Below are 57,081 nucleotides of genomic sequence, written 5' to 3' on the forward strand. Positions count from 1 at the left end.
CTGGCTGCTGAGCGATACGCTGGGCGTGCTGGACGACAAGCTGCTGTTCACCGCAGGTGCCCGCCATCAGAAAGTCGTCATTCGCGGGTATAACAAAGTCACCGGTGCGGAAAACGCGGCGGACGGCTTCGACGGCAGCCGCTGGATGCCCACCTACGGCGTGGTCTACAAGCCGTGGGAGGCGATTTCCCTTTATGCAAACCACACCGAAGCGCTGCAGCCGGGCAAAACCGCACCTAACACCGCCACCAACTACGGCCAGAGCACCGGTATCGTTCACTCTAAGCAGAACGAAGTGGGCGTGAAGGCGGACTTCGGCCGCGTGGGCGGATCGCTTGCGCTGTTCGAAATCAAAATGCCGTCGGCGATCCTCGACGACAGCGGCCACTACGGCCTGGACGCCGAGCAGCGTAACCGTGGCGTGGAGCTGAACGTCTTCGGCGAGCCAATGCTGGGGATGCGTCTGAACGCCAGCGCCACCTGGCTGCAGGCCGAACTGACCAAAACCAAAAATGGCGTGAATCAGGGCAACGATGCGATCGGGATCCCGAACTTTTACGCCGTGCTGGGCGCTGAGTACGACATCAAGCCGATTGACGGCCTGACCGCCACCGCCCGCGTGAACCACTCCGGCGCGCAGTACGCTGACCTGGCAAACACCAAAAAGCTGGACAGCTACACCACGCTGGATCTGGGGATGCGTTATCGCTTCGCGGTGAACCACAATGAAAACCAGATGACGGTTCGTGCGGGCATCGACAACGTGACCAATGAAAACTACTGGGCCAGCGTGGATGATTCCGGTACCTATATTACGCAGGGCGAACCGCGCACCTTTAAGGTTTCGGTTGGCTACGCGTTTTAAGCGTTCCATCTCGTTATCCGGGGCAGGGATGCCCCAATCCCTTGCTACCTCCAGCATGAAGTGTTAAAACGTGCCCCTTCTAAAAAAGAGACAGGGGTAGGACGTGAAAGACGCGTCATCCGCTTCAGGCCATGGTAGCGCTGAAGCCTCGTCGGATCAGAATCCGACGCTGCAACGTGGTTTGCAAAATCGACATATTCAGTTAATTGCCCTTGGCGGCGCGATCGGTACCGGGCTGTTTCTCGGCATCGGCCCCGCTATTCAGATGGCTGGCCCGGCGGTGCTGCTGGGTTACGGTATCGCCGGGATTATCGCCTTCCTGATCATGCGCCAGCTTGGTGAAATGGTCGTTGAAGAGCCGGTGTCAGGCTCCTTCGCGCACTTTGCTTATAAATACTGGGGTCCGTTTGCAGGCTTCCTGTCCGGCTGGAACTACTGGGTAATGTTCGTGCTGGTGGGGATGGCGGAGCTGACCGCCGCGGGCATTTACATGCAGTACTGGCTGCCGGATGTTCCGACGTGGATCTGGGCGGCGGCCTTCTTCATCATTATTAACGCCGTTAACCTCGTCAACGTGCGCCTGTATGGCGAAACCGAGTTCTGGTTTGCGCTGATCAAGGTGCTGGCGATTATCGGGATGATCGGCTTTGGCCTGTGGCTGCTGTTCTCCGGCCACGGCGGCGAGCGCGCCACGATCGACAACCTGTGGCAGCACGGCGGCTTCCTGGCGACCGGCTGGAAAGGGCTGATCCTCTCCCTGGCAGTGATCATGTTCTCCTTCGGTGGACTAGAGCTGATCGGCATTACCGCCGCGGAAGCGCGCGACCCGCATAAAAGCATTCCCAAAGCGGTCAACCAGGTGGTGTACCGGATTCTGCTGTTCTACATCGGCTCGCTGGTGGTGCTGCTGGCGCTCTATCCGTGGGTGGAAGTGAAGTCCGACAGCAGCCCGTTCGTGATGATTTTCCACGATCTGAACAGCAACGTGGTGGCCTCGGCGCTGAACTTCGTCATTCTGGTTGCATCTCTGTCGGTCTATAACAGCGGCGTTTACTCCAACAGCCGCATGCTGTTCGGCCTCTCCGTGCAGGGCAACGCGCCGAAGTTCCTCACCCGCGTCAGCCGTCGCGGTGTGCCGGTGAATTCCTTGTTACTTTCCGGCGCCATTACGTCGCTGGTGGTGCTGATTAACTATCTGCTGCCGAAAGAAGCCTTTGGCCTGCTGATGGCGCTGGTTGTTGCCACGCTGCTGCTGAACTGGATCATGATCTGCCTTGCGCACCTGCGCTTTCGCGCCGCGATGCGCCGCAAGGGACGCGAGACGCAGTTCAAAGCGCTGCTTTACCCGGCGGGGAACTACATCTGTATCGCTTTCCTCGGGCTGATTCTGGTGCTGATGTGCACTATGGATGAGATGCGTCTTTCGGCGATGCTGCTGCCGGTGTGGGTTATCTTCCTGTTTGTGGCGTTTAAGCTTTCCCGCAAAAAGTGATCCGCTTTTCTCCCTCTCCCTGTGGGAGAGGGCCGGGGTGAGGGCACCAGACTGCACCAGCTTTCACGCCCGGTGGCGCTTCGCTTACCGGGCCTACAAACGGATTATCTGGCGATAACGCCCGCCAGGGATCGAATATCGTTCCCGGTCGGGGACTGGTGAATACGCAGCCCAAATTCATCCACCACCGCGAATATATGGTCGAAGATGTCGGCCTGAATCTCCTCATATTCTGCCCAGACCACCGTGTTGGTGAAGGCATATATTTCAATCGGCAAACCATTCGCATCAGGCGCTAGCTGGCGCACCATCAGCGTCATATCTTTGCGAATACGCGGATGGTTGCGCAGATATTCATTCAGGTAGGCGCGGAAGGTCCCAATATTGGTCATCTTACGCAGATTTAATACTGACTCCCCTTCACCGTTCTTCTGATTCCACAGGCTAATTTCCTCATGTCGCGCGGCCAGATAGGGCTTCAGCAGCTTCGCCTGAATAAGTTTCTGCTGCTCCTGCTCGTCGAGAAAATGAATGCTGGTGGTATCAATATTCAGGCTGCGCTTAATGCGTCGCCCGCCGGAGGCGGACATGCCGCTCCAGTTGATAAAGGCGTCGGAGACCAGCGCCCACGTCGGAATGGTTGTAATCGTATTATCGAAGTTGCGTACTTTAACGGTGGTCAGACCGATGTCCGTTACCGTGCCGTTGGCACCGTATTTGGGCATCTCCAGCCAGTCGCCGAGCTTGAGCATGTCGTTGGCAGAAAGCTGAATCCCTGCCACAAGTCCGAGTATCGGGTCTTTAAACACCAGCATCAGCACGGCGGCCATGGCGCCCAGACCGCTGATCAGAATCGCCGGGGACTGGCCGATCAGCAGGGAGATAATCAATATCCCCACCAGGATGGCGCTCACCAGCTTGATGCCCTGGAAGATCCCCTTCAGCGGGAGCTGTGATGCGGTGGCCATTTTCTGCGACAGATTAAAAATCACGTCCAGCAGCGAGAAGAAGGAGAGCAGGGCATACACCATGACCCACAGCTTTGCGCAGGTAGTGAGAATTTCCGCCGCTTCGCTGCCTTTTTGCAGCCACAGTACCGCCTGGACATTGACGATTATCCCCTGAAGGGTAAAGGCCAGACGGTGAAATAATTTATTCTGGGTAATGATCTGCAGCCATAAATGGCTGCTGGCCTGCGCGCGTTTTTCGAACGCGCGAAGCACCACTTTGTGCAGAATAAAATGAACGATGATGGCGGTAAGAAAAATAATACCAAAGATAATCACTAAAGAGGTGGTGTGATTAATTTCAATGCCTAACTCTTCAACCTGAGCAATTAATTCCTGCATAACGTCTCCTGTATTGATGCAGCCCCATAATGGCGGCTGCGGATCTATTATGCAAATTCCCAGGCTTATTTGGTGGCCTGGCAGACCTTCACCACCGGCAGGCACAGGCTATGGCGGATGCGCAGCGTCGCCAGGGCAAGCACCACCATCATCGCCGTTTCCACCATCAGGAAGACGTTAACCGCATGGGTGTAATCCCCGTGATGGTTTTGCAGCGCGTGCAGCAAAATCGCGCCAAAAATGGCCGGGCCAAGCCCCAGCGCGGCCTGCTGCAGCGTGCTGAGAATGGCGCTCGCAGCCCCCGCGTCGTCAGGCTGAATATCGCGCATCCCGATGCGGTAGAAGCTGTTCACGATCAGCGCCTGCCCGTAGCCGACCAGCCCGGTCGCGGGTGCCAGCGTCAGGGCGGTATTCTCCATTCCCCAGACGCGGAACGTGGCGATCAGCGCCAGCAGGCCGGCAATCTGGATCGCCAGACCCGTCAGCAGAATGGTACTGGTGCTGTAGCGAGCAATCAGACGCGGCGCGAACCACGCCGAAATAAAGTAAGTTACGCCCAGCGCGATAAAACTGTTTCCGGACTGCCACGGTGCCATCCCCAGACCGGTTTGCATGGTCAGCGCCATACAGAACATAAACCCGGACCAGACGCTGAAAAAGAGCATCGCAATCAGAATGCCAAAGCGAACGCTGCGAAGCTGCAGCAGGCGCGGCGGGATCAGCGGATGGGCATTCTCACGCTCCTTTTTGCGCGCATTCAGCGCCGTCAGCCAACCCAGCGGAATAATGGCGAGAAGCATAACCTTCAGCGGCCACGACCAGTGCCACTGGGGGCCGAGCGCCATCGGGAACAGCAGGCAGCAAAGAATGATCGCCAGCAGCACGGTTCCGGTCCAGTCGATGCGTGACGGCGTCTCGCGACGGGTTTCGGGTACGAAATGGCGACTCAGCGCCAGCACCACCAGACAGATCGGCACGTTGATAAAGAAGGCGTTACGCCAGCCCAGCCCGGCGATATCCGCCGACACCAGCCAGCCGCCGCCCATCTGGCCGACGATAAACGCAATCCCACCGATGCCGCCAAACAGGCTGATGGCCTTAGCGTGCGCCGTACCTTTCAGCGTCACGTGCAGCGTGGCAAGAATTTGCGGCACGATCAGCGCGGCTCCCGCCCCCTGGACGATGCGCGCGGTCAGCAGCTGTTCAATGTTCCCCGCCATCCCGCACAGCAGCGAGGCCAGGCCAAAGCTCGCGACGCCCCACATGAACAGATGCCGACGGCCAAAGTTGTCCCCCAGCTTGCTGCCGAGCGCGAGGCAGACGGCGAAGGCCACGCCGTAGAGGGCGACAATCAGCTCCAGCTCGGTGGCGGTGGCGTTCAGCGAATGGGTGATGGCGTCCAGCGCGACGTTGGTGATTGAGGTATCAATCATCGGCAGCATCTGGCCGGTTAGCAGCAATATCAGGCCAGCGCGGCCCGGTGAAACAACTGACGTATTCATGGTAACTCCATTGCGTCATTCAACAGATGGTCGTAGCATCAACCATCTGATAAACGGGTACCAGTTCTTGCTTATACTGGTACTGGCACTACCATGCAGGGGGATTTATGGCCTTGATGTCTGAACCCGTCGTCTCACTTCAGGATGACACCCGAAAACAGCTGGGGGCATTTTTACGCGCGCGACGCGAAAGCCTCGATCCGCAGCGTCTCGGCCTGCCGCGCAGCGGTCGTCGCCGCACGCCGGGTCTGCGCCGGGAAGAGGTAGCGATGCTCGCGGACGTGGGCGTGACCTGGTATACCTGGCTTGAGCAGGGCAGGGACGTCAATCCGTCCAGCGCGGTGATGGCGGCTGTGGCAAAAGCGCTGCAATGCACTCCGACCGAGGCCCGACACCTGTTCGTGTTAGCCGGGCTGCCGCCGGGTGAAGCCCCGCAGGCGGTCTGCTGCGAGGGTATCAGCGAGGGCACGCGCCGCCTGCTGGATACGCTGATGCCTAAACCCGCCAGCATTCAGAAACCGAATTTCGACATCGTGGCGTGGAACGACAGCTTTGGGCACCTTATGGGCGTCGATTTCAATGAAATTCCGCCGGAAGACCGCAACTGTATTTACCTGTTCCTCACCCATCCGGCGTGGCGCGCTCGTCTCGGCAGACGTGACGATGTGCTGCCCATATTTGTCTCCTATTTCCGGGCGGCGATGGCCGAGCACCGGGGCGATCCGCTGTGGGAGGCCAAACTGGCGCGCTTCTTTGCGGTGTCGGAAGAGTTTAAAACCCTGTGGCACCAGCGCAACGACGTGCGCGGCGTGGAGAACCAGCTCAAGCTGTTTACCCATCCCGAGCTGGGGGATTTTACGCTGCAGCAGATGTACTGGTACTCCGCGCCGCGAAACGGGTCGCGGCTGCTGGTGTATTTACCGGTGGATGAGGCGGGAGAAAGGGCAATGGCATGGTTGGCGGAGCAGAACAAATAAACCTGGTTTCCCGGGTCAGTAGTTATCCGGAAGCCTGTTTATTGCCATTAAGAGCCCACGTTCAATTTTAATATAGTTGCCTGTTTTCAAATCGCTCAGGATCTTCATAATTCGACTGCGCGAAAGATGAGTCTTTTCCTGTATGTAGTCACAGGCATTAACAGACAGACGAAGGTCTTCCTTCTCTGTCATCAGTGACACAAGATTAAGGCGAATTAACTCATAAGTAGACAACCCAACCGAAGTTTCATGAGCTTCCAGTAACCGTTTAATGGCGTACATATACGAATAGGCGGCTTCCTGCCAAAGATTGCGATTGTTAATAATTACAAATGTAGATTTTAGCGGTTTGATTTCATATCTAATTTCACCGCAGGCCTGCATATAAAAGCCCGCATTGGTATCAATAAGATTATTCATACCAACGATCATCGGGGCTTCGATAAACTTCAGCAGAAGCCGGTCTCTCGTGCGGTAGACGGCGACGATGCCGGAATGGAGTATGAATGTCATTGGTTTTTCATGCTGATCCAATGAAATGATTTGCCGTTGGTGTCCTACCCTGACGCGCTCCGGTTCAGAGAGTTCATGTATAAGTTTTATAATATAATTTTCAGGTTTCATAGCGTACAACATACCCAGAGAAATATCACTACGAGTATTTCAGAGGTTGATAAAAGTGATGGAAGTGAGAACAAGGTTATGAATGACACCATGGGCTACACGCAACATATAACACGTTATCTTAATAGAGGCTGAAAGGATGAAGGATGTTTAACGTAAAGGCGATGGGGAGAACGCGTGAATGCAGCCAGCAAAGACGCAAAGCGAGAGAAAATCATGATATCCCTTTCAGCACCCTACAATGAAAAAATGACCGGAAACGGCCATCCTTGAGCCGTATCCGGGAGAAAAACCCGTTTGTTAGTTATACGTGAATGACATCGTGATAACGGAGCTGATTTTTCCCGGTGTCGCGCCACCGTCTTTACTGAAAGCGCGAGTATGCATCTTAAAGGTGGGTGTCGTGCCTGCGGAGGCAATATCAATAGTCGCCGTTTTGCCATTGCCGTAAGCTTCATTAGCCAAACCTTCAAGCTGAACAGCGATATTTTTAGCCGCTTTGTCTTCTCCCGCATCTACCGCCGTGTTGCTGTACAGCGTGTTAGGATCGCCAGCATCGGCTGTGCCATGGAATGTTGCGGTTATCGTTGACGTACCCGCCGGACAGCTTTTGAAAACGACGTTAATTGGTACCCATGCAGAACTGCTTCCTGCTGCGTTCAGATCGGCGCTTTGCAACTGGTCGCCTAGAGAAATATTTAACGACTCACTTCCCGTATCGATTACGCAAGGTGAGGCGACAATATTGCCCGTTACGGTAATTTGTACTGGGTCTGCGGCAAACGCGGAGTGAGCCGAGCCGACAGTAAGAAAAATACAGGCTGTTGATGATAAAAAGAATTTTTTTACATTGAACATAGTAATGGCCATTTAAGCAGATTTTGAGTGCATCTTGCCCACAGCGCCGAAGTCGCTAATGACGCTGAATTGAATATTTCCGGAATTAACTCCCGCAGGGAGCGTAAACGATGTTGTTTTGCCCGGTGATGCATAGGAGACATTCGTAAGTTTTTTTCCGGCAACACTTATTTCATTGAAATTAATGTAGCAGGGCGTCGGATTGTTGATATTCAGTTGGTTGCCGGAAATATGCCAGCTGAGTTTGTCGCTTTCTTTCTCTACGTCCAGGTTTTTCAGCGAGTCCGGGCGATAAATCAGTTTAATGCTGGTTGATACCGCAATTTGTAGCGTATTTTTTTCACGTGGCGCTGAAGGGATCGCCTTAACACGTAGCCAGAACATGGACTCTTTATCTTGTGGAAGATTGCCTGACTGGATAACGCGCATTAGGTTTTCTTTCCCTCCATCAAGGCGATAAAGCGGAGGGGTGATGATGAAGGGCGGTTTTTGCTGACCACTCTCAAGATTATCGATAACCGTCTGAATAAGATAAGGACTACTGTCTGGATTACGAACGCTGAGTGACACTTCTTTTTTTGCACCTGCATAGACGAGGCGTGTTCCGCCAATATTGACCGTTGCGTGAGCCATCTGGCAGGTGGCGGCGACAGTGCAGCCAAGCAGTAAAATAGTAATAATTTTCACGGTAAAACTCCGAGAGATAATATATGTCTCCTTAATGGAAAAGTCAGTTCTCCATGCTGATGCTGTAATTCTAAGTGCCGCTAAGGGTATTGTCCTTCTAAACAATATCCTATTTAGGATCCAAGAAAGGATCGTATTTCATTTTGACTAAAAAGTTAATGTTGTAAAAATACCCGTGTAAATAAAATATTGTTACAACATGCTGAGTGTTTTTTCGCTGAAAAATAATGTTTTATTTGTGAGAACAGGATTTTTCTTTTTTATTATAGGTATCTGGAGTTTTAAATGAAGAAGCATATGTTAGCTGTAGTTATGGCATCTATTATGGCAAGCGCTACCTGTGCACAGGCGGCAAGTACTACGACCGTTAACGGTGGTAATATTAAGTTTATGGGTTCTGTGGTAGACGCACCGTGCGCTGTTGCCCTGGAATCTGAAGACCAGGTTGTCCATATTGATCAAATTACGTTGAAAAGCCTCGGCGCTAAAGATGCCGTTTCTGGCCAGTCTAAGCCGTTCTACGTGACCCTGACTAACTGCGATGTCAGCACCTATACCAATGCGGCTATCACCTTCAGCGGCCAGTCTGACGCTGCTTCCGCAGGTGCGCTGGCTAACACCGCAGGTTCCGGTGCAGCAACGGGTGTTGCTTTGCGCCTGTTCGGGCCAGATGGTAAGCAGATGGACGTTAACTCTGGTACCGCATCTGACACCATTCCGCTGTCAAAAGGCGACAACACCATTCCTATGAGTGTTGATTATCTGACAACTGGTGATAAACCAACTGCGGGTGCTGTTGAAGCTGTTGCAACATTCCAGATCATCTATTCCTGATTGCTTTATTTATCCCCTCTGGAATGCCGGGGGGGATATTTCTGGCGCTTCATCATAATTTTTTTATTGAGATAAACATGTTTCGTCTGATAGCACTGATAATTTTCGTTCAACTGCTATTGATTCAGCCAGGTATTAGTAGCGATATATCAACCGTGGGAAAAGTGCATTTCTATGGTGCTGTGGTTAATAGCTCATGTTCAATTGATACGCAGAGTTTTGACCAGAGTGTCATGATGGGTCAAGTCCGCACCGGTTCATTTTTAGGGCCAGGAAGTTGGGCTGAACCGGTCACCTTCTGGATTAAGCTTGAAAATTGTGCCACTTCAACCAGCGAGTCGGCAAGCGTCACCTTCAACGGACTGGCTGATCTTAAGGATCCACAGGTCTTTCAGGCAGGTTTTGGCTCTGGTGCTGCAAAGGGCGTCGGAATTGGTATTTTTGATATGAGAGGCAACCAGGTGATCCCTGATAGCCAACCTCTCGCAAAAATGCCGCTGATTGCCGGAGAGAACACATTACTGTTTACCGCCCGATATCGCTCTGTATCGATGCCCGTTACGGCGGGGGATGCCAGTGCGACCGTCACTTTCTCGGTGATTTATCAGTAAGTAAAAATGGATAAGTACTCACCAGGATGCTTTTTATTTTTTTGGATTTTTAAAATGAAAACCTTTATTTCAACGTTGCTCTTATTAATGATCTGCCTGGGAAATAGTCATTTAGTTTATGCAGAAGGGATCGCGCTGGGGGCCACCCGAATCATTTATCCGCTGGGTGAAAAACAAACCAGCATCAATGTTGTTAACACCAATAAGAAAGAGACGTTTTTGGTGCAATCTTGGGTGTCCGATCTCCAGGGTAATAAATCCACACAGTTTACCGTGACGCCGCCATTGTTTGTGATGAAGCCTGAAAAAGCGAACGTTCTGCGCATCATGTACGTAGGCCCAAAACTTCCGGAAGATCGCGAGTCAGTATTTTACTTCAATAACAAAGCAATACCTTCACTCGATAAAAAACAACTCCAGGGTAATACCTTACAGATCGCTACGCAAAGTGTGATCAAATTATTTGTTCGCCCTGCGCATTTAAAAATGAAATCAATGGATGCACCTGCAACGCTGCGTTGCCAGCGTAGTGGAAAAAGCATCACCATTACAAACCCTTCTCCCTATTTTGTTTCGCTGGTGAAATTCAGCGTTGGAGGGAAAGCATTGCCGAACAACATGGTTCCCCCAATGGGTAACCTTCAGGTAACGGCGCCGGATAATGCCCAGGGCAGTATTTCTTTCCAGACCATGAATGACTATGGCGCAGTAACCCCAGCACTAACATGCAATGCGTAATGCAGACAGGTCATAAGTTGTTATGAAACTTCGAAAACAAGCTCGAATGATTAATGCAGTCCGCTGGCGGTTATCTCCATTAGCGTTAGTTATTGGAACGGGTTTATTTTCCAGTGTTTTGCATGCAGAGAACTATTTTAATCCGGCTTTTTTAGCGGATGGCAAAAATCAGGTTGCCGATCTATCCCGCTTTGAAAACGACGGCAGCCAGGCCCCTGGGGTATATCGCGTAGACATTTATCTCAATAATGATTTTATCACCAGTCATGATGTCGAGTTTCAGGCCCGGCAAACGCAGAATTCCAGCGCCCCGTCATCCTCCGATGATACAGGTTTAACCGCCTGTTTATCCGGAAAAGTATTGGATGGTCTGGGTATCGATCTAAGTATTCCGCAAGACCGAAAACAGTCTGTAGACGGGCAGTGTATCGACATCGCGACTTTGATTGAGGGGGCTAAAGCCAGTTTTGATTTTAGCAAGCAGCGCCTGGATCTCAGTGTGCCACAGGTTGCGCTTAAAAATAGCGCACGGGGCTACATTCCTCCGGAAAAATGGGATCAGGGGATCAACGCCCTGCTTCTGAACTACAACCTGAATGGCTCGAGACGAAAAGACAGCAGCGGCGAAGGTAGCAGCAATTTTCTGGGGCTAAACGGCGGTGTTAACCTGGGAGCATGGCGTTATCGTGACTATTCTACATTTAACCGTAGCACCAGTAGTAATGGAGAGACAACCAGCCAGTGGCAACACATTAGTGGTTTTCTGGAACGCACGATCATCTCGCTGAAAAGTGAACTGACGGTGGGGGACAGTTATACCAGTGGTGACGTGTTTGACAGCGTTAGCTTCCGTGGTGTTCAGCTGGCCTCAGACGACAATATGTTGCCGGACAGCCTGAAAGGCTTCGCCCCAACGGTGCGCGGTATTGCAAAAAGCAACGCTCAGGTGACGATCAAACAAAACGGATACGTTATTTATCAGACTTACGTAGCGCCTGGCGCCTTTGCAATAGACGATCTCTTTCCGACATCCTCAAGCGGGGATTTGACGGTAGAAGTAAAAGAGCAGGATGGTGCTATTACCTCCTATTCTGTCCCTTATTCCGCCGTCCCGTTACTACAGCGCGAAGGTCGTCTGAAATATTCTGCCACGGCCGCGAAGTACCGCACCAGCAACGAACAGCAAGATCAAGTCTCTTTCGCACAAGGAACATTAAGCTGTGGCTTGCCGCATGGTTTTACGCTGTATGGCGGCGCACAGCTGTCTGACAATTACAAGGCAATGGCGATCGGGACGGGGGTCAATATGGGCCACTGGGGCGCGCTGTCTGCGGATGTCACTCACGCCCAAAGTACGCTTATTGATGAGACCGAGCATAGCGGTCAGTCATTGCGTTTGCTTTATGCAAAATCGTTAAACGAAATAGGAACTAACTTCCAGTTATTAGGCTATCGCTATTCAACGTCAGGCTATTACACCTTTACGGATACTACGTACAAGCACATGGATGGCTATAACAGCAATCCGCTGAACGAGGATGATGATGATAACAACGATGTGCCGCACTGGTTCGACTACTACAACCTCTATTACACCAAGCGCGGAAAGTTGCAGGTCAATATTTCTCAACAACTGGGTGGTTTTGGCTCCATTTATCTCAGCGGAAGCCAGCAGAGTTACTGGCATAGCGATGGTAAGGATACGCTGGTGCAATTTGGTTATAACACCACCTGGAAGGATATTAATATCGGTGTGAGTTATAACTACAGCCAGATGTCCGGCCAACCCGTAGCCGACAAAATGATTGCATTCAACCTGTCATTACCGATCGGTAAATGGCTTTCTCCACAGGGTGCCACGTCGCCAAATAATACGTTTGCGACATACAGCTTGAACCAGGATAACGACGGTAGCGTCACCCAGAATGCCGGGATCAGCGGTACCCTGCTGGAAGGCAATAACCTGAGCTACAGCGTTCAGCAGGGCTACGGTAATCAGGGTACAGGTAATAGCGGTAATGCCAGCCTTGCTTATCAGGGCGGGTACGGGAACGCCAACGTGGGTTACAACTATACCGATAACGGCGATTCTCAGCAGGTGACCTATGGCGTTGCCGGGGGCATCGTGGCGCATCGCCAGGGTATTACCCTGAGCCAACCGTTGGGCGAGACGAACGTTCTGATAGAAGCGCCGGGTGCGGATAACGTTAAAGTTGAAAACTCCACTGGCGTGAAAACCGACTGGCGTGGTTTCGCTGTTGTTCCTTTCGCGAATACCTATCGTAAAAACCGGATAGGCCTGGACACCACGACTTTAGGTGACAGCGTTGATCTTGATAACGCTGTGGTAGACGTTGTGCCTACGCGCGGCGCGCTGGTTAGGGCAACATTTAAAGCGCATGTCGGTATCCGGGCGTTATTAACACTAATGAACAATAACAAACCGGTTCCGTTTGGGGCGACAGTGACACGTAATGATGATGGCGCGGGCAGTATTGTCGGAGATGACGGGCAGGTCTATTTATCCGGGTTGGCTCCGAAAGGTGAGTTGCAGGTTCAGTGGGGGGAAGGGGCCGAGCAAACGTGCCGGGTGAAATATCAGTTCCCTGCTTATGCAGAGAATTCCGCCATTACTCAGATGAACGAGCTTTGTCATTAAAGAGGATGCAAACGATGAAACTATATTTGAAATATCTTAACGTCGTGACGCTGACGCTTTTGGGTAATCTTTTTTTTGTTCCACTTGCATTGACAGCCGATTCGACGCTATCGATTGCGGGTAGTATTACTGCCAGTGGTTGTACTGTTCGATCTCCGGATCAATCTATAATGATCGGTGCATTTTCTGGGAAAGATTTTCCTACGGTAGGAAGCACCTCTTCATTCAAAGCGATGAATATTGATTTAGAAAATTGCTATCCAAAATTAAAGAATGTCCAGGTGAGTTTTTCAGGTAAAACGGACAGTGATAATCCTACACTATTGGCAATAACCGATACTGGGAAGGGCAAACTGTTAGCAACGGGATTAGGAATAGAGTTACTGGATAACAGTTTTAAAATATTGCCTTTTGATAGTGTGAAACCTTTAATCTATGAACTGGATGGGGAAACAAATACGCTGTCATTTTTAATGAGATACAAGTCTACTAAAGCCGTGGTAACTCCTGGAGAAGCCTCTGCTGTTATGTATTTTGATTTGACTTATCAGTGAGTGTTAATCATGTTAAACCTGAAGGTTTTTTATCTATTTGCATTTTTGTTTTGTGGGGTATGTTTTTGCAATGCAAATGCACATGATGGTGTAGTGAGTATATCAGGCACAATTGAGGATAACACCTGTGAAATTTCCAGCGAATCACAAGATAAATTTGTTTACATGGGAGCTGTACCTGTCAAAGAATTCACGATTGCAGGTACGCGATCTAATGCAATTCCTTTTATCATCAATCTTAAAAATTGTGGCCCTGCAGCGAGTGAGGTAAGTATAACTTTTTCTGGAGAGGTAAATTCTCTTAATGCTGATTATTTTTCGGTTGATTCAGAAACAGAATCATCAAAAGGAATCGCTTTAGGTATTTATGATGATAAAGATGTTTTAATACCGCCAAATAAAAAAAGCAATGGATATCTAATTCATCCGGAGCAAGATTCTATTGATTTAAATTTCTCGGCTCGTTATATATCTGTTTCCAATGTTGTTTCTGGAGGTAGTGCCAATGTTATTGCAACCTTTGTTTTGAACTATTCTTAACGCAATACCTCACTATGTGTAAATTTAATTGGTGTGTTATGAGTATATATCTAAAATCTCTGGCGTTACTTTTAATCATGATGTCAACATATTCATATGGTTGTAGCGCATACGTAGCTAGTAGTCCGAATGAAACCATAAAATTTAACCCTACGATTACAGTTCAACGTGATACTCCCGTTGGAAGTGTAATTACTTCTGCGAAAGGAACATTGACGGGCGATCCACATTACTTTTTAAGTAATGGTTGTAGTGTGTATGTGGTAATGCTCTATAATGGTGCACAAGCTTCTGGAGTTGATAACGTTTATAAAACAAATGTTCCAGGGGTAGGTATTCGTATAAGATTAAATAGTTGGAATCATGGCGGAGCTTACGCAGCACCATCCCCAGGCGGTTTCGTGTTCACTGCCTCTGAACCCGGGGGATTTGGTTTTTCTGAAGCCAACGCTGAATTAATTAAAACTGAAAATATAACATCTGGTGTATTGCTGACCGGAGAGGCAGTTAAATATGAAGCTGCTGATAATGAAAATACTGATGCAAACTCTCATGTAACATGGAGCATTGTTTCATCATCTACTATTAACCAAGTTGCATGCTCTATTGTCTCCGGAGAATCACTTGCATTTCCAATAGGTGATGTTATGGCTGGCCAATTTATTGCTCCAGGCACTGTTTCAAAGGAAGCAAGGACTGTAAATCTTGGGCTTGATTGTGATGCTGGAGCTAATGTTAACATTACTTTAAACGGCGTACAGTCCAATGAAACAAGTGATAGTAGTGTATTGAGTCTCACAACGGATGGTGGACAAGAGGGTATTGCCGAAGGTGTTGGAGTTCAACTTCTATACAATAACGAGCCATTAAAATTAAATAGTAGAATTGTGCTCAAGCAATCCCAGGGAGGACAAGAAAGCTTCCCTATCACCGCGCGTTATATTCAGACTAAAGATAAGGTTAAACCGGGCATTGCAAATGCTACTGCGGTACTTAACCTGACGTACCAGTAATGTTGAGCCGGGCAGGAAGCCCGGTCTCGCTCTTTCACTCACGCTTCTCCTCATTTATCTGAACATCAGTTATAATATTCCTCAACGGGCATCGTTTATTTATTGCTTAGTCAGCACTTCCAACACCCTTTTCTCATTGATCTCAATCTCCAGCGGCGTGTCGATTTGCAGCCTACGATCAGGAGCCCCTTGGTTTTTATTTATTAACATGCAAACTGCATAGCATCTTGATTTTCCTTGGCAATTTTTCACAGGATGGATTACGGAAAATTCTGTTTAAGTCTTTTCTTTCCGTATAAAAAACAAGGTGACAAGCGCGGCTGAATATATTTTTACCCTCTATGGTTTAAAGCGATCGTCCCACGGCATTAACCGATGCGCCTGTTTTTTTAATTTATCTGCCTCAATCTTACGATCTAAAAATAATAAGATATTAACCTCATCGTTCCAGGCATCTTCTTCCATATGCCATCTAATCCACTCGCCATTTTCTGTGGCATATCTTTCCAGTTCATCAATATCGCCCGCCTGGTTGAAATGCCACAAATGGAGTTGGCTAAGGTCACGCTGATAGCGCATCTGCATGAGTCCCGGCACGTGTAAACCGGTAATGCTCTCAGGGAAAGCAAGTCTGCCCGTCTCAAAATTACCCAGCACAACGCTGGCGAAAAAAAGCTGTGCAGAAAGCACTAAGCCATACAGTGCGATGAGCACCAGCGGCCAACATAATCGCGTACTGCGAACCTGAAGTGTGCGGAGTTTTCCGTCTGCCGATGCCATTAAAATCAGAATGGCAAAATAGTGCGCCACGGAATAATAGAGTGGAAATTCCACCTGAGTGTGCAGCAAAATCGGCAAGGTGGTGAGCAGTGCCGCCCACTGCCACAGGCTTTTTCGCCTCAGGAAAAGAATTATCCAGCCCCACAGGAGACACAGCCCGCCCGCCAGCGCCATCACGCCGCCCTCCGCCCAGATAAACAGCGTCTCATTGTGTGGGTGTTGCATCATTTCGCGGCTCGGGTTGTCACCGGGTAATGCGGCCATAAAGTGCTGAAATGCTGATTCGAACATCCCCAGCCCCCAGCCCTGCCAGGGGTGGACGCCGATCATGCGCAGCGTGTACGCCAGGGTCAGCCAGCGCTGTTGGTTAGAGCCTTCATGCAGGAGCGATTCCACAACCGACTGCTGAAGTATCGCCGTGCCGAGCAGACCGCCGAGCACCGGCTGCAGGATTATCAGCGTGCGCCGCCAGCGTGTAGTGCGGTGTCGAAAACGTGCCTGTGCGAACAGCACCGATGCGCAGACTATCGACGTTAACCCGCCAATCCAGCCAATACGGGAATGGAAGAGCACCAGCGTCGCCGTTATCACGATAATGGCGACGCTGATAGCCACGAACCGCACACGCTCGGCTTGCGGCAGATAAAGCGCGCGCCGCGTATCGGCAAGAAGATAGAGCAGGGCGGCAAGCCCGGTCGCGAGAAACGAGGCGGTCACGTTGAGCTGTTGAAAGACGCCGGGCGCGTACCCGTCATATATTTCCGCCAGCGAATTGAGGGGAAAAGGCAAATATTGCGGACAGTAAAACCCGGCCAGAGAGAGGGTGCACTCAATAACAGCTGCGGCGGCCAACAGGTAAAAGAGGGCAACGGTTTCATTTTCGCGAATGGGTTGCTGCAGAAGCGTGATATAAACCAACGCTCCGCCCCAGATGCCGACAAGCCTCGGTAGAGCGATGGGTAAGGCCTCGTGCGGTGACCAGAAAGCCGGAACGGTAAACAGCATCGCGCTAGCCAGCATCAGCAAACCGGTAGGGGTGAAGCGCACCGTTTTTTCCCGCTGTAATAGCCAAACCATCAAACCCAGCAGTGAGATAATGCCCCAGCTCAGCAGGTTCATCGGCAGGTTCATGCCGTAATCTCCGTTGTTAGGCCAGGGGATATGTAGTAGCACCAGCCAGTAAAGGCTGAAAGTGGACAGTATCAGCACGCGTATCGTGCGGGCTTTTAGCAATATATTTGCCAGCGTAATCAAAGAGGATGTCAGCGTGTTCATTAGAGCCTGAAGAGGGTAAATCATGATTGTATTTACCCCCTCCGACAGGGGCTAACGCTCCTGCGTCCATTCTTAGACTTTCAGTGTCAGTACTGCCATTGCACCGAAAATCCAAGCGTGACGGGACTGGTATGCATCTCATCCGGTTTTGCCAGTGGCACACCCGCAAAAAGGTCATAACCCAGGTGGCCTTTTACCCCACGTATGCCTGCGACCGCACCGGCAATGTGCTCCCCGCTCCAGTAATCATTTTCTGAGCCGCTGACTTCGCCATAGTCTGCGCCAATATACGGCTGCATTCCCCATACCGGCAGATTTAGATTGATATCATTACGCAGATACCAGCCTTTGTCGGCATACAACGAGGACTCTCCGTCAAAGCCGCGCACCGTCCAGCGGTTGCCGATGGTGAACTTATCGGGCTGGGTCAGCCTGTCCGGAGTGGTCTGTTGCTTGAAATGCGGTTCATAGCTGAGGGCGAACTTGCCCAGTTTGAACGGGAAAGTACCGTCTGCACTCAGCGTAATAATGCGCGCCTGCGCGTCGGCACTGCCCACCATCTCTTCAGCATCGGGTTCTTCACCAAACCACGGTGCGGCATGTTGATAACCGAGGCTTGCCGTAAGCTGACCGAAGGGAAGATAGGCTAAATGTTCCAGGCTGAGCTGCCAGCTGCTGGTGTCCCGGTGCTGAACCTCCACTTCCACGTCGTTAAGATCGTAGCGGGAATCCCGCTTGATCCCTTTAAAGCCCAGCGTGGTTTTCTGGCTCGCGCTGCGGTAAACCACGCGGTTAAGCGCGGCGGTCATTAACTTTTCATCGCTACTGTACCGGTAGTTAAAATCACCGCTATGGAGAGTCTGCGTCGTTCTGTACTGGCTGGCATAAAGTTCCAGCGCCCAGTATCCCCAGGGAACGGAGTAAAACGCCGAGGTATTATCGTTACGCTTGCCGTTTTCATTCTTGAAACCACCGCCATACGCGGCATAAAACATATCGTTGAGCGAGGTGGGGTTATCCAGATACAGCGCCAGGCCCCCCTGGTACCGTCCGGTGTATTTACTACCGGAATCATCAAACCAGCTGCCCAGTCGCCAGGCTTTACGCTGGTCGCGCTTGATCTCAACGCGCGTATCGCCAGGATTCTCCCCCGGCACCAGACGAATACTGGCCTGCGAACCGGGAATACGCTGCAGGTTTTCCAGCCCCTGTTCCAGACCGCGTAAATCGAGGAGATCGTCCGGCCCTTGTGGGACGTTATTCCAGCGATGAACGGGGAGGCCGCTTTCATCCTGAATAATGACATCACTGACGCGTCCAGGCAGAATTCGCAGGGTTAACGTTCCCTTGTGCAAATTTTGCTCCGGTATTAATACGCGGGTGGTAATAAATCCGTGGGATATTAATCGATTCTGCACGGCCGTATGTATGGCTTTAATTCCCTTCACGCCGATACAGTTATTCTCAGCCTGACGAATGATATCGCGAAAAGTGAGCCAGTGAGGAAGCGACTGCGTATTGTCGATGTTCAGATGCTGAATGTCGTAGCACACTGTCTCATGTGGCAGAGCAAGCGCATCAGTTGCGAGCATGCCTTCTGATGAAAGGACTGACTTCCCAGGCGGTGCAAGCTGTTCGTGCCTCGCCTGATCCTGCTGCTGAGTGGTGGCCGGTTCAGCATGTACAGTGTCGGGAAGTGACGCGAGCAGTGATAGCAGAACGAGGCCAGATCGATAATTAGTCATGTAAATAACTTTATGGACCGCGAAGGATCCTGAATATAGCGAAAAAATAGATAGCCCCATTCCAGGAATGGGGCTTTGGTTTACATCAAATGATTACGCGGTATAAATGGAGTAACCGCCAGGGTAATAAACGATATCCTGAATGACATACCCGTAATACAGATCGCCCGGATAATAGACAACGCCGTTTTCCCAAACGCCATTACCTTCAGGTGTCCCGTTTGGCTTAACAGTGGTATTTCCACTATTATCCGCTGTGGTATCTGAATCTGGTTTGGTATTGTTGTCATCAGCAGTGTTATTGTTATTACCGTTGTCTTGATTTGCTGCACCGGTCTCGTTAATTACGCCCATGTTATTAACATAACCTGTGGTGGAAACGCGATCGCCGGTAATATTACCGCTGGCTTCGTTGTTAATACCGCTGGCAGTATTCAGCGTAATATCACTTGCACTGGTGATGTTACCGCTGTTGGTCAGGTAGTTGCTGACCAGGGTAATACCGTTATCAGCAGACAGCGTACCGCCGTTAATGAGGTTGACACGGTCCATCTGTGCGTTGAGTTTATTACCCGCAGTCATCGTGCCGTAGTTATAGGCGGTACTCTGAGACCAGCCGTAGCTGCCCATTACGTTGAGATTAATGTCATGCGCCGCACGGATATCACCGCTGTTGTCCAGATTGTTCATGACAAACAGCATGGCATCAGAACCGGCAGCAATCTGGCTGCCTGCATCGGTCATCAGATAAGAGGCGGTAATGTTGATGTTATGGTCTGCGACGAGCGTACCGTTACCCCGGTTTTCCAGGCTAGTGGTGTTCAGGTTGATGTCATTCTTGCTGGCGATCGAGCCGCTGTTGGACAGGTCTGCCAGCTGAAGATCCATCTGATTAGCGGTAATGTCGCCGCTGTTGTCGAACTGGCTGCTGTTCATCTGCAGCGCCAGGCGACCGCCAGCCGCGATGGAACCGCTGTTCTGCGCCGGGCCGCCATAGCTATTCCAGCCATTAGAACCGATGGTTAACATCATATCCTGACCCGCCTTGAGGGTTCCGGCGTTCTGGAACGTACCGGTCACGGTCATGTCGATATTGCCGCCTGCTTCCATCTTACTGGCAAGGTCAGAATAGTAAGACGTGCCGTACATAAAGAGGTCTTTTTCGGCTGCGATGGTGCCGGACATATTATCCAGCGCGCCATTGATTGAAACAGAGCCGTCGCTGTGGATTGAACCATTGCGGTTAGAGAGCATGTTGTTGCCGCTCACCTGAAGCTGGCTGTCAGACCCCAGAGACTGAATCACACCGTTATCGTTATTCAGCATGGAGGCGTTGATCATGTTCCAGCCGTTCCCGGCGGAAATAAGACCGTTGTCGTTCGTCAGCGTGTCGACATTGACGCTCATCGCACCGTTGGTTTCTACGCGGCCAGCGGAGTTGTTCAGGCTGGCAGCATCTACGTTGAGGGCATCTTTAGCAACAATGCGGCCATGGGTATTATTCACGCCCTGCGCGTTGTAATTCCAGGAGGCGCGGCCGATCGTCAAATCGCCATTGCTGAGAATTTCACCGTCGCGGTTGTCCAGCGAGTCAGCGGTAATAAAGGTATTCTGGCTGCCCTGAATGGAACCATGGCTGTTAACGGTATTTTTGCCGGAAACATTCACCATCGCGGCTTTAATGACGCCGTTAGTGTTGTCCAGGGTGTTGTCTGCGGTAACGGACACCATACCCTCAGAGGTAATCTGACCGTTATGGTTCAGGACATCACTTCCCATTACGGTAGCTGCATTTTTACCGCTGATATGTCCCCCGTTGTTTTCGACCACACCCTCAACGTTGATTGACAGCGTGTCGGATGCCGTCAGGTCAGCACGATCGATATGCACGCCAACGCCGGCGTCAGTGCCTTCCATATAGATTTTATTCGCGTACATGGAGCCCAGCGCAGACACATCCAGCGCTACGTCAGGGGCATTGCTGCTGTCATACTTCTTCTGCACGCGACCATATTTATCGATGTGGTTGTTACCCGTGACGATATTCAGTTCGTTAGCCTGAACTTTCGCATTGACCTTCACTGAACGGGCAATAATGTCGGTGTACTGCGTAGAGCGGGTATCCATCCCTTTACCGGTGATGGTCACCTGGCCTTTGCTCACATCCAGACCGCTAACATTACCCTTGTTATCATAGGTGGCTGTACCGGTGGTCAGCGTAGCGTGGTTGGTATTGATAAAGCCGCAGCCGTCACAGGTGATGCCTGATGGGTTGGCGATAATCACCTGTGCGGACTGGCCTGCCACTTCGACCATGCCGTTCAGCTGGCTCGGATCGGATGAACGTACTTCGTTCAGGATCACCTTAGCGCTGCCGCCGGCCATATTAGCGTTGCCATTGATCTGGCCTGCTAATTGGGTGTTGGTTGCCGTGCCGCTGTTATTCAGGATCACGCCGTTGCTGTCGACGTTAAATTCGGAATAAACGTTATGGGAAACCCCACCTGCGCTCGCCTTGTTGATATCAACAATGGTAGCGCCACTTGCATCCGTATGAATGGCCGGTTTATCGGTATTACCTGCCACGATGGCAGCCTGAGCTGGCATGATCATGCCCAGTGCAAGCATGGTCGCAAAACAGGTCGGCGCCAGTTTAGCGTGTAATACCTTTGTATTAGGCTGAGTGCTCACTGCACTTTTATTTTTCATATATCTATCCTTGTAATTCCTTGAAAAAGTGTTTCCATTTCTTTTAATGCGAAATGGGTGCATATAAAAACATGCAAAACCCCGATTCCAAAAATGGACATGTAACAATTCATACAAAATGCGCATTAATTAATGCGGCACCAGAAGGGAATAATTAACGTGAATGTGACAAAAAATAAATGGATATATTTTTGAGGGTTATTGATTGGAGTGCTGAGAGGCTGTAACTGGTTGATATCACATAAAAGAACGTAATTATTAATTATAAAATTGTATGCGAAATTTCCGATATAGGTATTTCTATGCTGTTACAAATAATTTGCCTGCTAACGGATGCATCTATACACAACGGGAGTATGCGGTATTGAAAACAGGCACGCCGGAACCCAGCGTGCCAGAGAAGATCAGCACTCAGTGACAATCGTGCTCAGCGGCAGGCGAGACTTCGGCAGCGTGGCGTTAAAATCTTCCACGCTGTGGTGCCCAACCGGTACTACCACAAGGCTGGTAAAGCCTTTCTCTTTCAGGCCAAACTCTTCGTCGAGAATAGCGGCGTCGAAACCTTCAATTGGTACCGCGTCCAGACCCATCGCGCCCACGCCGAGCAGGAAGTTGCCGACGTTCAGGTAAACCTGCTTCGCCATCCACTGGTCGTCATCTTTCAGATCCACGCGGTGCATGTCGGCGAAGTAGGTGCGGCCCTTATGGTTTGCGGCTTTGGCTTCCGGCGTGTTGAAACGGCCATCGGCCTCTTCCTGATCCACAACGCGCTCCAGCCAGGCGTCATCCATCGCGGTTTTCGCGCAAAACACCACCACGTGGGAAGCATCCAGCATTTTGCGTTCGTTGAATACATAGGTGCCCGCAGCGGATTTCGCCACGCGCGCTTTTCCTTCCTCGGTGCTGGCTACAATGAAGTGCCACGGCTGGGAGTTGGTGCTGGACGGGCTGTACTGCAGCAGGGTTTTGATTTTTTCCGCTTCTTCCGCGGTCAGTTTTTTGCTTGCGTCGAACGCCTTGGTAGAGTGGCGTTTCAGGGCGACAGAAATGATATCCATAACAACTCCTGGTGATGAAATTCGCCCGCTCGCGGGCGCGAAAGGAAAGCAGATTACAGCGGGACGCGGAAAAAGATAAGTGCAATTCGAGCGCTTAATCTGTTCGTCTCAGACGAACAATCAGACCGGACGGATCCACTTCTGGTCTTTTTTCGGCAGCTTATCCACCACCAGATTCCAGGAATCACGGATGAGGTCGGTAACCAGTTCCGGCGTCACGTCGTCGGTGCCGTAAAGGGAAATCCAGTGCTTTTTACTCAGATGGTAGCCTGGCTCGATCCCGCGATAGATCTGCTGATTTAACAGCGATTTCTCCGGGTCTGACTTCAGGCTGACGTGCGGTCGCCCGTGCGCGACCGCGGCGATCATGAAAATCTTTCCGCCCACTTTAAACACGTCAAACTCCGGCCCAAACGGCCAGCAGTGTTCGGTGAAGGGCAACTCAAGGGCCACGCGCATTGCGTGCTCCTGCAAGGATTTACTGTCCATCGCTCTCTTCCTGGGCCAGCCCGCGCCACATCACTTCAAAACCGAGCGCTTTAAAATCAACGGCGCGGGAAGGGTCGCGAGTGGCAAATTCCATCGTGGATTCGGCCAGCGATAAGAAAAGCGCATCGCCAAAGGTTTTAAATTCATCTGACATAAACACCTGACGCACCGAGCGGCGGCACAGTTCATGGAGTTCCGGGAACATCTCTTTCACCGCCTGTTCGGTTTCGGCGCTCAGCTTTTCACTGACGCCAATCTGGCGGATAGCCGCATGAGAAACGGGGTTACGAATACCCCAGTCCACGTAGCTGTTCCAGATATTGCGGGTATGTTCTTTGGGCAGCGTGATGGTGCGATCGAGGTTTGCCAGCATGGCCTGGCAGAGATCCTGCTTCAGGTGCAGATAGAGGGCATTCAGCAGATCGTCTTTAGTGGGAAAGTAGCGAAACAGGGTCCCTTCGGCGACGCCCGCGTTACGGGCGATTAACGACGTTGAGGCGGCAATACCTGACTGTGCAAACGCCACCGTTGCGGCTTCCAGTAAGGCCTGTTTTTTATCTTCACTCTTCGGACGTGCCACTAAATTTTTCCCCCTGTCAATTATAAAAACCCTGATTGAAACACGTGCTTTGACACGCTGCAACGCGGAATGTCAAAGATCGAAAACGTCTTGACGACTTTATCATCATATCTATAATGAGTGCTTACTCACTCATAATCAAGTTTACCCCGCGCAAACTATCGGATGGGGCGCGTTTTCGGGTCTGGATATGAAAAAACCTCTCTTCATCTGCGTGGTGTTAATCATGATTATTGCTTCAGCTGCGAGTTTACCGTTTGTTCTGAATGCCGGATTCGGCCAGCCGCCGCAGGGTGAGCAGCTCACTGAAGTGGAGGCCTCTCCCCAGTATCGCGACGGGAAATTCCACAATACGCTGCCGACGCCGGGCTATAACGGCGACAAAAACATGCTGGTCGCGACGTGGGATTTTCTGACCAAAAAAACCGAAAACGCGCGCCCGGCCCAGCCGCTGCCGCTGGTGAAAACCGATCTTGCGAGCCTGCCGCTGGAGCAGGACACCCTGGTGTGGCTCGGCCACTCCTCGTGGTACCTGCAGCTCGCGGGCAAACGCATCCTGATTGACCCGGTGCTCGGCAACTATGCCGCGCCGTTCTCGTTTCTGAATAAAGCCTTTGCCGGGGAATATCCGTGGCGCGCTGAAAGCATGCCGGAAATCGACCTGCTGATTATCTCGCACGATCACTACGATCATCTGGATTACGCCACCATCCGGGCGCTACTGCCGAAGGTGAAGCGCGTGGTGACGCCGCTGGGCGTGGGATCCCATCTGCGCTACTGGGGGATGAAGCCTGAGATTATTGACGAACGCGACTGGAACCAGTCGGTACGCATCAGCGATGAACTGACGGTGCATGTTCTGCCGGCGCGTCACTTCTCCGGGCGCGGCATCAAGCGCGATCGAACCCTGTGGGGCAGCTTTATGTTCGTCACGCCAGATCGGAAGGTTTATTACAGCGGGGATTCCGGCTACGGCCCGCACTTTAAGGCCATCGGCGAGCAGTTTGATGGCGTGGATGTTGCCATCATGGAAAACGGCCAGTACGACCAGGACTGGAAGTACATCCACATGCTGCCGGAGGAAACGGCGCAGGCCTCGGTGGATCTGAACGCGAAAGCCGTAGTGCCCGGGCATAACGGACGATTCGTGCTGGCGAAACATACGTGGAACGATCCGCTGATCCAGCTGGCTAAAGCCAGCAAGGATAAAAACTATCGGCTACTGACACCGGCGCTGGGCGAGCCCGTCCGGGTGAATGACGCCACGCAAACCTTTCGCGCGTGGTGGGAATAATGTTTAAGCGAGAAGCAGAGGGGGACAGCAGCATGACCATTTCCGCTCAAGTCATCGACACTATCGTCGAATGGATCGACGACAATCTGCACCAGCCATTACGTATAGAAGAGATTGCCCGCCACGCGGGCTACTCGAAGTGGCACCTGCAGCGGTTGTTTATGCAGTACAAAGGGGAGAGCCTGGGGCGTTATATCCGTGAGCGCAAGCTGCTGCTGGCGGCGCGCGATCTGCGTGAATCCGACGCTCGGGTGTACGACATCTGCCTGCGTTACGGGTTTGACTCGCAGCAGACGTTTACCCGTATCTTCACCCGCACGTTCAACCAGCCGCCTGGTGCGTACCGCAAGGAGAACCACAGTCAGGCGCACTGAGCTGTTTTCCGCCCTGGCGGGTCACAAAAATTGCCATCACAGGCCGGGTAAGGCGAAGTCGCCACCCGGCTTTTTTATTGGCTTACGACGCCAGTGAAAACCAGCGGCGCCAGACGAAACGCAGCACGAAGAATTCGATGGCACCCAGCAGTAAAAACCACACGCAGAACAAAATGGTGTAAAGCTGGTTCAGATCGACCATGTGAAAGGTCTGAACCAGCTTCTGCGCCAGCACCAGACCCAGCGACGGCGCGGGCAACAGCAGACAGGAGAGCAGGGCCAGCAATAAAATGCCGCCTGCCGTAAGCAGCGATTCTAACGGGTGTTTCATCGTAATGTTAATCGTCAGTTAAAAATGTCATTGTCCGGCATCCTGTAACGTAAAGCAATATCAGCGACTAAGACGTTATTGAATAAAACGAAGATATTATTTGGGGAATAAATAACAAAATACGACCCGGCATTTATATTAATATCGCGTTATGTAAATAAATGTCTTTGTCAGGAAAATAATTTTACAAATGTATAGGTGCTATAACCAATTAACGTGGCAATAACAATGGCCGCGATAACGTATAACACCAGTCGGCGTCCGCGATAAATACCCCACATGGTTCCCCCTCGTTTAGTGTTGGTTTAGAAATATTTTGTAAAAATCAGGCCATCGAAATAGTTTTAATCAGTTTTGAATAACCGAGAAGTCACTATATTGCGGTAGATCAATTTTACCCGCAAGACTTAAAAATGAATTTATTTAGCCAGAAAGGAATTCAGGCTTCTGTTCACCGGATGTTGAAGGAAAAATACGATGACCGAAAAAAAAGTGTCCCCAAACGTGCCGCCTTCCGGCGGGCTGGCATACCAGCAGACCGTAGAGCAGGTGCTCACCCACACGCAGAGCCAGGCCAGCGGTCTGGATCGTGCAGAGGCGCAGGCGCGTCTGCAAAAAACAGGGCCGAACGCGCTGCCGGAGAAAAAAGGCAAACCCGCCTGGCTGCGTTTCCTGGCCCATTTTAATGATGTGCTGATTTATGTCCTGCTGGCCGCCGCCGTATTAACAGCAATAATGGGCCACTGGGTTGATACGCTGGTTATTCTGGGCGTGGCGGTAATCAATGCTTTAATTGGCCATATTCAGGAAAGCAACGCGGAAAAATCCCTGAAGAGTATTCGCAATATGCTCTCCAGCGAGGCGCGCGTTATTCGTAACGGCAATCACGAAACTCTACCCACAACTGAAATAGTCCCGGGCGATATTATTGTATTACGCGCGGGAGATCGTATTCCGGCGGATATGCGTTTAATCGAAGCGCATAATTTACGCGTGGAAGAGGCGATTCTGACCGGTGAATCCACCGTGGTGGATAAACATATTAATCCGCTGAGCGGCGAACTGCCGCTGGGCGATCGCACCAATATGGTCTTCTCCGGGACGACCGTAAGCGCGGGCGGCGGCGTCGGCGTGGTCACCGCGACCGGTAAGGATACGGAGCTCGGCCACATCAACCAGATGATGGCGGGTATCGAAAAGCACCGCACGCCGCTGCTGGTTCAGATGGACAAGCTGGGTAAAGCGATCTTCGCCATTATTCTGGCGATGATGGCCGCGCTGTTTGTCTTCAGCCTGGTGTTCCGCGAGATCCCGATGGGCGAGCTGCTGCTCTCCCTGATTAGCCTGGCGGTGGCCTCCGTGCCGGAAGGTCTGCCGGCGATTATCTCCATCATCCTCTCGCTGGGCGTGCAGGCGATGGCGCGCAAGCGGGCGATTATCCGCAAGCTGCCGACGGTGGAAACGCTCGGCGCGATGACCGTGGTCTGTTCGGATAAAACCGGCACCCTGACCATGAACGAGATGACGGTTAAAGCCATTATCACCGCTGACGCCTGCTACCGCGTGGACGGCAACAGCTACGAGCCGGTGGGCAACATCTACCTGGAAGGCAGCGATGAGCCGGTCCACATCCAGCCGGGCACCGTGCTGGAGCACTACCTGCGCACCATCGACCTGTGCAACGACAGCCAGCTGATCCAGGACGAGCGCGGCCTGTGGGGCATCACCGGTGGCCCAACCGAGGGCGCGCTGAAGGTGCTGGCGGCGAAGGCCAGCCTTGAGCCGGTCATGACCACGCTGGTTAACAAAATCCCGTTCGACTCGCAGTACAAGTACATGAGCACCCACTACCAGATTGGCGGTGAGGAGCAGATCCTGATCACCGGCGCGCCGGACGTCATTTTCGCCCTGTGCGCGCAGCAGCAGACCCGCAACGGTGCGGAAGCCTTCAACCGCGCGTACTGGGAAACCGAGATGGAGCGCTATGCGCGTCAGGGGCTGCGCATGGTCGCCGCGGCGTTTAAGCCAGCGAACGGCGAGCAGGAACTGACGCACGACGACCTGAGCCACGGCCTGATCTTCCTCGGTATCGCCGGGATGATGGATCCGCCGCGTCCGGAAGCCATTGATGCGATTAACGCCTGCCAGCAGGCGGGGATCCGCGTGAAGATGATCACCGGGGATCACCCGCAGACGGCGATGAGCATCGGCCAGATGCTGGGGATCGCCAACAGCGAGCAGGCGGTCACCGGCTACGAGCTGGAGAAAATGGACGACGCCGCGCTGGCGGAAGCGGCGGTGAAGTATGACATCTTCGCCCGTACCAGCCCGGAGCATAAGCTGCGCCTGGTGAAAGCGCTGCAGGACAAAGGCGAAATCGTCGGCATGACCGGTGACGGCGTGAACGACGCCCCGGCGCTGCGTCAGGCTGACGTCGGTATCGCGATGGGCATCAAGGGCACGGAAGTGACCAAAGAAGCGGCGGACATGGTCCTGACGGACGATAACTTCGCCACCATCGCCAGCGCGGTGAAAGAGGGGCGTCGCGTTTACGACAACCTGAAGAAGACGATTCTGTTCATCATGCCGACCAACCTCGCGCAGGGGCTGCTGATTGTGATTGCGCTGCTGGCGGGGAATATCATTCCGCTGACGCCGGTGCTGATTCTGTGGATGAACATGGCCACCTCCGCCACGCTCTCCTTCGGCCTGGCCTTTGAGGCCGCCGAGCGCAACATCATGCGTCGTCCGCCGCGCCAGACCGGGCAGCACGTGATGGACGCCTACGCCGTGTGGCGCGTGGCCTTCGTCGGCACCATGATTGCCATCGCCGCCTTTGCGCTGGAAGCCTGGCTGGCCCCGCGCGGCCACAGCGCGGAGTTCATCCGCACCGTGCTGCTGCAGATGCTGGTCTGCGCCCAGTGGGTGTACATGATTAACTGCCGCAACACCGAAGGGTTCTCCCTGAACCGCGGCCTGCTGGCGAACAAAGGGATCTGGCTGGTCACGGGCGTGCTGTTCCTGCTCCAGGCGGCGATTATCTACCTGCCGTTGATGCAGATGCTGTTCGGCACCGAAGCCCTGCCGCTGCGCTACTGGTTTGTGACCCTGGCGGTAGCGGGCGTGATGTTCTTCGTCGTCGAAATCGAGAAGCGACTGACCCGCAGGTTCCGTAAGGCTGCATAACCAAAACCTTACCCCTCACCCTATCCCTCTCCCCTAAGGGGAGAGGGGACCGCCCGGTTTTCTCCCTCTGCTCTGAGGTGAAGGGGCTGCTCGGTTTTCTCCCTCGCCCCTTTGGGGAGAGGGCCGGGGTGAGGGGAGAAACAACGCTGAGGTACTCCCATGAAACTCCCACTCCTGTTCGCGCTCCTCGCCTGCACCCTGCAACCCGCATTCGCTGCCGCCATCCCCGTTCGCGTCGCCACCGTGGAGCAGACCGCCCACGCCGCCGAGCGCCAGATCCCGGGCCGCATCGAAGCCATCCACACCGTTGAGCTGCGCGCGCGTACCGAAGGCGCGATCGCCAAAATCCACTTCCGCGACGGGCAGTACGTGAAAAAAGGCGACCTGCTGTTCGAACTGGACGACGCCGAGCCGCGCGCCGCCCTGCGTCTGGCGCAGGCTGAGGTGAGAAGCGCCGAAGCCACGCTGCGCCAGGCGCAGCAGCAGCTGTCCCGCTTTGAAAGCCTGGGCAGCAGCAACGCCATTAGCCGTCACGACGTGGACAACGCCCGCATGCAGCGCGACGTCGCCAGCGCGGCGCTGGAGCAGGCCAAAGCCCGTCTCGAAACCCGTAATGTCACCCTGAACTACACCCGCATCACCTCGCCGATTGACGGTCGCGTGGGGCACAGCCGGTTCCACGTCGGCAGCCTGGTCAACCCTGCCAGCGGCGTGCTGGTGGAGGTGGTGCAGCTCGATCCCATCCGCATCGCCTTTGCGCTGGAAGAGGGCGCGTTTGCCACCAAAGCCGGACAGCATGCGGATATCAGCGCCATGAAGCAGGCCTGGCAGACGTTCATTGACAGCAACGGCCAGCGCGTCAGCGGCGAGCTGACGTCCGTGGACAACCGCATCGATCCGCGCACCGCCAGCGTGATGCTGCGCGCCGAGTTTGCCAACCCGCGCCATCAGCTGCTGCCCGGCGGCAGCGTGAACGTGACGCTGCGCCCGGCCAGCGAGCAGCCGGCTCTGACCCTGCCCGCCGCGGCGGTCCAGCAGAACGGCGACGGGTTCTTTGCCTGGGTGGTTAACGCCGACGGCAAAGCCGAAATGCGCCCGCTGAAGGTCGCCGGACAGATCGGCCAGCAGTTCCGGATTACCTCCGGCGTGAAGCCCGGTGAGCGAGCGATTACTGACGGCGCGCAGCGCGTGCAGCGCGGCGCGGCCGTCCAGATACTGAATTAAGGAGCCATCATGCTGACGTTTTTCATCAAACGCCCGCGCTTCGCGATGGTGATTGCGCTTGTCATCACCCTGCTGGGGGCCATTGCGCTGAGGATTATCCCGGTGGAGCAGTACCCGCAGATCGCGCCGCCGGTGGTGAATGTGTCTGCCAGCTGGCCGGGCGCCAGCTCGGCTGACGTGGCGGAGGCTATCGCCACGCCGCTGGAGACCCAGCTGAACGGCGTGGATCACATGCTCTACATGGAGTCCACCAGCTCGGACGAAGGCTCGTATAGCCTGAACATCACCTTCGCGGCGGGCACCGATCCGGACCTCGCCGCCATCGACGTGCAGAACCGCGTCTCGCAGGCCGTGGCGCAGCTCCCGACCGAAGCGCAGCAAAACGGCGTGCAGGTGCGCAAGCGTGCCACCAACCTGATGATGGGGGTAAGTCTTTACTCACCGGAAAATACCCACACGCCGCTGTTTGTGAGTAACTACGCCAGCACCCAGGTGCGCGAGGCGCTGTCGCGTCTGCCGGGCGTCGGGCAGGTGCAGATGTTTGGCGCGCGCGACTACAGCATGCGCATCTGGCTGCGTCCGGACCGCATGAACGCCCTGAACGTCACCACCGACGACGTGGCGCAGGCGCTGCGCGAACAGAACGTGCAGGGGGCGGCAGGCCAGGTCGGCACGCCGCCGGTGTTTAACGGCCAGCAGCAGACCCTGACCATCAACGGCCTGGGGCGCTTAAGCCAGGCCGAAGACTTTGCCGACATCATCATCCGCGCGGGCGAGATGGGCCAGCTGGTGCGCCTGAAGGACGTCGCCACCATCGAGCTCGGCTCGCGCAGCTACAGCTCCGGCGCGCAGCTGAACGGGCACGACTCCGCCTACCTCGGCATCTACCCGACGCCGTCCGCCAACGCCCTGCGCGTGGCCGACGCGGTGCGCGCGGAGCTGGATCGCCTCTCGACGCGCTTCCCGGACGACCTGGTCTACGAGGTGAAATTCGACACCACCTCCTTTGTGGCCGCCACCATTAAAGAGATCGGCGTCTCGCTGGCGCTGACGATGCTGGCGGTGGTGGTCGTGGTGTCCCTGTTCCTGCAAAGCTGGCGTGCGACGCTGATTGTCGCGCTCGCCATTCCGGTATCGCTGGTGGGCACCTTCGCGGTGCTCTATACGCTCGGCTACTCCGCCAACACGCTCAGCCTGTTCGCCATTATTCTGGCACTGACCATGGTGGTGGATGACGCCATCGTGGTGGTGGAGAGCGTCGAAACGCTGATGGCGGAAGGGCAGAGCCGCACGGCGGCGACCGCGCTGGCGCTGCGCCAGATCGCCGGGCCGGTCATCGCCACGACGCTGGTGCTGCTGGCGGTGTTTGTGCCGGTGGCGCTGCTGCCGGGGATTGTCGGCGAGCTGTACCGCCAGTTCGCGGTGACGCTCTCGACGGCCGTGACGCTCTCAAGCCTGGTGGCGCTGACCCTGACGCCCGCCCTGTGCGCGATGCTGCTGCGCCCGCGCCCGGCGCAGCCCGCGGCGATTTTCCGTGGGTTCAACCGGGGGCTGGAGGCCACGCGTGGCGTCTACACCCGCATCGTGACTGTCTTCAACCTTCGCCCGTGGCTGGCGCTGCTGGCCACCGCAGGCGCGGCGGCCGTGGTGGCGTTCAGCTTTACGTCGATGCCTAAAGGCTTCCTGCCGCAGGAGGATCAGGGCTACTTCTTTGCCAGCGTTCAGCTGCCGGAGGCGGCCTCTCTGGAGCGCACCGAAGCGGTGATGACCACGGCGCGCGAACTCATCGCAAAAAATCCGGCGGTGGAGGACGTGATTCAGGTCTCCGGATTTAACATTCTCAACGGCACCAGCGCCTCCAACGGCGGGTTTATCTCCATCATGCTCAAGGACTGGAGCGAGCGTCCGCCGCTGGACGAGGTGATGGGTACCCTGCAGCGCCAGCTGCTGGCCCTGCCGGAAGCGACCATCATGACCTTTGCCCCGCCGACGCTGCCGGGGCTGGGCAACGCCTCCGGCTTCGACCTGCGCATCCAGGCGCAGGCGGGGCAGAGCCCGGCGGAGCTGGAGCGCGTGACGCGTGAGGTGCTGGCGAAAGCCAACCAGCACCCGCAGCTGAGCCGCGTGTTCACCACCTGGAGCAGCAACGTGCCGCAGCTGACGCTGACCGTTGACCGCGAGCGCGCCGCGCGCCTCGACGTGCCGGTGTCGCGCATCTTCAGCAGCCTGCAAACCGCCTTTGGCGGCACGCGCGCCGGGGATTTCAGCGTCAACAACCGCGTCTACCACGTGGTGATGCAGAACGAGATGCAGTGGCGCGAGCGCGCCGGGCAAATCAGCGAACTGTTCGTGCGCAGCAACAGCGGCGAGCGGGTGCGCCTGAGCAACCTCGTCACCATTACGCCGACCGTCGGCGCGCCGTTCCTGCAGCAGTACAACCAGTTCCCGTCCGTGTCGGTGAGCGGCTCGGCGGCGGAAGGGGTAAGCAGCAGCACCGCGATGGCGGCGATGGGCGAGCTTCTGGCGGAGAATTTGCCAGCGGGATACGACTACGCCTGGAGCGGCATGTCTTATCAGGAGCAGCAGACCGGCAACCAGGCGATGTGGATCGTGCTGGCGGCCGTGGTGATGGCGTGGCTGTTCCTCGTCGCCCAGTACGAGAGCTGGACGCTCCCGGCGAGCGTGATGCTCTCGGTGCTGTTCGCCATCGGCGGGGCGCTGGTCTGGCTGTGGCTGGCGGGCTATGCCAACGACGTGTACGTGCAGATAGGTCTGGTGCTATTGATAGCCCTCGCCGCCAAGAACGCAATTCTTATCGTGGAGTTCGCCCGCGCGCGGCGTATGGACGGGATGGCGATTGTCGATGCCGCAAGAGAAGGGGCCTCGCGCCGCTTCCGCGCGGTGATGATGACCGCCGTGTCGTTCATTATCGGCGTCCTGCCGATGATGCTGGCGACCGGGGCGGGTGCCCAGAGCCGCCGGATCATCGGCACCACGGTGTTCAGCGGCATGCTGGTAGCGACCGTGGTGGGGATTGTGTTTATCCCCGCGCTGTTCGTGCTGTTCCAGCGCCTGCGCGAGTGGGGCCACGGTCTTACGGACTCGTCGCCCACAGCTCGCAGTGCTTCTGAACCAGAGAAATCAGCGAGCCGCCGTCGGCGATAAACTCCCGCATGCGCTGCGCCTCGCTCTTGCCCTGCTTTAACAGCAGGGCAATTTCATTGATTGCGCTCGTCGCGCCAAGCTTCTCGGCCGACGGCGCAACCTGCTCCAGCAGCCACGCAATGTCTTCCGACACGGTTTTGTGCTCGCCGGTGTGCACGTCCGTCAATATTCCCTCCAGCCCGTAGCGACAGGCCTGAAAACGGTTAAAGCGGTACAGCAGAAAATCTTTTTCCTGATGCTTATAGGGCCGCGCGGTCAGCAGCCAGTGCGACGTCGCCTGGATAAGCCCGGCGATGTTAATGGCGTGGCCGAGCGTCAGCGGCGTATCCATCACCCGGACCTCGACGGTGCCGAAGTGCGGGCTGGGGCGAATATCCCAGTGCAGATCCTTAATGCTGTCGATCATGCTGGTGGAACTCAGGCGGCGGAACAGCCCCTCGAACTCCTGCCAGCTGTTGACCCACGGCATCTGGCCGTTATCCGGAAATCCCGAGAAGATGTTGAGCCGCGACGAGGAGAACTTCGTGTCCGTGCCCTGCATATACGGCGAGGCGGCCGCCAGGGCGATAAAGTGCGGTACGAATCGTGACAGGCCGTGCAGCAGGTAAATCGCGTCGTCCCCGGTCCGGCAGCCGACGTGCACGTGCTGGCCGAACACCGTCGCCTGCAAAATCAGGTAGCCAAAGCGCTCCAGCGTGACGTTATAGCGCTCGTCGTCGCACACCTCCTGCCGCTGCCACTTCTGGAACGGGTGAGTCCCGCCGCCGCAGATCTGGATATGCTGCTCCGCCGCCGCGCGCAGGATGCTCTGCTGCATCACCGAGAACTGCGCCGCCGCCTGGTCGATGTTCTGGCACACGCCGGTGGCGATTTCGAGCATGCTTTCGGTGATGTCGTGTTTGACCTCGCCGCCTTTGATGTCGTCTTTGACGGCGGCGATGAGCGCGGAGGAGTCCTGGCTCAGATCGTAACCCGGCGGGTTAACCACCTGCAGCTCGAGTTCGATGCCGAGGGTGAAAGGTTCAGAGGACTTAAAATCGGGTAAAGGCATGGCGCACTCCGTTGTCTGTTGTGTGTTGAGTATAGACAACGACGTGGCGCTCACTTTTCAGGGTGGTATAACTGTTAGCAGGCTTAGCGAAAAGGGGAGTTAACCATGTCTGACAATCCAGTGATTGCGCTGATTGGGCCTGGCGCAATTGGGACCACCATCGCCGCGGTGCTGCATGACGTTGGCCGCACGCCGCTGCTGTGCGGACGCACCGCGCACGCGGAATTACGCCTGCGCCACGACGAGGGGGAAACCGTGGTGCCCGGTCCGGTATTAACCGATCCGGCCGTCATCAGGCAGCCAGTGGCTCTGGTTTTCATCGCAGTGAAAACTACCCAGAACGCCGACAGCGCCGGGTGGCTGCGCGCGCTGTGCGATGAAAACACCGTGGTCTGCGCCCTGCAAAACGGCGTGGAGCAAAAAGCCCAGCTTGAGCCGTGGGTTAACGGCGCGACGGTGCTGCCGTCGGTGGTCTGGTTCCCGGCGCAGCGCGAGCCGGATGCCTCCGTCTGGCTGCGCGCCAAACCGCGCCTGACCCTGCCGGACGTGCCGCAGGCGCAGCGGGTGGTGGAGGCGCTTCGCGGTACGCGCTGCGCGGTTGAGCTCTCGACAGATTTCGCCTCCGTCGCCTGGCGCAAGCTGCTGCAAAACGCGGTCGCCGGGCTGATGGTGCTTTCTAACCGCCGCGCCGGGATGTTCAGGCGCGAGGATATCAGCGAGCTTGCGCTGGCCTACCTGCGCGAGGGGCTTGCCGTTGCCCGCGCCGAAGGGGCGAAGCTGGACGATGACGTGGCGCAGGAGATCCTGGCGAACTTCCAGCGTGCGCCAGTAGATCTGGGCACGTCGATCCTGGCCGACCGCCAGGCCGATCGCCCGATGGAGTGGGATATCCGCAACGGCGTGATCCAGCGCTACGGCCGCAAGCACGGTATTGCGGTGCCCATCAGCGATGTGGTGGTGCCGCTGCTGGCGGCGGGGAGCGAGGGGCCGGGCTAACGGCCGCTGTTTTTCCGTTCGGCAAAATAATGGGCGGGCGTGCTGCCCATCGCTTTTCTGAACATGGTGATAAACGCATTCACCGATTCATACCCGAGCGTTGCCGCCACGTTCTGGACGGGCACGCCGCTGGCCAGCTCCCGCAGGGCAATAATCAAATGCAGCTGCTGGCGCCAGCGCCCGAAGCTCAGCCCGGTCTCGCGCTGCATCAGGCGGGCAAACGAGCGCTCGCTGAGGGCGAGCCGTTTCGCCCAGTCCTTCAGGGTGCTTCTGTCCTCAGGACGGCTGACCAGCGCGTCCGCCATGGCGCGAATTTTCGGATCGGTTGAGACCGGCAGGCTTAGCTTCTGCTGCGGCATGCTGGCGAGCTCGTCAAGCGTGACCCGGGTCAATCTGGCGACGTGGCCGTCGGGGGGATAATCCACGCCTTCGCGCGTCAGACGATCGACCAGCTCCTTAATCAGCGGCGAGATCGCCAGCGTGCAGCATCTTTCCGGCAGCGCCGCCGCGCCGGGCTCAATAAACAGATAGTTAAGATGCGCGTTCCAGGTCGCCCTGGCGCTGTGCGGGATCCCGCCGGGGATCCAGACGGCGCAGTCCGGCGGCACGATCCAGATGTCATTTTCCGCGTAACAGCTGACCGCACCGTATCGGGCAATAATCAGCTGGCCCTTGCGGTGGGTATGCAGCGGCACTTCCGCGGCGTAGTCCACGAAGTCCAGATGACGCGCCACCGCCGGGCTGGCGGTAGAGTCGGGGTCATACAGCGTAGTAGCGGGTTGAGGATTCACGTTTCTGGCAGCATTTAGGTATTTTTTGACAGAATAGAGTATTTAAGCGGGTCTGCAAGCCGGTAATAATCCCGGCATGAAAAACATTTTCTCTCATCCCGTGCACATCCCTGCCGCGCTGCGAAACGATGCGGGCGCGCTGATCTACTCTGCGAAGAGCTTTGCCGCGGCGATGCTGGCTTATTACATTGCGCTGTCGATCGGCCTCGAACGCCCCTCGTGGGCCATTATTACGGTTTACATCGTGTCGCAGACGTCGGTCGGCGCATCGCTGAGCAGAAGCCTCTACCGGCTGGCCGGTACCGTGGCGGGTGCCAGCGCGACCGTTGTGATTGTGCCTGCCTTCGCAAATACGCCAGTCCTGTGCAGCGTGGTGCTGACGGGCTGGATCGTATTCTGCCTGTGGCTCTCCCTGCTGGAACGCACGCCCCGGGCTTACGCCTTTGTGCTGGCAGGCTACACCGCGAGCCTGATGGGTTTTCCTGCGGTGTCCGATCCCGGCGGCATTTTTAACGTCGCCATCGTCCGCGTGCAGGAGATCGCGATTGGGATTTTCTGCGCGGCGCTGATCCACCGCTACGTGCTGCCCGCGCGCGTATCAGGCCAGTTCAACGCTAAATTATCCCAGACGCTACAGGCCGCGCGCGGGCGGGTGGCGGACACCCTATCAGGCAAACCTGACGCGGCTTCCGGCCCTCTGCATCTGGCCCTGGCGCTGCAGTTCCTGCAGGGCATCAGCCACCATATTCCGTACGATTTTGCCCTTTCAGCCCCGGTGCGACAGGCCAGAAAAGCGATCCACGACCGGCTGGCGCGGCTGGTTATCGTCAACTGTGAACTGCACGATCGCCTGCCAGCGAGCGGAACCCTGCCCGCCGACGTGCAGGCGTTGATGGGCGACGTTCAGGCCTGGCTTACCGCTGAAGGCGCTGATGCCGGCAGTACGGCAGAGTCGCTGCGGCTCCGCTGTGCGCTTCTCATCGATCGGTATGCCGCGCAGGCGCAGACGTTTGACGACGCGCTGCAGGTCAGTTTTATCCGCTACCTCTCGGAGGCGATCGTGCTTCTGCAGCAGTGCGAACGTCTTTCCGGGGCCATCCACCGTGCAAAACCCGTGTTTGGGGAGGTGCAAACCCGCGCGGCGAAAGGCTACGTTTTCCATCGCGATCCCCTAACAGCCGCCCGCACGGCGCTGGGGGCTTTCGCCATCATCCTGAGCGGCTGTCTGGTCTGGATCTTCTCAGCGTGGCCGGATGGCGGTACGGCGGTTTCGATACTCGGCGTCTGCTGCACGCTGTTTGGCAGCTTCGACACCCCGGCGCCGCACATCGTGAAATACATCGTTGGCTCATTCTGGGGCGTGGTCATTAGCCTGTTCTACAGCTTTGCGCTGCTGCCGCAGGTAAGCGATTTCCCGGTGCTGGTGGCGGTGCTTGCCCCGGCGTATCTGCTGGCCGGGTCGCTTCAGGCGCGTCCGCCCACCACGTTTATGGCGATGGGCATCACCCTGACGCTGCCCATTCTGTGCGAGCTGGGGGCGCACTACAGCGGAGACTTCGCCGTTGCGGCCAACACTGCCATTGCGCTCTTTGCCGCGACCGGCTTTGCCGTCGTCAGCATGAGCCTGCTGCAAACCGTGCAGGCGGACGGCGCCATCGCGCGTCTGCTGAACCTCTGCCAGCGCGACATTCGCCGCAGCGTGAAGGGCACGCTGCGGGTTGATGAAACGCACTGGATCAACCTGATGATGGACCGGACCGCCCTGTTGCTGCCGCGCCTGCAGCGCAGCGCGCGCGCGCCGGAGCAGGCGCTCGATCGACTGTTACACGCGCTGCGTCTGGGGCTGTCGATTATGCATTTACGGTGCAGTGACGCACCGCCCGGCAGGGAGGTTGATGCGCTTTTTCATCGGATAAACGCCGCGGACCGCCACGCCTTGCGCGAACGCATTGCCGCTGTTATCGAGAGCCAACTGCCTGCGGCAGATGAACACGCGCGGCAGTTGGTCTTCAGGCTGGTGGATCTGCACTGTGCATTACGGGGGCCAGACCATGGTTAACGATCTCAATATCGGCGGCGTTTTTATTCCGGGGCTGCTGATGGTCGCCCTCGCGGCGCTGGTCTGCACGCTGGGCCTCGTCGCGCTTTTCTCGCTCAGCAGGCTCTACCGGCGCTTGCCGTTTCGCCCGCTGATGGATGTTTCAACCTGGATCGTCACCTTTTTCCTGCTGATGCAGGGTCTGACCGCGTTGGGGTTATTGTCATGAAATCACTGCTCTCTTTACTGGCTCGCTATGCGCTGACCTTAAGCGCGGCCGCGGCGGCCTCGCTTCTGGCCTTTATGATGTGGAAACACTACGCGCAAACGCCGTGGACCCGCGACGGCCGCGTGCGGGCGGACGTGGTGCAGATTGCGCCGGACGTCTCCGGGCCGGTCATCAGCGTGGCCGTGCGGGACAATCAGTGGGTGAACCGGGGCGATGTGCTTTACACCATCGATCCGCGCTGGCTTAAGCTGGCGGTGGTCAGCGCGCAGGCGGACGTCGAGTCGAAACGCCATGAGATGCTGATGCGCCAGGACGCGGCCCACCGACGCACGCTGATTAAAAACGCCATCTCGAGCGAGGATTTACAGCAAACCGGCAGCGCGGCGAACGTCGCGGCGGCCAATTATCACGGCGCGCTGGCCGCGCTGGATCTGGCAGAGCTGAATCTGGCGCACGCCACCGTGCGCGCGCCGGTCTCGGGGTACGTCACGCACCTGCGGCTTCGCCCCGGAGACTACGCGACGGCGGGGGAGACGAAGGTCGCCATTGTTGATGCCCACAGCTTCTGGGTGGTGGGGTACTTTGAGGAGACCAAGCTGCGCCATATTCGCGTCGGGGATGCCGCGCAGGTGGTGCTGATGGGTTACGAGCCTGTCATCACGGGCCATGTGGAGAGCATCGGGCATGGGATCGGGGACAGCAACGATGAGGCGGGCGGGCTGGGCCTGCCCGACGTCGAGCCCACCTTTAGCTGGGTGCGCCTGGCGCAGCGCGTGCCGGTGCGCATTCATATCGACAGGTTGCCGGAGGGGGTTGAGCTGGTGGCGGGGCTGTCGGCGAGCGTGGCGGTGGGGCGGTAGATAAGGATTGAAGCGACTATTCCTTTTCTACAAACTTATCGGCTTCAGGAGAGTAATGCTGATAAACGCATGCGAGCTTATGCCCGTCAGGATCGCGCAGATAGGCAACATAAAAGTCGGGGCCGTACGCGCTTCGCGTACCAGGCTCGCCTTCATCCGTTCCTCCCGCAAGGAGGCCAGCTGCATGGAACCGTCTGACAAGATCCGCGTTATCTGCACTGAATGCGAACATTGTCCCGTTTCCCGCCGTCGCGGGCTGCTGGTCAAAAGGAGGACAAAGACAGAAGCTGAAGCCCTCGCCGGGATTATTTTCATCTCCCCACATTGCCCAGCTTTCAGTCCATGCCGGCAGACGTGAATAGCCCAGAACGTTAAAAACTGCGTCATAAAAATTCACGGAGCGCTGAAAGTTGTTTGTACCTATTGTGATATAAGCCAGCATCTTATGACTCCCGTCCTTCAATATTCGATTTAACAGCCTTCAGCGTCCTTTTACGGATCCAGCCGCTTCCCGCCCGTATTATCAGCCAGTAAGCCGACATTTTTAGTCGAGTGCGTCTGTCCGGACAATAGATGAATGTTTCCGTAGAGAGCTCATGTTTGCCGGGCGCCAGCTCCGTTACCTTGTAGCGCAGCAACAGTTTCGCGCTGCCCGGCTCGGCTGGGGTCTGAAAAACACTGGCATCCGGCACGTTTTCCAGACCGAAATCGGTACGCCAGAATTGCCCTCTTAAGCCATAGCAGAGCTCAGATGCAGAGTTCTTCAAAAGGGTAAAACTGTGCAAACCAAAGTTGCCGATCGACTGTGGCTTCTGGTTGCGCAGAAATTTTTGCGGTATTTGACGCAATGACATTAACCGCCGAATCACGGCATCTTGCCGGACGTCAAAGCTGGCAATCATCGGCAGAATATTTTCAGGGCGGCTAGTGTGAATGACCGTCAGGTGTTTTTCATGAAACTGGAACTGGGGGAGAAAAGCGGGAACATCCTTCCACTGAGCAAGCGCTTTGCGGGTAACGAATCCTGGGTTAAACATCTCTCTTCCTTGTCATCCCTTGCGTCCTGCCAGAGTAACAGATGGTGTGTTGCAGGCAATTACCAGGAAAAGAGAGGGCAACAGGGAAGTAAATGTAACGAGCCGGTTGGGTTAACCACGTTCGCTTCTTTGCGAATGGAGGAGCTCAGTGATTTCTTTGCGCTTTCTTGTTGCCCATTCAGGTTTGATAGAGAGCATTAAACTGTATTGCCTTCTGAAATAAACCTCTCTAAATTCTCGTTCAGATGAATGGCTTGCTGCATAGGTTGAGGCCAGCCCCGCCACGGCACTCTCCACAAACCAATACAGAATTTCATCGTCACTGAGCGTTACTTTTCGCTGTATCTCAAGGCCTCTTTCACTGACGATAAAATGATATTCTTTACCATGAATTTCAAGATAGGGAGTTGCAGCCCCATCGGGTTGGTCAGGGATAAAGAAGTAATGGTTTGGCCTTGTGCCTCCCCCTAGTTGCTCACCTATTTTTAGAAGCTCGTTTCGTAGTTCTTCAATTGTTTTCATAAATAGCTCTTTGTTCTTGTATGTAAACGACGCATTATCGCGGATTGGGTACAAAGCGCCTGCTCTCGATCACTTCCCCACAAACGCACTCACCGGCAAACCAAAACCCTTCGCCAGCGCACGCATATGATCCAGCGTTAACGTTGGTACTGATCCATCAGCGTTCGCAATAACGCAACGCCTGACGGAATGCTGGCAACACGCGCGTTAAATTTTGCAAACACCGGAGACTTGTTTTCGTATTTATCGATTTTAGTGGTGAGCATCTTCACCAACGTCAGCGCATCCTCGTAATCATGCCGCGACGGGCGTGAGCCCAGGAAAGGGAGCGCGTTTGTCAGATCGTTTGCCGCTTTGATGGCTGCTGCATAATTCATTCTTTCGTTCTCCGGTAGAGGTCCGTGAGCTTGTCATATTCTGCGTGTGTGCTGATGTGTTTGATGAAAATCTTTCCTCGCTCAAAATCAGCAAAAAACATCACCGCTGCCCACATCAATGACCCACCATTTCACCCGGTATTTCATCCTGTCCAGGCTGGGGAATCGCTTTCGCATATCGTCCGGTGACGGGTAGTGTTCCTCTTTAGTACTCGGTAAAGATCGTCCAGGGCTTGTGCTTGATTAGGAAATTGTCTGGTAGTCGCGTCGAAAGGCGCTCTTGAGACTACGTGCATCCTTGCCCCGTGTTTCCATATTGGAAATATAATAGGTGATAGTTGGTGGGTTGATAATATGGAAAAAGTGATGGAGTACAGTTTTCAAATGCTCGTGCTGACGGCGGTCATTTAATGAGTGTGAACACTGTATGAGGTGACTGTGAAAAAAATGTCCGCTTTGTGCCAGAAGCGGACGTGTAGGAGAATGTTAATTTGATTCGAAATATTTGCGTAATATCTTTTCTAATAGCGAGAAAACGACCGTCACCCTTTTTGGAGTAATCAGCTGGTAAGGCCGGTATAAATAAAATTGCCATTTCTCCTGTCGCAGTTCTGGCAGTGGGGGAACAAGTTGGCCGCTTGCTAAGTACTCTCTACAGATAAAGTCGCTTGACTGTACAACCGTTTTCCCGGCCAATGCGGCCTGAATTTCGGCATATGGATCTGTAGTATAAAACTCAATATGACGAGGTACAAAAGTATTTACTGCGTCACTCATAAACTCAAATGATTTTCCCGTCTCAGGATTAATTAAACCACTAAATGGATAGCGCTGTCGAAGATCTTCTAAATCAGTAGGAGCCCCCAGGCGCGCAATGAGTTCAGGGGATGCGACTAAAATATGTTCAACTTGCCCAATATTTTTAATGATAAAGTTTGGATTAGGTTCTCGCCCTACGCGTATACCTATATCGATACGATGCTCGATAGTATCAAGTTTCATCATATCTAAACGCCAGTCGATAAATAACTCAGGATAGGGACGTAGTGCAGTCAATAGTTCATACAAGATTTGTTCATGATTTGGAAGTCGAAGTAATGTGATACGAACAATGCCCTTCATTTCATTATCATCTTTTGCCGTCTGAAATAGTTTTTCTGAATCCTCCAGCAGTCGCTTCGCTTGGGGTAAAAATAGTTCGCCGAAACTGGTGAGAAAGATCGAACGCGTATTGCGTTTGAATAGAGGTTCACCAAGTTGTTTCTCCAACTCAGCGACTGTTCGGCTTACTACTGATGGTGAAACCGACAGCTTGATTGCTGCTTCGCGGAAGTTCAAGGTCTCAGAGGCGATGATGAAAAATTTTAGAGCATCAAGTTTGTTCATGATTGTTGTGAAATTTGCATTAATATATTTTGATAATAGCAATTAATTTGCAACTATTCCAGTCATATAATCGAACAATAATATAAGTAACCTGTCTTACTTTTTATCAGAAATCAAAAGAGTAAATTATGTCAATTCAACCAGTAGAGTTAAACAAAGCCTATCGGCTATTACAGATCGGGCCAACGACGATGATATCGGCTAAAAATGATGGCATTGAAAATGTCATGGCAGCGGCTTGGGTGGGATTAGTAGGCAATAACAAAGTGATGGCTTTTATAGGTCCACAGGCATTTACTCGCGGGCTTGTAGAAAAAAGCGGATATTACGTTGTACAGATCCCAGTAGTAAATCAGATGGATATGGTCTTATATGCTGGAGGCCATAGTTATTCCGACACACCCGATAAAAACAGTAAAATTCCACTATTTTATCAAAAAGAGTTTGATCTGCCTTTAGTTGAAGGTTGCGCTGGCTGGTTAGTATGTAAGGTTATACCCAATGAAGAAAATGAAAAGCAGCACAACTTGTTTATGGGGGAAATTGTCGGAGCATGGAGTGATGACCGCGTTTTCAGAAATGGGCACTGGATTTTTGATGATGCGCCAGATGAATTACGTACTGTCCATTACGTAGCTGGCGGACAGTTTTACGCCATTGGTAAAGGTACAAAATTCAATTATGGCCCGGGAAAAGACTAATCCTTACTTCTGTATAAATGTAGCCATATAACATTGCTATATAGTGGTAGTAGCATAAAAAAACAACTTACTTAAGATGTCCGCTCCTCGCTTTTAGCAGACATTCAACGTTAGCGTAAGGTCGAAATCCTGCTTCTAACCAGCAGGATTCCGGCCACCTATCACCCACCTCAATGTGCCGAAATATAAGGCTCCTTTACAAATTCCGCCAGCAACCAGACCATATCATGCAGCAGCCCGGTGAGTTCTTTCGCCACGCTCGCAGGCAACGTTCCGCCCATAACCGCCAGCGTTAACGCTACGGCATAATCCACCTGCAGCGTCGTCTCCTGCCAGCAGTCCGGCACGCAGGAGGCAATCTTTTCCCCCGCAATCAGTTGTTCAACCAGATGCGAAGGCAGTTCGGCATTGCAGCACTCCCGCAGTCGCTTAAGCGCAGCCAGCAATCTCTTACAGAGCGTGTCAAATGTCACCGCGTCGTCAGTTTCCACCAGCACGCTGACATACGCAGTGCAGGCATCGGCCAGTTCGAAGAGATCCGCAGAATCGGAAATTGAAGTGTTGATGAGGTGATGAACTGCGCTTTCCTCAGAGAGCGCGTAAGAAAATCCAGGGGTAGTCGCCATTTAGCATCCTCTTTGTCCAAAAAAACGTCATGTTATGCTAACGGGTTCCTACGCCCGGTTACGGATGTGCCGCAACGCAGGCACTTTACGGCGGCGAAAAAGGGAAGGAAAGGGATCACCCTGAATTACATAAGGTTTCTTGAAAGTTTGCGAGGCGGCTTCCAGAAGGGCATTGCCGGGTGGTGGCTACGCCTTACCCGGCCTACAAAACCGTCAACCAACCCGCGACACGAACCGTAGGCCCGCGCAAGCGCAGCGCCACCGGGCACGGTTTGAACTACAGTTACTCCTTCACGCAGACCTTTTCATTTTGAGCAATCCTTCTAATAACGCCTGCGTCGCGCGGGAGGATTTGCCAGCCTGCGAACAAACCAGCCCAAACTCCCGGCACAGCGAAGGCGTCACGGGCACGACGCACAGGCCGCGTAATTCATCCGGCAGGGCGGATTCAGGTATCAGCGCGACGCCCATGCCTTCGCGTACCAGCAGGCAGGCGCTGATCCAGTCGCGGACGGTCACCCGCACGTCGGACAGCTGCAAGCCAGCCTGTTCCATCAGGCTTTTTCCATTGACGGCACAACCGCCCGTTGCGAGCACGAAGGGCTGGTCTGCCAGTTCCTCAAGGGTGATGCCGCGCGTACGTGCATAACGAGCCTGACGGTGACTGGCTGGCAACACCGCGACCCACGCATCCTGCCCTAAGATCGCTTCAGCACGCCCGGGAACAGGGTTCATGACCACGCCCACATCAACCGTGTCTGCCGCCAGCCACTCTTCGACCTCCTGGTCCGTACCTTCCAGTACGACCACCTCGATTTCAGGATGCAGGCGCTTAAAATCCCGCAGCAGTCCGGGCAAAAACGTGGATGTCACCGAAGGAAAACTGGCAAGACGAATACGCCCGCCGCTCAGCCCCCGGCTCTCATCCGCCAGTGCACGGATGGCATCCAGCCGCGCCAGCATACTCCTTGCTTCTTTGACAACCCGCTCGCCCAGGGCAGTCACGCCGATGTGGCGCCGCTCTCGCGTGAATACCGCAAATCCTAATGAGGCCTCTAACTGAGCGATCGCCTGGCTGGCGCCCGACTGCGTCATACCGACCTCTTCAGCGGCACGGGAAATATTACTGGCATCGGCCACTGCAACCAGCAAGCGCCAGTGTAAAAGATTCATCATGTATATCAGTAGCTCAGCTAATAGCTATTTTATGAATCATTAATTTTACAGTGAGAATGGCTTTAAGCACAGTGTATGTAAATCACACAACCGCTTTAACGGAGAGATTATGAAACTCTATTACGCCCCGGGCACCTGTTCACTCTCACCCCATATCGTGCTTCGCGAGCTGGCGATTGAGTTTGAACTGGTTAAAGTGGACAACAGGAGCAAGATTACCGCTGACGGGCGCGACTTCCTGACCATCAATCCTAAAGGTTATGTCGCTGCGCTTGAACTGGATGACGGGAAAATCCTGACCGAGGGGCCAGCCATTTTGCAGTACCTGGCAGACCTCAAGCCAGAAAGTGGGCTGGCACCGCGAGCAGACGGCTGGGAGCGGGTACGGCTTCAGGAATGGCTAAACTTTATCACCAGCGAAATACACGCGGGATCGGCACCTCTTTTTAACCGTGCGCTACCCGAAGAGGCCAAATCGATTTTTCGTGAGAAGCTGTTCAGGCGGTTCGATTTTCTTCAGGAAACGCTCTCCACAAGCGCTTATCTGACGGGAGCATCTTTCAGCGTGGCGGATGCCTATCTTTTCAACGTGCTGGGATGGGGCACGTTCTTCTCAATTGAACTCAACGACTGGCCCGCGCTACTGGCGTACAGGGAAAAAATCAGTGCCCGTCCCGCGGTGCAGGCCGCATTACGTGCGGAGGCGAAAGTCTAGGTCTGCGTATTCCGGCGCAGGTATTCATGCCTGAAGCAGGAGGTGAGTGAGGATGTGGAGCCAGGATGCGTTAGCTTACTGTCACTCTGCATCTGATTGTCTGGCGCTTTTCACGGCATCCTGCTTCCCCGGATTGCATTGCTGTTTTGTTCCTGGAAGATAAAATTTTCCCGACGCGTCCGGATTTGTTCCGCCCGGACAACCCGCACGGCCCGGAGCTGAGACGGTGCCATCCGAACCGTTTCCTCCATCAGAACCGGTTCCGCCATCCCCACCATTACCGCCATCGGCAGCATTTACAGCGAATGCGCCGAGTATGAGCAAAAATGCAATAACTCGTGTAGTCATCAAAACCTCCATTGTTCAGGGTATTTCAAGGCATCTTGCCAGCATGGATTCAGCATCTCTCTTCCTTGTCATCCCTTGAGTGCAGCCAGAGTAACAGATGGTTTGCGGCAGACAATTACCAGGAAAACGTAGTACCGAAGCGTGCATCAACATGACCTTTACCGTTCTAAGCACGACAGAGGCTGGCATTGCCGGGTGGCGGCTGCGCCTTACCCGGCCCACAAAAAACCAAAACCCCTCTATTGCCGTCACCCCTCGCTCATCATCATCAAAAACCGCTTCACCGTCCGCGAGCGTTCAAAGCGTCGCCAGCAGAGCGCGATATCGGTGTAGAGCTCCGGCGAGCTCAGCGCGTGATAGGTGACATTCGGCGGTGAAATGGCCGCCATGGATTTCGGCACCAGCGCGAACCCGCCACCCGCGGAAACCATGCTCAGGGAGGAGGAAAGCTGCGACGACTGCAGCGCGTGCTGCACGTCAATTCCGGCCCGCTCGCAGCAGCCGTGAACCCGTTCGTACAGCCCCGGCGCGACCTCCTGCGGGAACAGCACCACCGGTGTATCCCGAAGCTGCTCTAACGCCAGCGAATCGCACGCCGCCAGCGGATGATCGCGATGCAGCGCCACCACCATCGGCTCCCGGTCGAGGATTTTTAACTCGAACGCCTTGCTGCTCTCGCACGGCAGGCGCACGAAGGCGATATCCAGTTCACCCTCCGCCAGCATCGTCGTCAGCGACGACATATTGGCTTCCACCTGGTGAACCTGCACCGCCATGTTCTGCACCTGAAACTGGCGGATCAGCGCGAAAATTTTGGGATGAAAAGCGTCGGAGCTGGTGATGCCAATCGACAGGTTGCCGTTCAGCCCGCGCGCGATGCCGCGGGCTTTTTCCAGCGCGGCATCGCTCAGCGCCAGAATTTTGCAGGCGTCCTCGTAGAAGGCTTCTCCCGCCTCGGTCAGCTCCACGCCCCGCGTCAGGCGTCTGAACAGCGGCGTGCCCACTTCCTCTTCGAGCCGTTTGATCTGCTGACTCAGAGGAGGCTGTGAAATACCCAGCGCTTCGGCCGCCCTGGTGAAGTGTCGCTCGCGTGCAACCGCGACAAAATACCGCAGATAACGAAGTTCCATATCTAAAACGTCTCAAACCAGCATGGTTTCTATATTGGAACTCTCTGCTGAATCGGGTCAACATTTATTTAACCTTTCTAAATAAAGTTGAAGAGGACGAGCACGATGATGCATTCATCTGCCTGCGACTGTGAGGCCAGCCTGTGCGAGACCCTGCGGGGGTTCTCCGCCCAGCATCCTGACAGCGTGATCTATCAGACATCGCTAATGAGCGCCCTGCTAAGCGGCGTGTACGAAGGAGAGACCACCATCGCCGATTTGCTGGCACACGGTGATTTTGGTCTGGGCACCTTCAACGAGCTGGACGGTGAAATGATTGCCTTCAGCAGCCAGGTGTACCAGCTGCGCGCCGACGGCAGCGCCCGGGCCGCGAAGCCAGAACAGAAAACGCCGTTCGCGGTGATGACCTGGTTCCAGCCGCAGTACCGCAAAACCTTCGATGCGCCGGTCAGCCGTCAGCAGATCCACGACGTCATCGACCAGCAGATCCCCTCCGACAACCTGTTCTGCGCGCTGCGCATTGACGGCAACTTCCGCCACGCCCACACCCGCACGGTACCGCGCCAGAAGCCGCCGTACCTCGCGATGACCGACGTGCTGGACGACCAGCCGGTGTTCCGCTTTAACCAGCGCGAAGGGGTGCTGGTCGGGTTCCGCACGCCGCAGCACATGCAGGGCATCAACGTGGCGGGCTATCACGAGCATTTCATCACCGACGACCGTCAGGGCGGGGGCCATCTGCTCGACTACCAGCTGGAGAACGGCGTGCTCACCTTCGGTGAAATTCACAAGCTCATGATTGACCTGCCCGCCGACAGCGCGTTCTTACAGGCCAACCTTCACCCCAGCAATCTTGATGCAGCGATCCGTTCCGTCGAAAACTAACAGGAGAACTACCGTGAACAGTGAGAAACAGTCACGTCAGTGGGCGCACGGCGCCGATATGGTTGTCGGCCAGCTGGAAGCGCAGGGCGTGAAGCAGGTGTTCGGGATCCCGGGTGCGAAAATCGACAAGGTCTTTGACTCCCTGCTGGACTCCTCCATCGAGATCATTCCGGTACGCCACGAAGCCAACGCGGCGTTTATGGCGGCGGCGGTAGGGCGGCTGACCGGCAAGGCCGGGGTGGCGCTGGTCACCTCCGGGCCGGGCTGTTCTAACCTGATCACCGGCATCGCCACCGCCAACAGCGAAGGCGACCCGGTGGTGGCGTTGGGCGGGGCGGTGAAGCGGGCGGATAAAGCCAAGCTGGTGCACCAGAGCATGGACACCGTCGCCATGTTCAGCCCTGTCACTAAATACGCCGTGGAGGTCAGCTCGCCGGACGCGATTGCCGAGGTGGTATCGAACGCGTTTCGCGCCGCCGAGCACGGCAGGCCGGGGGGCGCGTTCGTCAGCCTGCCGCAGGATATCGTCGACCAGCCCGCCACGGGGGCGATTTTACCCGCCAGCGGCCCGGCGCTGATGGGCCCGGCACCGGAGTCAGCGATTAACGACGTGGCGAAGCTTATCGAAAACGCCAAAAATCCGGTCATTTTACTCGGCCTGATGGCCAGCCAGCCCGCGAACAGCGCCGCGCTGCGCAAGCTGCTGGAGAAAAGCCGCATTCCGGTGACCAGCACCTATCAGGCCGCCGGGGCGGTAAACCAGGAGCACTTCACCCGCTTCGCCGGACGCGTCGGCCTGTTTAATAACCAGGCGGGCGACCGGCTGCTGCATCTGGCGGACCTGATTATCTGCATCGGCTACAGTCCGGTGGAGTACGAGCCGTCCATGTGGAACAGCGGTGACGCGACGCTGGTGCATATCGACGTGCTGCCCGCTTATGAAGAGCGTAACTACGTCCCGGATCTGGAGCTGGTGGGGGACATCGCCGAAACGCTGAACCTGCTTGCTAACCGGATCGATCGTAAGCTCGAGCTGAGCCAGCGGGCCTCCGAAATTCTGGTCGATCGCCAGCATCAGCGGGATCTCCTCGACCGCCGCGGCGCCTCGCTCAACCAGTTTGCCCTGCATCCGCTGCGCATCGTGCGCGCCATGCAGGACATTGTGAACAACGACGTGACGCTCACCGTCGACATGGGCAGCTTCCACATCTGGATCGCCCGCTATCTCTACAGCTTCCGGGCGCGTCAGGTGATGATCTCCAACGGTCAGCAGACCATGGGCGTTGCCCTGCCGTGGGCGATTGGCGCGTGGCTGGTGAACCCGGGCCGCAAGGTGGTTTCAGTCTCCGGTGACGGCGGCTTCCTGCAGTCGAGCATGGAGCTGGAAACCGCGGTGCGCCTCAACGCCAACGTGCTGCATATCATCTGGGTGGATAACGCCTACAACATGGTGGCGATTCAGGAAGAGAAAAAATACCAGCGGCTATCCGGCGTCGAGTTCGGCCCGGTCGATTTCAAAGCGTATGCCGACGCCTTCGGCGCGAAAGGCTTTGCCGTGGAGAGCGCCGAGGCGCTTGAGCCGACGCTGCGTGCGGCGATGGATGTGGATGGCCCGGCCGTGGTGGCCATTCCCGTCGACTACAGCGATAACCCGCTGCTGATGGGCCAGCTCCATCTCAGCCAGATTTTGTGACTCAATATAAGGACAGAGAAATGCAAAAAGTTGCTCTCGTAACAGGCTCAGGCCAGGGGATTGGTAAAGCGATCGCGCTTCGCCTGGTGAAAGATGGCTTTGCCGTCGCCATCGCCGACTATAACGTTGAGACGGCAAGAGCCGTCGCCGATGAAATCATCCGTAACGGCGGCAACGCCGTCGCCGTGAAGGTCGATGTCTCTGACCGCGAACAGGTATTTGCGGCGGTAGAGAAAGCGCGCACCGCGCTGGGCGGCTTTAACGTGATCGTGAATAACGCCGGGATTGCGCCGTCTACCCCTATCGAATCCATCACGCCGGACATTGTCGACAAGGTCTACAATATCAACGTGAAAGGGGTGATCTGGGGGATCCAGGCCGCGATTGACGCCTTCCGCAAAGAGGGACACGGCGGCAAGATCATCAACGCCTGCTCCCAGGCGGGCCACACCGGCAACCCGGAACTGGCGGTCTACAGTTCCAGCAAGTTCGCGGTGCGGGGCTTAACCCAGACCGCCGCACGGGATCTCGCGCCGCTGGGGATCACCGTTAACGCCTACTGCCCGGGCATCGTCAAAACGCCGATGTGGGCGGAAATCGACCGTCAGGTCTCCGAGGCGGCGGGTAAACCGCTCGGCTACGGGACCGAAACCTTTGCCAAACGCATTACGCTTGGCCGCCTGTCCGAGCCGGAAGATGTCGCCGCCTGCGTCTCATACCTGGCAGGCCCGGATTCCGACTACATGACCGGTCAGTCGCTCTTAATCGATGGAGGGATGGTGTTCAACTAAATACTAATATACCCGTCATACTTCAAGTTGCCTGTGCGTTGGCTTTCCTCGCTCACCCCAGTCACGTACTGATGTACGCTCCCGGGGATTCGCTGCGTCGCCGCCTTCATGCAACTCGAATTATTTAGGGTAAAAGCTCTGACATGAGTTTTCCCCTGCACCCGTGCAGGGGCTTTTTTTTGTCTCCTCCGTCATTGTGCATTACACTGCGCGCTGCAAAACTTTAGTCATTACGATCTGACAGGCGGTAACAGCGATGAACGGTACAATCACAACGTGGTTTAAAGATAAAGGCTTTGGATTTATCAAAGATGAAAACGGCGACAACCGCTATTTTCATGTGATTAAGGTCGCGAACCCCGATCTGATTAAGAAAGATGCCGCGGTGACCTTTGAGCCAACCACCAACAACAAAGGCCTTTCCGCCTATGCGGTGAAGGTGATCCCCGAAAGCAAACATCTCTTTATTGCGGGCGAGCGCGTGAAGCTCTCCTCTATCAAATCTTTCGTGGTGTTTAACGAAGAAGAGCCGGCTGATACCAAAATCGACAAAGAGAACGCGGTGCTGTCGGTTGGGCTGCTGATGAACAGCATCAAGCCGAAATCCGAGAAAAAGCCGGGCGAAATGCGCACGGTGAAGAAGCTGGCGATCACCACCTTCCAGAACACGACGCTGATCTTCACCGAAGATGAGATCGACATCGATGCCACGGTGAAGCTGCTGAAGTGATTTTTTTGCCGGGTGGCGGCGACGCCTTACCCGGCCTGGAAAACCCGCGCGGCGCTCGCCGCCACGCGACTTACCCCATCCTGTGCTCGCCCCGCAACATCGCCTCACGGTCAAACACCCTCTGGATCTCCCCGTGCGCCATAAACGCCGCCCGGTCTGACATATGGGCAATCACGTCCGCGTCGTGGCTCACCAGCAGATAGGTCATGCCGTGCTCTGCCTTCAGGCGGTTGAGCAGGTTCAGAATTTCCGCCTGCACGGACATATCCAGCGCCGAAGTCGGCTCGTCCAGCAGCAGAAGCTGCGGGCGCAGCAGCAGCGCGCGGGCAATGGCCACGCGCTGACGCTGGCCGCCGGAAAGCTGGTGCGGATAACGTTTACCCGCGTCGGCGGAAAGCCCCACCTGCTGCAGCGCATCCGCTACCTTTTCGGCAATCTGCGTTTCGCCGTGGATGTTTAACGGCTCCGACAGGGTGCGCGCAACGGTGTGGTTCGGGTGCAGCGACGCCCACGGATCCTGAAACACCATCTGCACGTTGCGGCGAAGCTCGCCTTCAAAACGCCGTCCTGGCCGTAGCGCGTCTCCCAGGATCGAAATACGGCCGTTCCACTCGCGCTGCAATCCCGCCAGCACGCGCAGAATAGTTGATTTCCCGCAGCCGGATTCACCTATCAGGCTGAAGGTTTCCCCTTTTTCAATGGCAAAGCTGGCGGCGGACACCGCCGTTTTCTCCCCGAATCTCACCTGGAGATCCTTAACCTCAACGAGCGCCATTATCGGCCTCCTTCCACGGCTGCGTGCGGTCCAGCGTCGGCAGCATCTGGCCGAACGTTTGCGCATTGGGTCGGCAGGTCCACAGGGTTCGCGTATACGGGTGCGTCGCCTGCGGAAGTCGGCTTGCCGCCATCTCATCGACCTTCTCGCCCTGATACATCACCAGCACGCGGTCACAGTGCTCCGCCACCAGCGGCAGATCGTGGCTGATTAACAGCATCGCCATCTGGCGCTCTTCGCTCTGCTGCACCAGCAGCTCAAGGATCTGGTTGCGCAGGCGGGCGTCCAGCGCCGACGTCGGTTCGTCGGCAATCAGCACCTGCGGGTTGTTGATCAGCGCAATGGCGATCATCACCCGCTGGCCCATGCCCCCGGAGAGCTCGCCGGGGTAGCGCTGGAGGACGTGTTCGTTGAGCCCGACGGCGCGGATGATGTCGTGAATGCGCGCCAGGCGCTCGGCGCGGGGCAGGCGCTGGTGCAGGGTCAGCGCTTCATCGAGCTGAGCGGCGACGTTTTTCGCCGGATTCAGCGCGTAGCGCGGGTCCTGCAGGACCATCGCAATCCCGTTGCCGCGCAGCGCCTGCCAGCGGCGGGTGCTCAGGGTCAGCAGGTCGTTGCCGAGCACGTTAAGCCGGTTCGCGCTCACGATGCCGGGCTTACGCACCAGCCCCACCAGGGCGCGGGCGGACATTGATTTGCCCGAGCCGGATTCCCCCACCAGCGCCAGCCGCTCGTTGCCCAGCGTGAAGCTCAGGTTATTGACCACGCGCGCGGCGGGGTAGTCGATGTTCAGCGCATCGACGATGACGCGTTGTTCAGTCATGCTGTGGCTCCAGTACGTCGCGCAGGCCGTCGCCCAGGAGGTTAAAGGCGAGGCTGGCAAACAGAATCGCTCCGCCCGGAATGGCGGCAATCCACCACTGGTCGAAAATCACCTGCATGCCGTCAGCGATCATCGCGCCCCATTCGGCCATCGGCGGACGCGCGCCAAGGCCGAGGAAGCCCAGACCGGCGGCCGCCAGAATAATGCCCGCCAGATCCAGCGCCAGCCGCACAATCGCTGACGGCAGGCACAGGGGCAGAATATGGCCGACCAGCAGGCGCGGGCCGCGAATGCCCATCATTTCGGCGGCGGCGAGATAGTCGCTGTGGCGCAGACGCTGAATTTCACTCCGCGCCTGACGCGCGTAGGCGGGCCAGGTGGTTAAGGCCAGCGCCAGCGCGCCGTTGACCAGCCCCGGGCCGAGCATCGCCACAAACGCGAAGGCGAGGATCAGGCGCGGCATCGACATTACCACGTCGGTAAAACGCATCAGGATGCGCTCCAGCCAGCCGCCGTAGTAGCCGGACAAAATCCCCACCAGCAGCCCGGCGGGCAGGGTGATGACGGTGACTAACGCCACCAGCCCGAGCGCCGGACGGGTGCCGTAAATCAGGCGCGAAAGCAGGTCTCGCCCGTAGCTGTCGGTGCCCAGCCAGTGCTGGCTGTTCGGTGCCTGCAGGCGCGCGGCGGCGTCCTGCCAGTTCGGGTCAAGCGGCGCGAGCCACGGCGCGAACAGGGCGATAGCTACCAGCAGCGCGATGGCAGCCAGCCCGCAAAACGCGGCGGGGGAGCGGCGCAGGCGGCGTAAGAAAAGATAAAACGGCATCAGCGCACCCTGGGGTCGGTCGCCCGCACGAGCAGGTCGGTAAGGTTATTGATCAGCACAAAGCAGACGCCAATCAGCAGCGTGCCGCCCATGACGGCGGTGGTGTCTCCGGCGAACAGGGCGGTGGTGAGGTACCGCCCAATCCCCGGCCAGGAGAAGACGGTTTCGGTCAGTACCGCGCCTTCCAGCATGTTGGTGTAGGCGAGGGCGATCACCGTCAGCAGGGTGCCGCGAATGTTCGGCAGCACGTGGCGCAGCAGGATGGTCATCTCCCCGGCGCCCTTGGCGCGGGCAAGCAGGATGTACTCTTTGTTCATTTCGCTCAGGCAGGCGGAACGCGTCAGGCGCGTGATGCTCGCCAGCGAGTAATAGGCCAGCAGCAGCACCGGCAGCACCAGGTGGCTGAGGGCGTTGCGGAACGCCTCGCGATCGCCGGAAAGCCAGGTATCCACCAGCGCAAAGCCGGTACACGGCTCGACGGTGAACTGCCAGATATCATCCAGCCTGCCGGGACCCGCGCTCCACTGCAGCTTCGCGTAGAACAGGGCCAGCATCAGCAGGCCGAGCCAGAAAATCGGTACCGAGTTGCCGAGCAGGGTGAGCGTTCTGATGGCGAGATCGAGCGGCGAACCGGCGTAGCGGGCGCACAGCACCCCGGCAATCACGCCGAGCACGGCGCCGATGATTAAGGCCAGCGTCGCCAGCTCCAGCGTGGCGGGGAACGCGTGCAGCAGGTCCTGCAGCACCGGCTGCCCGGTGGCGCTGGCGGTGCCTAAATCACCGTGGGCAAGGTTTTGCAGGTAGTGCCAGAACTGCACGGGCAGAGGCCGATCCAGCCCAAGCTGGTGGCGAACCTGATCGTAGGTTGACTGGCTGGCGTGATCGCCGACGATCTGCAGCACGCGATCGACCGGTGAAAACGCCGAGAGCGCAAACGTGACGAGCAGCAGCCCGAGGAGCGTGAGCAGCAGGGTCAGCAGCCCCTGGAGCACGCGGGTGGAAAGATGTGGCATGGGTAATCTCTTCATGCCGGGTGGCGGCTCCGCCTTACCCGGCCTACAAAAACTGAAAATACGCACGGACGACCCCCTCTCCCTGTGGGAGAGTGCGGGGGTGAGGGGGAACAGGTGGCTCTGTTGCACGATGTTGCCCTCACCCCAACCCTCTCCCACGGGAGAGGGAGAAGGAGAAGGGCTACTTCGTGACGCGATCGTACCAGACCATATCCGCGTTCAGCCCCTGCTGATACCCCTTCACGTTATCGCGCACCACGATCTGGGTTTTACCCTGATCGACAAATACGTACGGCGAATTCTGCTGCAGCTGCTCCTGCATCTTCTTGTACAGATCCAGACGCTTCGCCGGATCCGGCTCGGCTACCGCCGCCAGCGTGGCTTTGTTCAGCTCCGGGATTTTCCAGCCGTTCAGCCCGGCCACGGTGCTGGATTTACCGTCGTTCCACGCGAAGGCGCTGGCGTTAGAGTGCGCGTCGAAGTAGTCCGGGATCCACAGACGAATCGCCGCCTGATGCTGCTTTGCGCGCACGCGGGCATAGACCTGGCTCCCGGCGGCAGGCAGCAGATCGACCTTCACGCCACCCTGGGCAAAGCTCGCCTGCATCGACTGGGCGATGGTGATAAACGGCGGCTTGTTCTCCACGTCCAGCGTGAAGTGCGCGTCCTTAATGCCCGCTTTGGCGAGAATGGCTTTCGCTTTTGCCGGGTCAAATTTAAACGGGTTGTCTTCCAGCGCGCCCGGCAGGCCGACCGGCAGGAAGCTCTGATGAACAAAGTACTGGCCTTTCAGCAGATTTTTGGTGATGCCTTCATAATCGACCAGCCAGCGCGAGGCTTCCCAGAACGCCGGGTTGTTCAGCAGCGGGTTGGCGCTGTTGCCGGTGTTAAACACCAGGTAATTTTGCTCGGCGGACGGAATGCTCAGTACCTTCACGCCCGGCTTGCCGTCCAGGGCGCTTATCTGGTCTGCTCCGAGATCGCGCGCCACGTCCGCATCACCCTGCTGGATCAGCAGGCGGCGTGAGGCCGGATCGGGGACGTTTTTAATGATGATGCTTTTGAGCTTCGGCGCGCCGCCGGGTGCAGATTCGTTGGCTTCCAGCACGATGGCCTGATGCGGCTGATAGACGCGCATTTTGAACGCGCCGCTGCCCGCCGAGTGCATTTTCAGCCACGCGTTACCGAAGTCGTTATCCTTCACGTTTGCCGCGACCTGCTTTTCATCGACGATGGAGGCGATCGGCGTGGAGAGAATATTCAGCGCCACCGACGGGCTAACGTCCGCCGTCCAGTGAAGCTGGAGGGTATGATCGTCCACCTTTTTCAGCTGGCTGGCGATGTTACTCGCGTCCCAGCCCAGCACGTTCAGAATAAAGGCCGGGGATTTGTTGAGCGTCACGGCGCGGGTGTACGAGAAAATCACGTCTTCCGGGCGCAGCGGGTTGCCGGAGGCGAATCTGGCATCGGGCTTAAGTTTGATCGTCAGCGTTTTTGCTGCCGCGTCCGCTTCCCAGCTTTCTGCCAGAATCGGGGTGATTTTTTCCGGGTTATCGCGGTCCGGCTGTATCAGACGCTGATACAGGCTCGGCACGGTCTGGATGCTGGAAAGCTCGTTGGCTTCGGCCGGGTCGAGGCTCACGATGTCATCCAGCCCCTGGGCGACAACCAGCGTGTTGGGCGGAGTAGCGGCGTGGACAGCGCCTGAGAGCGCAGCCAGCACCAGTAACGGCAACAGTTTTTTCGTCATAGCGATCCCTGAGAAGAATATATTGTGATTGTTTTATGCTCCGCTACGTTAGGTCGACTCTGACATTCCGCAAAGTCGAAATTCAGCTTTGCTTATATCTTGCGGGAATATCGCATGCGCTTGGGCTATTAAAATGTGCTGCTTTTCGCCCGCTTTTTAACCTGCTATAACAAACTCCTTACCTTTCAGGGAGTCACCGCCGTGCCCGAAATCAATCAACATGGTCAAACCGTTAACGATATCGTTCCAGACTGGAGAGGCGCGCGCGTATTAACCCGCACGCCGCTGTTCGGCCAGTA

The 57,081-nt window shown here is 55.7% G+C and carries 53 protein-coding genes and 2 pseudogenes (2 of these 55 only partly in view); 26 read left to right on the forward strand and 29 right to left on the reverse strand.

The features are described 5' to 3' along the window. Both QMN93_RS03250 and pheP read left to right on the forward strand, forming a co-directional pair. On the forward strand, nt 1-865 hold the 3' end of the coding sequence (locus QMN93_RS03250) for a TonB-dependent siderophore receptor (RefSeq protein WP_069303770.1). It extends 1,319 nt beyond the left edge of the window; only the last 865 of its 2,184 coding nucleotides appear in the window; its start codon lies beyond the left edge, outside the window; it ends in the stop codon at nt 863-865. A 103-nt stretch (nt 866-968) separates the two neighbouring features. After that, nucleotides 969-2,357: a phenylalanine transporter gene (gene pheP / locus QMN93_RS03255; protein WP_047061279.1), complete on the forward strand. Its 1,389-nt coding sequence runs from the start codon at nt 969-971 to the stop codon at nt 2,355-2,357. A 104-nt stretch (nt 2,358-2,461) separates the two neighbouring features. Here the strand turns inward: pheP and QMN93_RS03260 are convergent, their stop codons facing one another. After that, complete coding sequence (locus QMN93_RS03260) at nt 2,462-3,706, reverse strand: mechanosensitive ion channel family protein (protein ID WP_048978906.1); 1,245 nt, start codon at nt 3,704-3,706, stop codon at nt 2,462-2,464. A gap of 65 nt (nt 3,707-3,771) precedes the next feature. Further along, on the reverse strand, nt 3,772-5,208 hold the full coding sequence (locus QMN93_RS03265) for an MFS transporter (protein WP_064673584.1): 1,437 nt from the start codon (nt 5,206-5,208) through the stop codon (nt 3,772-3,774). 107 nt (nt 5,209-5,315) lie between these two features. Between QMN93_RS03265 and QMN93_RS03270 the strand changes: the two genes are divergently transcribed. Further along, nucleotides 5,316-6,185, forward strand: a complete 870-nt coding sequence (locus QMN93_RS03270; RefSeq protein ID WP_064673585.1) for a helix-turn-helix transcriptional regulator — start codon at nt 5,316-5,318, stop codon at nt 6,183-6,185. 15 nt (nt 6,186-6,200) lie between these two features. Here QMN93_RS03270 and QMN93_RS03275 read toward each other — a convergent pair whose 3' ends face one another. The 3 genes from QMN93_RS03275 to QMN93_RS03285 all read right to left on the reverse strand — a co-directional run bounded on the left by QMN93_RS03275 (nt 6,201) and on the right by QMN93_RS03285 (nt 8,300). Beyond that, on the reverse strand, nt 6,201-6,809 hold the full coding sequence (locus QMN93_RS03275; RefSeq protein ID WP_182383139.1) for a helix-turn-helix domain-containing protein: 609 nt from the start codon (nt 6,807-6,809) through the stop codon (nt 6,201-6,203). Between the two features lie 300 nt (nt 6,810-7,109). After that, nucleotides 7,110-7,667 carry a fimbrial protein gene (locus QMN93_RS03280; RefSeq protein ID WP_166670500.1) on the reverse strand — a complete coding sequence of 186 codons (558 nt, stop codon included), beginning with the start codon at nt 7,665-7,667 and terminating at the stop codon, nt 7,110-7,112. Between the two features lie 12 nt (nt 7,668-7,679). Continuing rightward, complete coding sequence (locus QMN93_RS03285; protein WP_182383950.1) at nt 7,680-8,300, reverse strand: molecular chaperone; 621 nt, start codon at nt 8,298-8,300, stop codon at nt 7,680-7,682. A 339-nt stretch (nt 8,301-8,639) separates the two neighbouring features. On the opposite strand from QMN93_RS03285, the gene QMN93_RS03290 reads away from it, so the two are divergent. From QMN93_RS03290 to QMN93_RS03320, 7 genes are all read left to right on the forward strand, one after another. Further along, complete coding sequence (locus tag QMN93_RS03290) at nt 8,640-9,188, forward strand: fimbrial protein (RefSeq protein WP_064673587.1); 549 nt, start codon at nt 8,640-8,642, stop codon at nt 9,186-9,188. Nucleotides 9,189-9,265: 77 nt separating this feature from the next. Further along, the gene (locus QMN93_RS03295) at nt 9,266-9,799 is read left to right on the forward strand and encodes a fimbrial protein (protein ID WP_083239561.1); all 534 of its coding nucleotides are present in this window, start codon (nt 9,266-9,268) and stop codon (nt 9,797-9,799) included. Between the two features lie 6 nt (nt 9,800-9,805). Continuing rightward, a complete protein-coding gene (locus QMN93_RS03300; protein ID WP_231926982.1) occupies nt 9,806-10,537 on the forward strand; it encodes a fimbria/pilus periplasmic chaperone in 732 nt (243 codons plus the stop codon). A 22-nt stretch (nt 10,538-10,559) separates the two neighbouring features. Continuing rightward, nucleotides 10,560-13,196, forward strand: a complete 2,637-nt coding sequence (locus QMN93_RS03305; protein ID WP_182383140.1) for a fimbrial biogenesis usher protein — start codon at nt 10,560-10,562, stop codon at nt 13,194-13,196. 14 nt (nt 13,197-13,210) lie between these two features. Further along, a complete protein-coding gene (locus QMN93_RS03310) occupies nt 13,211-13,750 on the forward strand; it encodes a fimbrial protein (protein WP_064673589.1) in 540 nt (179 codons plus the stop codon). 9 nt (nt 13,751-13,759) lie between these two features. Continuing rightward, nucleotides 13,760-14,290: a fimbrial protein gene (locus tag QMN93_RS03315; RefSeq protein WP_083239562.1), complete on the forward strand. Its 531-nt coding sequence runs from the start codon at nt 13,760-13,762 to the stop codon at nt 14,288-14,290. A gap of 38 nt (nt 14,291-14,328) precedes the next feature. Then, a complete protein-coding gene (locus tag QMN93_RS03320; RefSeq protein ID WP_182383141.1) occupies nt 14,329-15,303 on the forward strand; it encodes a fimbrial protein in 975 nt (324 codons plus the stop codon). Nucleotides 15,304-15,642: 339 nt separating this feature from the next. Here QMN93_RS03320 and QMN93_RS03325 read toward each other — a convergent pair whose 3' ends face one another. The 6 genes from QMN93_RS03325 to QMN93_RS03350 all read right to left on the reverse strand — a co-directional run bounded on the left by QMN93_RS03325 (nt 15,643) and on the right by QMN93_RS03350 (nt 23,939). Beyond that, entirely contained in the window at nt 15,643-17,358 is a 1,716-nt protein-coding gene (locus QMN93_RS03325) for an O-antigen ligase (protein ID WP_193138885.1), read from the reverse strand. Nucleotides 17,359-17,444: 86 nt separating this feature from the next. Further along, a complete protein-coding gene (locus QMN93_RS03330) occupies nt 17,445-19,103 on the reverse strand; it encodes a ShlB/FhaC/HecB family hemolysin secretion/activation protein (protein ID WP_193138886.1) in 1,659 nt (552 codons plus the stop codon). Between the two features lie 93 nt (nt 19,104-19,196). Next, complete coding sequence (locus QMN93_RS03335; protein WP_193138887.1) at nt 19,197-21,812, reverse strand: filamentous hemagglutinin N-terminal domain-containing protein; 2,616 nt, start codon at nt 21,810-21,812, stop codon at nt 19,197-19,199. A gap of 404 nt (nt 21,813-22,216) precedes the next feature. Next, a complete protein-coding gene (gene nfsB / locus QMN93_RS03340) occupies nt 22,217-22,870 on the reverse strand; it encodes an oxygen-insensitive NAD(P)H nitroreductase (RefSeq protein WP_024906901.1) in 654 nt (217 codons plus the stop codon). A gap of 120 nt (nt 22,871-22,990) precedes the next feature. Further along, on the reverse strand, nt 22,991-23,359 hold the full coding sequence (locus QMN93_RS03345; protein WP_064673593.1) for an MmcQ/YjbR family DNA-binding protein: 369 nt from the start codon (nt 23,357-23,359) through the stop codon (nt 22,991-22,993). Beyond that, on the reverse strand, nt 23,349-23,939 hold the full coding sequence (locus QMN93_RS03350; RefSeq protein ID WP_039264021.1) for a TetR/AcrR family transcriptional regulator: 591 nt from the start codon (nt 23,937-23,939) through the stop codon (nt 23,349-23,351). The genes QMN93_RS03345 and QMN93_RS03350 overlap by 11 nt, the downstream gene beginning before the upstream one ends. Before the next feature lie 190 nt (nt 23,940-24,129). On the opposite strand from QMN93_RS03350, the gene QMN93_RS03355 reads away from it, so the two are divergent. Both QMN93_RS03355 and QMN93_RS03360 read left to right on the forward strand, forming a co-directional pair. Further along, entirely contained in the window at nt 24,130-25,233 is a 1,104-nt protein-coding gene (locus QMN93_RS03355; RefSeq protein WP_069303773.1) for an MBL fold metallo-hydrolase, read from the forward strand. Between the two features lie 32 nt (nt 25,234-25,265). Next, complete coding sequence (locus QMN93_RS03360) at nt 25,266-25,607, forward strand: RamA family antibiotic efflux transcriptional regulator (RefSeq protein WP_029741711.1); 342 nt, start codon at nt 25,266-25,268, stop codon at nt 25,605-25,607. 82 nt (nt 25,608-25,689) lie between these two features. Here the strand turns inward: QMN93_RS03360 and QMN93_RS03365 are convergent, their stop codons facing one another. Further along, the gene (locus QMN93_RS03365) at nt 25,690-25,938 is read right to left on the reverse strand and encodes a DUF1158 domain-containing protein (protein ID WP_013097677.1); all 249 of its coding nucleotides are present in this window, start codon (nt 25,936-25,938) and stop codon (nt 25,690-25,692) included. 477 nt (nt 25,939-26,415) lie between these two features. Here QMN93_RS03365 and QMN93_RS03370 point away from each other — a divergent pair, with 477 nt between their 5' ends. The 3 genes from QMN93_RS03370 (at nt 26,416) to QMN93_RS03380 (ending at nt 33,513) form a co-directional block, all read left to right on the forward strand. Next, the gene (locus tag QMN93_RS03370) at nt 26,416-29,124 is read left to right on the forward strand and encodes a cation-transporting P-type ATPase (protein ID WP_193138889.1); all 2,709 of its coding nucleotides are present in this window, start codon (nt 26,416-26,418) and stop codon (nt 29,122-29,124) included. A 159-nt stretch (nt 29,125-29,283) separates the two neighbouring features. Continuing rightward, nucleotides 29,284-30,348, forward strand: coding sequence for an efflux RND transporter periplasmic adaptor subunit (locus tag QMN93_RS03375; protein WP_069303775.1), 1,065 nt, complete (start codon nt 29,284-29,286; stop codon nt 30,346-30,348). Between the two features lie 9 nt (nt 30,349-30,357). Next, nucleotides 30,358-33,513 (forward strand): efflux RND transporter permease subunit, encoded by a 3,156-nt coding sequence (locus QMN93_RS03380; protein WP_193138890.1) that lies wholly within the window; start codon nt 30,358-30,360, stop codon nt 33,511-33,513. Here QMN93_RS03380 and QMN93_RS03385 read toward each other — a convergent pair. Beyond that, a complete protein-coding gene (locus QMN93_RS03385) occupies nt 33,443-34,564 on the reverse strand; it encodes a YbdK family carboxylate-amine ligase (RefSeq protein WP_069303777.1) in 1,122 nt (373 codons plus the stop codon). The genes QMN93_RS03380 and QMN93_RS03385 overlap by 71 nt on opposite strands. Nucleotides 34,565-34,669: 105 nt before the next feature. On the opposite strand from QMN93_RS03385, the gene QMN93_RS03390 reads away from it, so the two are divergent. Continuing rightward, complete coding sequence (locus QMN93_RS03390) at nt 34,670-35,560, forward strand: oxidoreductase (protein ID WP_064673599.1); 891 nt, start codon at nt 34,670-34,672, stop codon at nt 35,558-35,560. Here QMN93_RS03390 and QMN93_RS03395 read toward each other — a convergent pair. Beyond that, the gene (locus QMN93_RS03395; protein ID WP_033144857.1) at nt 35,557-36,351 is read right to left on the reverse strand and encodes a helix-turn-helix domain-containing protein; all 795 of its coding nucleotides are present in this window, start codon (nt 36,349-36,351) and stop codon (nt 35,557-35,559) included. The genes QMN93_RS03390 and QMN93_RS03395 overlap by 4 nt on opposite strands. A 76-nt stretch (nt 36,352-36,427) precedes the next feature. Here QMN93_RS03395 and QMN93_RS03400 point away from each other — a divergent pair, with 76 nt between their 5' ends. From QMN93_RS03400 to QMN93_RS03410, 3 genes are read left to right on the forward strand one after another with little or no spacing between them, the layout of a single operon-like run. Then, nucleotides 36,428-38,410, forward strand: coding sequence for an FUSC family protein (locus tag QMN93_RS03400; protein ID WP_182383147.1), 1,983 nt, complete (start codon nt 36,428-36,430; stop codon nt 38,408-38,410). Beyond that, nucleotides 38,403-38,618, forward strand: coding sequence for a DUF1656 domain-containing protein (locus QMN93_RS03405; protein WP_033144858.1), 216 nt, complete (start codon nt 38,403-38,405; stop codon nt 38,616-38,618). Before QMN93_RS03400 ends, QMN93_RS03405 begins: the two co-directional genes overlap by 8 nt. Further along, nucleotides 38,615-39,478, forward strand: a complete 864-nt coding sequence (locus tag QMN93_RS03410) for an HlyD family secretion protein (RefSeq protein WP_045889079.1) — start codon at nt 38,615-38,617, stop codon at nt 39,476-39,478. Before QMN93_RS03405 ends, QMN93_RS03410 begins: the two co-directional genes overlap by 4 nt. Nucleotides 39,479-39,494: 16 nt before the next feature. On the opposite strand, the gene QMN93_RS03415 is transcribed toward QMN93_RS03410, so the two are convergent. The 6 genes and pseudogenes from QMN93_RS03415 to QMN93_RS03440 form a co-directional block, all read right to left on the reverse strand. Next, on the reverse strand, nt 39,495-39,920 hold the full coding sequence (locus QMN93_RS03415) for a VOC family protein (protein ID WP_039264037.1): 426 nt from the start codon (nt 39,918-39,920) through the stop codon (nt 39,495-39,497). A gap of 1 nt (nt 39,921) precedes the next feature. After that, nucleotides 39,922-40,515: a hypothetical protein gene (locus QMN93_RS03420; protein ID WP_182383149.1), complete on the reverse strand. Its 594-nt coding sequence runs from the start codon at nt 40,513-40,515 to the stop codon at nt 39,922-39,924. 111 nt (nt 40,516-40,626) lie between these two features. Continuing rightward, the gene (locus QMN93_RS03425; protein WP_069303948.1) at nt 40,627-41,037 is read right to left on the reverse strand and encodes an Imm63 family immunity protein; all 411 of its coding nucleotides are present in this window, start codon (nt 41,035-41,037) and stop codon (nt 40,627-40,629) included. A gap of 69 nt (nt 41,038-41,106) precedes the next feature. Next, nucleotides 41,107-41,414 (reverse strand): annotated as a pseudogene (locus QMN93_RS03430) (transcriptional regulator). Beyond that, a pseudogene (locus QMN93_RS03435) lies at nt 41,411-41,710 on the reverse strand (type II toxin-antitoxin system HigB family toxin). Before QMN93_RS03435 ends, QMN93_RS03430 begins: the two co-directional pseudogenes overlap by 4 nt. A gap of 190 nt (nt 41,711-41,900) precedes the next feature. Further along, nucleotides 41,901-42,800: a LysR family transcriptional regulator gene (locus QMN93_RS03440; protein WP_064673606.1), complete on the reverse strand. Its 900-nt coding sequence runs from the start codon at nt 42,798-42,800 to the stop codon at nt 41,901-41,903. A gap of 128 nt (nt 42,801-42,928) precedes the next feature. Between QMN93_RS03440 and QMN93_RS03445 the strand changes: the two genes are divergently transcribed. Continuing rightward, nucleotides 42,929-43,501 carry a flavin reductase family protein gene (locus QMN93_RS03445; protein ID WP_032410512.1) on the forward strand — a complete coding sequence of 191 codons (573 nt, stop codon included), beginning with the start codon at nt 42,929-42,931 and terminating at the stop codon, nt 43,499-43,501. Nucleotides 43,502-43,671: 170 nt separating this feature from the next. Here the strand turns inward: QMN93_RS03445 and QMN93_RS03450 are convergent, their stop codons facing one another. Both QMN93_RS03450 and QMN93_RS03455 read right to left on the reverse strand, forming a co-directional pair. Further along, on the reverse strand, nt 43,672-44,127 hold the full coding sequence (locus tag QMN93_RS03450; protein WP_182383150.1) for a hypothetical protein: 456 nt from the start codon (nt 44,125-44,127) through the stop codon (nt 43,672-43,674). A gap of 291 nt (nt 44,128-44,418) precedes the next feature. Then, nucleotides 44,419-45,303, reverse strand: coding sequence for a LysR family transcriptional regulator (locus tag QMN93_RS03455; RefSeq protein ID WP_182383151.1), 885 nt, complete (start codon nt 45,301-45,303; stop codon nt 44,419-44,421). Nucleotides 45,304-45,412: 109 nt separating this feature from the next. Here QMN93_RS03455 and gstA point away from each other — a divergent pair, with 109 nt between their 5' ends. After that, nucleotides 45,413-46,018, forward strand: coding sequence for a glutathione transferase GstA (gene gstA / locus QMN93_RS03460; RefSeq protein ID WP_182383152.1), 606 nt, complete (start codon nt 45,413-45,415; stop codon nt 46,016-46,018). A gap of 81 nt (nt 46,019-46,099) precedes the next feature. Here gstA and QMN93_RS03465 read toward each other — a convergent pair whose 3' ends face one another. Continuing rightward, on the reverse strand, nt 46,100-46,366 hold the full coding sequence (locus QMN93_RS03465) for a hypothetical protein (RefSeq protein WP_182383153.1): 267 nt from the start codon (nt 46,364-46,366) through the stop codon (nt 46,100-46,102). Between the two features lie 248 nt (nt 46,367-46,614). After that, nucleotides 46,615-47,496, reverse strand: a complete 882-nt coding sequence (locus QMN93_RS03470) for a LysR family transcriptional regulator (RefSeq protein WP_038417608.1) — start codon at nt 47,494-47,496, stop codon at nt 46,615-46,617. A 105-nt stretch (nt 47,497-47,601) separates the two neighbouring features. On the opposite strand from QMN93_RS03470, the gene budA reads away from it, so the two are divergent. The 4 genes from budA (at nt 47,602) to QMN93_RS03490 (ending at nt 51,595) form a co-directional block, all read left to right on the forward strand. After that, a complete protein-coding gene (gene budA / locus QMN93_RS03475; protein WP_193138891.1) occupies nt 47,602-48,381 on the forward strand; it encodes an acetolactate decarboxylase in 780 nt (259 codons plus the stop codon). Nucleotides 48,382-48,394: 13 nt separating this feature from the next. After that, the gene (gene alsS / locus QMN93_RS03480) at nt 48,395-50,074 is read left to right on the forward strand and encodes an acetolactate synthase AlsS (RefSeq protein ID WP_033144871.1); all 1,680 of its coding nucleotides are present in this window, start codon (nt 48,395-48,397) and stop codon (nt 50,072-50,074) included. 20 nt (nt 50,075-50,094) lie between these two features. Beyond that, nucleotides 50,095-50,865: a (S)-acetoin forming diacetyl reductase gene (locus QMN93_RS03485; protein WP_024906954.1), complete on the forward strand. Its 771-nt coding sequence runs from the start codon at nt 50,095-50,097 to the stop codon at nt 50,863-50,865. A 256-nt stretch (nt 50,866-51,121) separates the two neighbouring features. Next, nucleotides 51,122-51,595 (forward strand): cold-shock protein, encoded by a 474-nt coding sequence (locus QMN93_RS03490; protein WP_023310683.1) that lies wholly within the window; start codon nt 51,122-51,124, stop codon nt 51,593-51,595. Nucleotides 51,596-51,665: 70 nt separating this feature from the next. Here QMN93_RS03490 and QMN93_RS03495 read toward each other — a convergent pair whose 3' ends face one another. The 5 genes from QMN93_RS03495 to QMN93_RS03515 form a co-directional block, all read right to left on the reverse strand. Continuing rightward, a complete protein-coding gene (locus QMN93_RS03495; protein ID WP_193138892.1) occupies nt 51,666-52,370 on the reverse strand; it encodes an ABC transporter ATP-binding protein in 705 nt (234 codons plus the stop codon). Then, nucleotides 52,357-53,193 (reverse strand): ABC transporter ATP-binding protein, encoded by an 837-nt coding sequence (locus QMN93_RS03500; protein WP_193138893.1) that lies wholly within the window; start codon nt 53,191-53,193, stop codon nt 52,357-52,359. Before QMN93_RS03500 ends, QMN93_RS03495 begins: the two co-directional genes overlap by 14 nt. Then, complete coding sequence (locus QMN93_RS03505; RefSeq protein WP_096149769.1) at nt 53,186-54,019, reverse strand: ABC transporter permease; 834 nt, start codon at nt 54,017-54,019, stop codon at nt 53,186-53,188. The genes QMN93_RS03500 and QMN93_RS03505 overlap by 8 nt, the downstream gene beginning before the upstream one ends. Beyond that, on the reverse strand, nt 54,019-55,032 hold the full coding sequence (locus QMN93_RS03510; protein WP_193139955.1) for an ABC transporter permease: 1,014 nt from the start codon (nt 55,030-55,032) through the stop codon (nt 54,019-54,021). Before QMN93_RS03510 ends, QMN93_RS03505 begins: the two co-directional genes overlap by 1 nt. A 181-nt stretch (nt 55,033-55,213) precedes the next feature. Then, nucleotides 55,214-56,782, reverse strand: coding sequence for an ABC transporter substrate-binding protein (locus tag QMN93_RS03515; RefSeq protein ID WP_193138894.1), 1,569 nt, complete (start codon nt 56,780-56,782; stop codon nt 55,214-55,216). Between the two features lie 201 nt (nt 56,783-56,983). Here QMN93_RS03515 and QMN93_RS03520 point away from each other — a divergent pair, with 201 nt between their 5' ends. Continuing rightward, nucleotides 56,984-57,081, forward strand: partial view of a GNAT family N-acetyltransferase gene (locus tag QMN93_RS03520; protein ID WP_126797006.1) — the 5' portion only. 601 nt of this gene lie beyond the right edge of the window; 98 of the gene's 699 nt are visible here — the first part of the coding sequence; it begins with the start codon at nt 56,984-56,986; its stop codon lies off the right edge, out of view.

This window comes from Enterobacter sp. R-1.6.2 (assembly GCF_035064085.1).
In the GTDB taxonomy this organism is placed as follows: domain Bacteria; phylum Pseudomonadota; class Gammaproteobacteria; order Enterobacterales; family Enterobacteriaceae; genus Enterobacter; species Enterobacter asburiae_B.

Bases quoted from the DNA above. Each gene is read 5' to 3' on its own strand.
- QMN93_RS03260 (WP_048978906.1), bottom strand. From the start codon at position 3,706: ATGCAGGAATTAATTGCTCAGGTTGAAGAGTTAGGCATTGAAATTAAT.
- QMN93_RS03265 (WP_064673584.1), bottom strand. From the start codon at position 5,208: ATGAATACGTCAGTTGTTTCACCGGGCCGCGCTGGCCTGATATTGCTG.
- QMN93_RS03270 (WP_064673585.1), top strand. From the start codon at position 5,316: ATGGCCTTGATGTCTGAACCCGTCGTCTCACTTCAGGATGACACCCGA.
- QMN93_RS03275 (WP_182383139.1), bottom strand. From the start codon at position 6,809: ATGAAACCTGAAAATTATATTATAAAACTTATACATGAACTCTCTGAA.
- QMN93_RS03280 (WP_166670500.1), bottom strand. From the start codon at position 7,667: ATGTTCAATGTAAAAAAATTCTTTTTATCATCAACAGCCTGTATTTTT.
- QMN93_RS03285 (WP_182383950.1), bottom strand. From the start codon at position 8,300: ATGGCTCACGCAACGGTCAATATTGGCGGAACACGCCTCGTCTATGCA.
- QMN93_RS03290 (WP_064673587.1), top strand. From the start codon at position 8,640: ATGAAGAAGCATATGTTAGCTGTAGTTATGGCATCTATTATGGCAAGC.
- QMN93_RS03295 (WP_083239561.1), top strand. From the start codon at position 9,266: ATGTTTCGTCTGATAGCACTGATAATTTTCGTTCAACTGCTATTGATT.
- QMN93_RS03300 (WP_231926982.1), top strand. From the start codon at position 9,806: ATGGATAAGTACTCACCAGGATGCTTTTTATTTTTTTGGATTTTTAAA.
- QMN93_RS03305 (WP_182383140.1), top strand. From the start codon at position 10,560: ATGAAACTTCGAAAACAAGCTCGAATGATTAATGCAGTCCGCTGGCGG.
- QMN93_RS03310 (WP_064673589.1), top strand. From the start codon at position 13,211: ATGAAACTATATTTGAAATATCTTAACGTCGTGACGCTGACGCTTTTG.
- QMN93_RS03315 (WP_083239562.1), top strand. From the start codon at position 13,760: ATGTTAAACCTGAAGGTTTTTTATCTATTTGCATTTTTGTTTTGTGGG.
- QMN93_RS03320 (WP_182383141.1), top strand. From the start codon at position 14,329: ATGAGTATATATCTAAAATCTCTGGCGTTACTTTTAATCATGATGTCA.
- QMN93_RS03325 (WP_193138885.1), bottom strand. From the start codon at position 17,358: ATGAACACGCTGACATCCTCTTTGATTACGCTGGCAAATATATTGCTA.
- QMN93_RS03330 (WP_193138886.1), bottom strand. From the start codon at position 19,103: ATGACTAATTATCGATCTGGCCTCGTTCTGCTATCACTGCTCGCGTCA.
- QMN93_RS03335 (WP_193138887.1), bottom strand. From the start codon at position 21,812: ATGAAAAATAAAAGTGCAGTGAGCACTCAGCCTAATACAAAGGTATTA.
- nfsB (WP_024906901.1), bottom strand. From the start codon at position 22,870: ATGGATATCATTTCTGTCGCCCTGAAACGCCACTCTACCAAGGCGTTC.
- QMN93_RS03345 (WP_064673593.1), bottom strand. From the start codon at position 23,359: ATGGACAGTAAATCCTTGCAGGAGCACGCAATGCGCGTGGCCCTTGAG.
- QMN93_RS03355 (WP_069303773.1), top strand. From the start codon at position 24,130: ATGAAAAAACCTCTCTTCATCTGCGTGGTGTTAATCATGATTATTGCT.
- QMN93_RS03360 (WP_029741711.1), top strand. From the start codon at position 25,266: ATGACCATTTCCGCTCAAGTCATCGACACTATCGTCGAATGGATCGAC.
- QMN93_RS03365 (WP_013097677.1), bottom strand. From the start codon at position 25,938: ATGAAACACCCGTTAGAATCGCTGCTTACGGCAGGCGGCATTTTATTG.
- QMN93_RS03370 (WP_193138889.1), top strand. From the start codon at position 26,416: ATGACCGAAAAAAAAGTGTCCCCAAACGTGCCGCCTTCCGGCGGGCTG.
- QMN93_RS03375 (WP_069303775.1), top strand. From the start codon at position 29,284: ATGAAACTCCCACTCCTGTTCGCGCTCCTCGCCTGCACCCTGCAACCC.
- QMN93_RS03380 (WP_193138890.1), top strand. From the start codon at position 30,358: ATGCTGACGTTTTTCATCAAACGCCCGCGCTTCGCGATGGTGATTGCG.
- QMN93_RS03385 (WP_069303777.1), bottom strand. From the start codon at position 34,564: ATGCCTTTACCCGATTTTAAGTCCTCTGAACCTTTCACCCTCGGCATC.
- QMN93_RS03390 (WP_064673599.1), top strand. From the start codon at position 34,670: ATGTCTGACAATCCAGTGATTGCGCTGATTGGGCCTGGCGCAATTGGG.
- QMN93_RS03400 (WP_182383147.1), top strand. From the start codon at position 36,428: ATGAAAAACATTTTCTCTCATCCCGTGCACATCCCTGCCGCGCTGCGA.
- QMN93_RS03405 (WP_033144858.1), top strand. From the start codon at position 38,403: ATGGTTAACGATCTCAATATCGGCGGCGTTTTTATTCCGGGGCTGCTG.
- QMN93_RS03410 (WP_045889079.1), top strand. From the start codon at position 38,615: ATGAAATCACTGCTCTCTTTACTGGCTCGCTATGCGCTGACCTTAAGC.
- QMN93_RS03415 (WP_039264037.1), bottom strand. From the start codon at position 39,920: ATGCTGGCTTATATCACAATAGGTACAAACAACTTTCAGCGCTCCGTG.
- QMN93_RS03420 (WP_182383149.1), bottom strand. From the start codon at position 40,515: ATGTTTAACCCAGGATTCGTTACCCGCAAAGCGCTTGCTCAGTGGAAG.
- QMN93_RS03425 (WP_069303948.1), bottom strand. From the start codon at position 41,037: ATGAAAACAATTGAAGAACTACGAAACGAGCTTCTAAAAATAGGTGAG.
- QMN93_RS03440 (WP_064673606.1), bottom strand. From the start codon at position 42,800: ATGAACAAACTTGATGCTCTAAAATTTTTCATCATCGCCTCTGAGACC.
- QMN93_RS03445 (WP_032410512.1), top strand. From the start codon at position 42,929: ATGTCAATTCAACCAGTAGAGTTAAACAAAGCCTATCGGCTATTACAG.
- QMN93_RS03450 (WP_182383150.1), bottom strand. From the start codon at position 44,127: ATGGCGACTACCCCTGGATTTTCTTACGCGCTCTCTGAGGAAAGCGCA.
- QMN93_RS03455 (WP_182383151.1), bottom strand. From the start codon at position 45,303: ATGATGAATCTTTTACACTGGCGCTTGCTGGTTGCAGTGGCCGATGCC.
- gstA (WP_182383152.1), top strand. From the start codon at position 45,413: ATGAAACTCTATTACGCCCCGGGCACCTGTTCACTCTCACCCCATATC.
- QMN93_RS03465 (WP_182383153.1), bottom strand. From the start codon at position 46,366: ATGACTACACGAGTTATTGCATTTTTGCTCATACTCGGCGCATTCGCT.
- QMN93_RS03470 (WP_038417608.1), bottom strand. From the start codon at position 47,496: ATGGAACTTCGTTATCTGCGGTATTTTGTCGCGGTTGCACGCGAGCGA.
- budA (WP_193138891.1), top strand. From the start codon at position 47,602: ATGATGCATTCATCTGCCTGCGACTGTGAGGCCAGCCTGTGCGAGACC.
- QMN93_RS03485 (WP_024906954.1), top strand. From the start codon at position 50,095: ATGCAAAAAGTTGCTCTCGTAACAGGCTCAGGCCAGGGGATTGGTAAA.
- QMN93_RS03490 (WP_023310683.1), top strand. From the start codon at position 51,122: ATGAACGGTACAATCACAACGTGGTTTAAAGATAAAGGCTTTGGATTT.
- QMN93_RS03495 (WP_193138892.1), bottom strand. From the start codon at position 52,370: ATGGCGCTCGTTGAGGTTAAGGATCTCCAGGTGAGATTCGGGGAGAAA.
- QMN93_RS03500 (WP_193138893.1), bottom strand. From the start codon at position 53,193: ATGACTGAACAACGCGTCATCGTCGATGCGCTGAACATCGACTACCCC.
- QMN93_RS03505 (WP_096149769.1), bottom strand. From the start codon at position 54,019: ATGCCGTTTTATCTTTTCTTACGCCGCCTGCGCCGCTCCCCCGCCGCG.
- QMN93_RS03510 (WP_193139955.1), bottom strand. From the start codon at position 55,032: ATGCCACATCTTTCCACCCGCGTGCTCCAGGGGCTGCTGACCCTGCTG.
- QMN93_RS03515 (WP_193138894.1), bottom strand. From the start codon at position 56,782: ATGACGAAAAAACTGTTGCCGTTACTGGTGCTGGCTGCGCTCTCAGGC.